The organism is Streptomyces ortus, from assembly GCF_026341275.1.
Lineage (GTDB): Bacteria > Actinomycetota > Actinomycetes > Streptomycetales > Streptomycetaceae > Streptomyces > Streptomyces ortus.
This window is the reverse complement of sequence record NZ_JAIFZO010000002.1, coordinates 6,654,608-6,712,278: the sequence shown is the minus strand read 5'-3', so window position 1 is coordinate 6,712,278 and position 57,671 is coordinate 6,654,608. Positions and strand designations below refer to the sequence as shown.

At 71.3% G+C, this 57,671-nt stretch carries 43 protein-coding genes and 3 pseudogenes (2 of these 46 running past the window's edge); 16 read left to right on the top strand and 30 right to left on the bottom strand.

Annotated elements, in window-relative coordinates; genetic code table 11:
• From K3769_RS32600 to K3769_RS32590, 3 genes are all read right to left on the bottom strand, one after another.
• Nucleotides 1-2,242: the 5' portion of an ATP-binding SpoIIE family protein phosphatase gene (locus K3769_RS32600; RefSeq protein WP_267029839.1), read on the bottom strand. 203 nt of this gene lie to the left of the window's left edge; 2,242 of the gene's 2,445 nt are visible here — the first part of the coding sequence; it begins with the start codon at nucleotides 2,240-2,242; its stop codon lies beyond the left edge, outside the window.
• Between the two features lie 324 nt (nucleotides 2,243-2,566).
• Entirely contained in the window at nucleotides 2,567-4,969 is a 2,403-nt protein-coding gene (locus K3769_RS32595) for an MFS transporter (protein WP_267029838.1), read from the bottom strand.
• Between the two features lie 246 nt (nucleotides 4,970-5,215).
• Nucleotides 5,216-5,659, bottom strand: a complete 444-nt coding sequence (locus K3769_RS32590; RefSeq protein ID WP_267029837.1) for an SRPBCC family protein — start codon at nucleotides 5,657-5,659, stop codon at nucleotides 5,216-5,218.
• Nucleotides 5,660-5,809: 150 nt separating this feature from the next.
• Here K3769_RS32590 and K3769_RS32585 point away from each other — a divergent pair, with 150 nt between their 5' ends.
• From K3769_RS32585 to K3769_RS32575, 3 genes and pseudogenes are all read left to right on the top strand, one after another.
• Entirely contained in the window at nucleotides 5,810-6,850 is a 1,041-nt protein-coding gene (locus K3769_RS32585; protein WP_267029836.1) for an Rv2578c family radical SAM protein, read from the top strand.
• A gap of 225 nt (nucleotides 6,851-7,075) precedes the next feature.
• The gene (locus K3769_RS32580; RefSeq protein WP_267029835.1) at nucleotides 7,076-8,686 is read left to right on the top strand and encodes an alpha/beta hydrolase; all 1,611 of its coding nucleotides are present in this window, start codon (nucleotides 7,076-7,078) and stop codon (nucleotides 8,684-8,686) included.
• A 144-nt stretch (nucleotides 8,687-8,830) separates the two neighbouring features.
• Nucleotides 8,831-9,352: pseudogene (locus K3769_RS32575) on the top strand (GNAT family N-acetyltransferase).
• Nucleotides 9,353-10,129: 777 nt separating this feature from the next.
• On the opposite strand, the gene K3769_RS32570 reads toward K3769_RS32575, so the two are convergent.
• Nucleotides 10,130-10,729: an adenylosuccinate lyase gene (locus tag K3769_RS32570; protein ID WP_267029834.1), complete on the bottom strand. Its 600-nt coding sequence runs from the start codon at nucleotides 10,727-10,729 to the stop codon at nucleotides 10,130-10,132.
• Nucleotides 10,730-11,133: 404 nt separating this feature from the next.
• Here K3769_RS32570 and K3769_RS32565 point away from each other — a divergent pair, with 404 nt between their 5' ends.
• The 9 genes from K3769_RS32565 (at nucleotide 11,134) to pssA (ending at nucleotide 22,150) form a co-directional block, all read left to right on the top strand.
• Entirely contained in the window at nucleotides 11,134-12,948 is a 1,815-nt protein-coding gene (locus tag K3769_RS32565) for a 3-hydroxyacyl-CoA dehydrogenase family protein (protein WP_267029833.1), read from the top strand.
• 187 nt (nucleotides 12,949-13,135) lie between these two features.
• The gene (locus K3769_RS32560; protein ID WP_267029832.1) at nucleotides 13,136-13,951 is read left to right on the top strand and encodes a TetR family transcriptional regulator; all 816 of its coding nucleotides are present in this window, start codon (nucleotides 13,136-13,138) and stop codon (nucleotides 13,949-13,951) included.
• A 406-nt stretch (nucleotides 13,952-14,357) separates the two neighbouring features.
• Nucleotides 14,358-15,695, top strand: a complete 1,338-nt coding sequence (gene ccrA / locus K3769_RS32555; RefSeq protein WP_267029831.1) for a crotonyl-CoA carboxylase/reductase — start codon at nucleotides 14,358-14,360, stop codon at nucleotides 15,693-15,695.
• A 9-nt stretch (nucleotides 15,696-15,704) separates the two neighbouring features.
• Complete coding sequence (locus K3769_RS32550) at nucleotides 15,705-17,753, top strand: protein meaA (protein WP_267029830.1); 2,049 nt, start codon at nucleotides 15,705-15,707, stop codon at nucleotides 17,751-17,753.
• The gene (locus tag K3769_RS32545; protein WP_267029829.1) at nucleotides 17,750-18,724 is read left to right on the top strand and encodes an HpcH/HpaI aldolase/citrate lyase family protein; all 975 of its coding nucleotides are present in this window, start codon (nucleotides 17,750-17,752) and stop codon (nucleotides 18,722-18,724) included. Before K3769_RS32550 ends, K3769_RS32545 begins: the two co-directional genes overlap by 4 nt.
• A gap of 4 nt (nucleotides 18,725-18,728) precedes the next feature.
• The gene (locus K3769_RS32540; RefSeq protein WP_267029828.1) at nucleotides 18,729-19,274 is read left to right on the top strand and encodes a MaoC family dehydratase; all 546 of its coding nucleotides are present in this window, start codon (nucleotides 18,729-18,731) and stop codon (nucleotides 19,272-19,274) included.
• Between the two features lie 2 nt (nucleotides 19,275-19,276).
• On the top strand, nucleotides 19,277-20,482 hold the full coding sequence (locus K3769_RS32535) for an acyl-CoA dehydrogenase family protein (RefSeq protein ID WP_267029827.1): 1,206 nt from the start codon (nucleotides 19,277-19,279) through the stop codon (nucleotides 20,480-20,482).
• Nucleotides 20,483-20,652: 170 nt separating this feature from the next.
• Entirely contained in the window at nucleotides 20,653-21,309 is a 657-nt protein-coding gene (locus K3769_RS32530; protein ID WP_189775250.1) for a phosphatidylserine decarboxylase, read from the top strand.
• Between the two features lie 22 nt (nucleotides 21,310-21,331).
• Nucleotides 21,332-22,150 (top strand): CDP-diacylglycerol--serine O-phosphatidyltransferase, encoded by an 819-nt coding sequence (pssA, locus tag K3769_RS32525; protein ID WP_267031629.1) that lies wholly within the window; start codon nucleotides 21,332-21,334, stop codon nucleotides 22,148-22,150.
• A 147-nt stretch (nucleotides 22,151-22,297) separates the two neighbouring features.
• Here pssA and K3769_RS32520 read toward each other — a convergent pair whose 3' ends face one another.
• Genes K3769_RS32520 through K3769_RS32500 form a run of 5 tightly spaced genes read right to left on the bottom strand, consistent with a single transcriptional unit; the run spans nucleotide 22,298 to nucleotide 27,304 of the window.
• Nucleotides 22,298-23,575 (bottom strand): ABC transporter substrate-binding protein, encoded by a 1,278-nt coding sequence (locus K3769_RS32520; RefSeq protein ID WP_267029826.1) that lies wholly within the window; start codon nucleotides 23,573-23,575, stop codon nucleotides 22,298-22,300.
• The gene (locus K3769_RS32515) at nucleotides 23,572-24,705 is read right to left on the bottom strand and encodes a branched-chain amino acid ABC transporter permease (RefSeq protein ID WP_372515089.1); all 1,134 of its coding nucleotides are present in this window, start codon (nucleotides 24,703-24,705) and stop codon (nucleotides 23,572-23,574) included. The genes K3769_RS32520 and K3769_RS32515 overlap by 4 nt, the downstream gene beginning before the upstream one ends.
• On the bottom strand, nucleotides 24,698-25,588 hold the full coding sequence (locus K3769_RS32510) for a branched-chain amino acid ABC transporter permease (protein ID WP_210888455.1): 891 nt from the start codon (nucleotides 25,586-25,588) through the stop codon (nucleotides 24,698-24,700). The genes K3769_RS32515 and K3769_RS32510 overlap by 8 nt, the downstream gene beginning before the upstream one ends.
• Nucleotides 25,585-26,487, bottom strand: coding sequence for an ABC transporter ATP-binding protein (locus K3769_RS32505; protein ID WP_267029825.1), 903 nt, complete (start codon nucleotides 26,485-26,487; stop codon nucleotides 25,585-25,587). Before K3769_RS32505 ends, K3769_RS32510 begins: the two co-directional genes overlap by 4 nt.
• Before the next feature lie 10 nt (nucleotides 26,488-26,497).
• Nucleotides 26,498-27,304 carry an ABC transporter ATP-binding protein gene (locus tag K3769_RS32500; protein WP_267029824.1) on the bottom strand — a complete coding sequence of 269 codons (807 nt, stop codon included), beginning with the start codon at nucleotides 27,302-27,304 and terminating at the stop codon, nucleotides 26,498-26,500.
• A 214-nt stretch (nucleotides 27,305-27,518) separates the two neighbouring features.
• Here K3769_RS32500 and K3769_RS32495 point away from each other — a divergent pair, with 214 nt between their 5' ends.
• The gene (locus tag K3769_RS32495) at nucleotides 27,519-28,703 is read left to right on the top strand and encodes a PucR family transcriptional regulator (RefSeq protein ID WP_267029823.1); all 1,185 of its coding nucleotides are present in this window, start codon (nucleotides 27,519-27,521) and stop codon (nucleotides 28,701-28,703) included.
• Between the two features lie 215 nt (nucleotides 28,704-28,918).
• On the opposite strand, the gene K3769_RS32490 is transcribed toward K3769_RS32495, so the two are convergent.
• Complete coding sequence (locus K3769_RS32490; RefSeq protein WP_267029822.1) at nucleotides 28,919-30,085, bottom strand: glycerate kinase; 1,167 nt, start codon at nucleotides 30,083-30,085, stop codon at nucleotides 28,919-28,921.
• A 165-nt stretch (nucleotides 30,086-30,250) separates the two neighbouring features.
• Nucleotides 30,251-30,508, bottom strand: a complete 258-nt coding sequence (locus tag K3769_RS32485; protein ID WP_267029821.1) for a hypothetical protein — start codon at nucleotides 30,506-30,508, stop codon at nucleotides 30,251-30,253.
• A gap of 176 nt (nucleotides 30,509-30,684) precedes the next feature.
• Between K3769_RS32485 and K3769_RS32480 the strand changes: the two genes are divergently transcribed.
• Nucleotides 30,685-31,176 (top strand): NUDIX domain-containing protein, encoded by a 492-nt coding sequence (locus tag K3769_RS32480; protein WP_267029820.1) that lies wholly within the window; start codon nucleotides 30,685-30,687, stop codon nucleotides 31,174-31,176.
• Here K3769_RS32480 and K3769_RS32475 read toward each other — a convergent pair.
• The 9 genes and pseudogenes from K3769_RS32475 to K3769_RS32435 all read right to left on the bottom strand — a co-directional run.
• A complete protein-coding gene (locus K3769_RS32475) occupies nucleotides 31,127-31,657 on the bottom strand; it encodes a methylated-DNA--[protein]-cysteine S-methyltransferase (protein ID WP_267029819.1) in 531 nt (176 codons plus the stop codon). The two genes, K3769_RS32480 and K3769_RS32475, sit on opposite strands and share 50 nt — an antisense overlap.
• A complete protein-coding gene (locus K3769_RS32470) occupies nucleotides 31,654-33,225 on the bottom strand; it encodes an AlkA N-terminal domain-containing protein (RefSeq protein ID WP_282566293.1) in 1,572 nt (523 codons plus the stop codon). Before K3769_RS32470 ends, K3769_RS32475 begins: the two co-directional genes overlap by 4 nt.
• 82 nt (nucleotides 33,226-33,307) lie before the next feature.
• On the bottom strand, nucleotides 33,308-37,288 hold the full coding sequence (locus tag K3769_RS32465) for a glycoside hydrolase family 2 TIM barrel-domain containing protein (protein WP_267029818.1): 3,981 nt from the start codon (nucleotides 37,286-37,288) through the stop codon (nucleotides 33,308-33,310).
• Nucleotides 37,289-37,529: 241 nt separating this feature from the next.
• Nucleotides 37,530-38,039: an O-acetyl-ADP-ribose deacetylase gene (locus tag K3769_RS32460; protein ID WP_267029817.1), complete on the bottom strand. Its 510-nt coding sequence runs from the start codon at nucleotides 38,037-38,039 to the stop codon at nucleotides 37,530-37,532.
• Entirely contained in the window at nucleotides 38,036-39,445 is a 1,410-nt protein-coding gene (locus K3769_RS32455) for a phytoene desaturase family protein (RefSeq protein ID WP_267031627.1), read from the bottom strand. The genes K3769_RS32460 and K3769_RS32455 overlap by 4 nt, the downstream gene beginning before the upstream one ends.
• 154 nt (nucleotides 39,446-39,599) lie before the next feature.
• Nucleotides 39,600-40,445, bottom strand: a complete 846-nt coding sequence (locus K3769_RS32450) for an inositol monophosphatase family protein (protein WP_267029816.1) — start codon at nucleotides 40,443-40,445, stop codon at nucleotides 39,600-39,602.
• Between the two features lie 99 nt (nucleotides 40,446-40,544).
• On the bottom strand, nucleotides 40,545-42,464 hold the full coding sequence (locus tag K3769_RS32445; protein ID WP_267029815.1) for a gamma-glutamyltransferase family protein: 1,920 nt from the start codon (nucleotides 42,462-42,464) through the stop codon (nucleotides 40,545-40,547).
• A 104-nt stretch (nucleotides 42,465-42,568) separates the two neighbouring features.
• A complete protein-coding gene (locus tag K3769_RS32440; RefSeq protein ID WP_267029814.1) occupies nucleotides 42,569-43,228 on the bottom strand; it encodes a DUF4232 domain-containing protein in 660 nt (219 codons plus the stop codon).
• 127 nt (nucleotides 43,229-43,355) lie between these two features.
• Nucleotides 43,356-43,511: pseudogene (locus K3769_RS32435) on the bottom strand (response regulator transcription factor); the annotation flags it as partial.
• Between K3769_RS32435 and K3769_RS32430 the strand changes: the two are divergent.
• Together K3769_RS32430 and K3769_RS32425 are read left to right on the top strand one after the other, a co-directional pair.
• A pseudogene (locus K3769_RS32430) lies at nucleotides 43,501-44,004 on the top strand (carboxymuconolactone decarboxylase family protein); the annotation flags it as partial. The pseudogenes K3769_RS32435 and K3769_RS32430 sit on opposite strands and share 11 nt — an antisense overlap.
• A gap of 131 nt (nucleotides 44,005-44,135) precedes the next feature.
• The gene (locus K3769_RS32425) at nucleotides 44,136-44,789 is read left to right on the top strand and encodes a hypothetical protein (RefSeq protein WP_267029813.1); all 654 of its coding nucleotides are present in this window, start codon (nucleotides 44,136-44,138) and stop codon (nucleotides 44,787-44,789) included.
• 33 nt (nucleotides 44,790-44,822) lie between these two features.
• Here the strand turns inward: K3769_RS32425 and K3769_RS32420 are convergent, their stop codons facing one another.
• From K3769_RS32420 to ggt, 10 genes are all read right to left on the bottom strand, one after another.
• The gene (locus K3769_RS32420; protein WP_267029812.1) at nucleotides 44,823-46,391 is read right to left on the bottom strand and encodes an NCS1 family nucleobase:cation symporter-1; all 1,569 of its coding nucleotides are present in this window, start codon (nucleotides 46,389-46,391) and stop codon (nucleotides 44,823-44,825) included.
• A 90-nt stretch (nucleotides 46,392-46,481) separates the two neighbouring features.
• Entirely contained in the window at nucleotides 46,482-47,501 is a 1,020-nt protein-coding gene (locus K3769_RS32415; RefSeq protein ID WP_267029811.1) for a TIGR03842 family LLM class F420-dependent oxidoreductase, read from the bottom strand.
• A 29-nt stretch (nucleotides 47,502-47,530) separates the two neighbouring features.
• Nucleotides 47,531-48,934 (bottom strand): dihydropyrimidinase, encoded by a 1,404-nt coding sequence (gene hydA / locus K3769_RS32410; RefSeq protein ID WP_267029810.1) that lies wholly within the window; start codon nucleotides 48,932-48,934, stop codon nucleotides 47,531-47,533.
• Between the two features lie 106 nt (nucleotides 48,935-49,040).
• Nucleotides 49,041-49,883, bottom strand: a complete 843-nt coding sequence (locus K3769_RS32405) for a nitrilase-related carbon-nitrogen hydrolase (protein WP_267029809.1) — start codon at nucleotides 49,881-49,883, stop codon at nucleotides 49,041-49,043.
• Nucleotides 49,884-50,038: 155 nt separating this feature from the next.
• On the bottom strand, nucleotides 50,039-51,619 hold the full coding sequence (locus K3769_RS32400; RefSeq protein WP_267029808.1) for a PucR family transcriptional regulator: 1,581 nt from the start codon (nucleotides 51,617-51,619) through the stop codon (nucleotides 50,039-50,041).
• 12 nt (nucleotides 51,620-51,631) lie between these two features.
• Complete coding sequence (locus K3769_RS32395; protein WP_267029807.1) at nucleotides 51,632-51,883, bottom strand: hypothetical protein; 252 nt, start codon at nucleotides 51,881-51,883, stop codon at nucleotides 51,632-51,634.
• On the bottom strand, nucleotides 51,840-53,129 hold the full coding sequence (locus K3769_RS32390) for an aspartate aminotransferase family protein (RefSeq protein WP_267029806.1): 1,290 nt from the start codon (nucleotides 53,127-53,129) through the stop codon (nucleotides 51,840-51,842). The genes K3769_RS32395 and K3769_RS32390 overlap by 44 nt, the downstream gene beginning before the upstream one ends.
• Complete coding sequence (locus K3769_RS32385) at nucleotides 53,126-53,968, bottom strand: nitrilase-related carbon-nitrogen hydrolase (RefSeq protein ID WP_267029805.1); 843 nt, start codon at nucleotides 53,966-53,968, stop codon at nucleotides 53,126-53,128. The genes K3769_RS32390 and K3769_RS32385 overlap by 4 nt, the downstream gene beginning before the upstream one ends.
• Before the next feature lie 167 nt (nucleotides 53,969-54,135).
• Nucleotides 54,136-55,821, bottom strand: a complete 1,686-nt coding sequence (locus K3769_RS32380; protein WP_267029804.1) for a hypothetical protein — start codon at nucleotides 55,819-55,821, stop codon at nucleotides 54,136-54,138.
• Nucleotides 55,822-55,963: 142 nt separating this feature from the next.
• Nucleotides 55,964-57,671: the 3' portion of a gamma-glutamyltransferase gene (gene ggt / locus K3769_RS32375; RefSeq protein WP_267029803.1), read on the bottom strand. 104 nt of this gene lie beyond the right edge of the window; 1,708 of the gene's 1,812 nt are visible here — the last part of the coding sequence; the start codon falls outside the window, past its right edge; its stop codon occupies nucleotides 55,964-55,966.

Below are 57,671 nucleotides of genomic sequence, written 5' to 3'. Positions count from 1 at the left end.
CGACCGGCCGGCTGTGGGAGTGCCGTACGGCGTTGGTGACCAGTTCGCTCACCAGCAGCTCGGCGGTGTCGGCGACGGAGTCCAGGCCCCACTCGTGGAGCTGTTCACGGACCGCCGCGCGCGCTCTGCCGGCCTCCCGGGGGTCGTGCCCGATCCGCCACTCGGCGACGTCCTCGGGCTCGATGCCGTTGAGCCGGGCCAGCAGGAGCGCCACGTCGTCCTTGCGGCCGCCGCGGGTGTTGAGCGCCCGGATGATGGTGTCGCAGGCGGCGTCCATGGAGGCGGCCGGGTGGGCCGCGGACTCGCAGAGCGTGGCGAGGCCGACACCGATGTCCTCGCCGCGCACCTCGACCAGGCCGTCGGTGCACATCACGAGCCGGTCGCCGGGTGCCACCCGCACGCGTACGGACTCGAAGGGCACTCCGCCGACTCCGATGGGCGCGCCGGTCGGCAGGTCGAGCAGATCGCTGCGGCCGTTCTCGGCGCGGACCACCACGGGTGGGATGTGGCCCGCGTTGGCGATCTCCAGCTCGCTCGCGATGGGGTCGTAGATCGCGTACAGGCAGGTCGCGAGGTAGTGCTCGCCGAGGCGCTGCGCCAGGTCGTCGAGGTTGCGCAGGAGCTGGGCGGGTGGCAGGTCGAGGGCCGCCATGGTCTGGACGGCGGTCCGTAACTGCCCCATCATCGCGGCCGAGTTGAGCCCGTGGCCCATGACGTCACCGACGACCAGGGCGGTGCGCGAGCCGGGCAGCTTCACGGAGTCGAACCAGTCGCCGCCGACCCGTCCGAGCAGGGTGCCCGGCAGATAGCGGGTCGCGATGTCGCAGCCGGACATCCGCGGGGCGATGTGCGGCAGCATGCTGTCCTGGAGGGTCTCGGCGACGCTCTCCTGGTACATGTACATGCGGGCGTTGTCGAGCACGAGCCCGGCGCGGGCGGCGAGTTCGGCGCCGGTGACGCGGTCCATGTCGTTGAACTCGACGCGCTCCGGGTGGCGCAGCAGGATCATGAACCCGAGGACCACGTGGCGGGCCTTGAGGGGCACGACAAGCATGGAGCGGCCGGTGATCAGGGGCCGGATGTCGCGCTTCTCGAACTGCGCGGCGATCATGTGGCCCATCTGCTCGCTGATGCGGGGCACGAGGACGGGTTCGCCGGTGGTCATGCACTGGAAGAACGGGGTGTGCGCCGGGAACGGCATGGCCTCGCCGACCGGCACGACGTCGTCCCAGCGGCCCGGTTCGTCCGTGTGCTCCAGCGCGACCCGGTGCCACATGGTGGTCGTGTCGGGCACGCCGTCGGAGAACCCCTCACCGGCGACGACCTGTTCGCGCAGATAGGTCCCGGCCACGTCGGTGAAGCGCGGGACGACGGCCCGGCTGACCTCGACGATGGTGCGGGACAGGTCGAGCGAGGTGCCGATGCGTCCGCTGACCTCGTTCAGGAACTCCAGCCGCTCGCGGACGGCCACGTATTCGAGGTCCTGGGCCTCGTCCTCGGCGTCCGGCGGCAGGGGCTCGCCCGACAGGGCCGCCGCGGCGGCGCGCTGCCGGCGCGCCGTGCGCTCGCTGCGCCGCGGGACACCCCAGTCGGGGGTGACGGGAACCCGGTCGTTCTGGCTGAACTCCAGTACGGGATAGCCCAGTTCGAGGACCTGGGAGACGATGCGGGCGCTTTCGCCCACGCTCATGCTCGGCAGGATCTCGGGCAGTCCGCGGGCCAGGTCCTCGGCGCCGGGGAAGTCGGTGTGCAGCGCGAACCCGGGCGCGATGCGTTCCACGGCGGCGCCCGCGCCGGATGTGCCGGTGCCCTCGGCACGCAGCGCGCCCGCGTCGGCGGCGAGCACCAGCAGCCGCTCCGTCCCAGGACCCACCAGTGGGTACGCCCACCACAGGACGTCGATCCGGTCGTTGTCCGCGGCCGTCAGCCGGGCGCGGCCCGCCGCCGGGTAGAACAGCCGCCCGTCCAGGGAGGATTCGAGGTCGGGGCCGAGTCCGTCGTATGCGGCGTACGCCCCGTAGGGCGCGGTCTCTTCGTCCTCGGGGAACGCGCCGGAGACGGGCAGCAGGTCGACGACCGGACGGCCGACGGCTTCTTCCCTCGCGGTACCGAAGAGGCGCCGGGCGCCCCGGCTCCAGTGCGACACCAGTCCCGCCCGGTCCACCACGACCACGGCCAGCGGGATCCGCCCCGCCGCGGCGCCGCCGTGCGGAGGGTCACTCCTCTCGGTGCCACGGTCCATGGCTCAGGCCCTCTCTCCCACGGTCCGGGTCCGCAAGATCTGCGCCACCACACCAACCACGGTACGTCCGCCCCGGACACCGATGTGCGCCATTCCCCATTTTCCCTCCGCCGCACCCCTACCACGTCTGGGGGCGCGGGGAACGGCGCAATCTTTCCGCTCTTGGGGGCGCGGGGAACGGCGCAATCCTTCCGCCCTTGGGGGCGCGGGAAACGGCGCAGTCTCTCGGCTTCCAGGGGCGCGGGGAACGGCGCAGTCCTTCCGCTCTTGGGGGCGCGGGGAACGGCGCAATCCTTCAACCGGGGGCCGGTGACAGGCACCCCCTCACCCGTCCTCGTGCCCCAGCTGTAGGTTCCGCTCAGTACGCCCACCCCCCGCCACCTGCAACACCGTGGCCACGGGCGGGTACCCCGCCGCGATCACCGTGTACTCCCCCGACGAGAGGTCGATGAACCGGAACGCCCCGTCACCCCCGGTGGTCAGCGTGTCCACCACGTTCCCCGCCGCGTCGAGCAACGTCACCCGCGCGTCCTCGACCGGCCGCCCCCCGCTCGCCCGCACGGTCCCCCGCAGCACCGCACCGCCCGCCAGCTCGACGTCCTGCCGCGTCTCGCGCGCGGCCTGGACGCTCACCGGCAGCGCGGCCGGGCGGAACGCCGGAGCGCTCCCCGCCAGCGTGTACTCCCCCGCCACCAGCTCCGTGATGACGTAGCCGCCCTCCCGTCCGCTGCGCGTCGCGGCGACCACCTCCCCGTGCACATTGGTGAGCGTGACGGTGGCGTCCCGCACCGGAGTCCCGTCCGCCGTGACGACGCTCCCGGCCAGCCGCCCCGCGCCGCCGAGGACCACGTCCAGTTCCACCGGCCGTTCCCCGACGGTGACACTGACCGCCTGCGGCTGGTGCCCGCCGGCCGCGGCGATCAGGACGTACGACCCCGCGCCGGGCGTCGACAGCGCGTACCGGCCGTCCTCGCCGCTCGCGCCCCGCCCGATCTGTTGCCCCGCGACATCGATGAGGGTGAGCGCGGCGCGCGGCACGACGGTGCCGTCGGGATGCTGCACGGTGCCGCAGACGGGAATCCCGGCGGCGTACGACGAACGGGCGCCGGGCAGCGGGGCGTTGACCGGCACGGCGGTCTCGGGCGCTGCGGTGGGGGTGTGGTGGGACACCAGCGGTTTCTCCTTGAGGAAGAAGGCGACGAGCAGGCCGAGGACGAGCACCGGCACGAGGTAGAGGAAGATCCGCGGCATCGCGTCGGTGTACGCCGCGATGTAGCCGTCCCGCAGTGCGGCGGGCAGTGCGTGGACGAGCTGCGGGGTGATGGACTCGGGGTCGGGCGCACCGGCCCCGGCGGGCAGCCGGTCGGCGAGGGAGTCGGCGAGCCGGTCCGCGAAGAGGGTGCCGAAGACCGCCGCGCCGACGCTGCCGCCGATCTGCCGGAAGTAGTTGTTGGCGCTGGTCGCGGTGCCGAGGTCGTGCGGGTGCACGGAGTTCTGCACGGCGAGGATCAGCACCGGCATGACGAGGCCGATCCCGGCGCCGAGCAGGGCCATCCACACGCTGTAGTGCAGCCGGGGCGTGTCGGCTTCGAGCCGTGAGAGCAGCCACATGCCGAGGACCGACAGGGCACCGCCGAGGATCGGATAGATCTTGTAACGACCGCTGCGGCTGATGAGGTGCCCCGAGACGACCGAGGCGCCGACGATGCCGCCCATCATGGGCAGCATGAGCAGACCGGACTCGGTTGCGCTGGCGCCGTCGACCATCTGCAGGTACGTGGGCAGATAGCTGGCCGCGCCGAAGAGGGCGACGCCGACGATCACCCCCACGAGAGCGGTGACGTTGAAGACGCCGTCGCGGAACAGCCGCAGCGGGATGAGGGGTTCGGCCGCGCGGTGCTCGGCGACGAGGAAGAGCGCGGTCGAGGCGACGGCTCCCGCGGCGAGTCCGAGGACGACCCGCGAGCCCCACGCGTACTCCGTACCGCCCCAACTGGTCAGCAGCACAAGGCAGGTGGAGGCGACGGCGAGCAACAGAGCGCCCAGGACGTCCAGCCGGGGCCTGGCGGTGGGTTTCGGCAGTTCGAGGACGGCGGCCACGACGGCCAGGGTGATCAGGCCGAAGGGCACGTTGACGTAGAAGCACCAGCGCCAGGAGAGGTGGTCGGTGAAGTAGCCGCCGAGCAACGGGCCCGCGACGGAGGCGAGTCCGAACGCGGCGCCGATCATCCCCATGAAGCGGGCCCGCTCCCGGGCCGGCACGACGTCCGCGATGATGGCCTGTACGCCGATCATGAGGCCGCCGGCGCCGACTCCCTGGAGGGCGCGGAAGGCGATCAACTGGTCCATCGTGCGCGACCATCCGGCCAGCGCCGAGCCGATCACGAAGACGACGATGGCGAACTGGAAGACGCCCTTGCGGCCGTACAGATCGCCGAGCTTGCCGTAGACGGGCAGTCCCACGGTCGACGTGAGCAGGTACGCGGTGATCGCCCAGGACATCTTGTCCAGGCCGTGCAGCTCGCCGACGATCTTCGGGAGCGCGGTGGCGACGATCATCTGCTCCAGGGCCGCGAGGAGCAGCGCGAGCATGAGCGCGAAGAAGACCAGCCGCACGCGGCGCGGACTCAAAGTCTCCAACTGGGGGAGATCGGGCGGCGCCTGGGGTGTGTCGGGGGCCGGAGAGGAAACGTCTCGTCCGCTCTCCACCAGAGCCGTTCCGCCCACGTGCTGCTCCCCTCGTCGCGCCTGCGGGGCCCATTTCTCGCATTACGCGACATCTGGGAGCAAGCGCGACGAGTCGCCCCGAGGCGGGCCCCGGTGGACGTATCCGCCGGTCGGAGCCCTACGGCGGACAACTGACGTCGTACCGGAAACCACTCGAAACGGTGAGCGCGGGAAGCCTGCGGAGCGGCGTGGGCGGGCCGGGCCGACAGCACCGGCGAAGGCGGCGACGACTCATGGGCAGGGGTGCTACTTCTCCACCTCGGCGGCCAGCTTCGCCAGGACCTCGTCGTAGATGCGGCCGAGGCCCTTGGGCGCGAAGGTCCGCTCGAAGAAGCCGCCGATGCCGCTCGCGCCGTCCCAGACGGTGGTGACGACCACCCGCGACCTGCCCTCGCCGGCCGGGGTGACCCGCCAGGTGGTCACCATCGAGGAGTTGCGGTCCTTCTCGACCAGCTCGCCGTCGGTGGGCTCGCTCACGTCGAGCAGGCAGTCGCGGATGCGCTTGCTGGTGGCCTGGAGCTTCCAGTGGACGACGGATCCCTCGCCGTCGCCGCCCTCCAGTACCTCGTACTCGCTGAAGTGCTCGCTCAGGATCTTCGAACGCGTGCCGTTGTAGTCGGCCAGCGCGTCGAACACGTCGTCCGGCTGACCCGTCACGACTCGCTCGGTGGTGGCCTCGACCTGCGCCATTGCGTTCCTCCAGCACTCGGGATCTCGGGCGTCAGCGCTCAGCCAACCATCACGCGTGCGGGCCGCCCAAATCGGGGTCCGCAACTACGGGGTCGCACGATCAAGGGAACATGTGTTCTATTCTGTGGCGAGTGCTATCGAGGAGGCGTCATGCGGTGGGAGAACCTCGCAGTGGAGGCCGACGGGAATCCGTCGGCCGGCCCCACAAACCCCGCGCTGTTCGGCGCGGAGACGGTCACCACCCGGACGTTCGACACGCCCGAGTTCCGTGGAATCACCTTCCACGAGATCCGGGCCAGATCGATCGTCAACCGCGTACCGGGGGCCTCGCGCATGCCCTTCGAGTGGACGGTCAACCCCTACCGGGGGTGCACGCACGCGTGCGTCTACTGCTTCGCCCGCAAGACCCACAGCTATCTGGACCTCGACACCGGCCTCGGCTTCGACAGCCAGATCGTGGTGAAGGTGAACGCCCCGGAGCTGCTGCGGCGCCAGCTCGGCTCACGGCGCTGGCTCGGTGACCACATCGCGATGGGCACCAACGTGGACTGCTACCAGCGCGCCGAGGGCCGCTACCGGCTGATGCCCGGCATCATCGCGGCCCTGCGCGACCACGCGAACCCCTTCTCCATCCTCACCAAGGGCACGCTCATCCTGCGTGACCTGGACCTCCTGAAGCAGGCGGCGGCCGTCACCGAGGTCGGGATCTCCGTCTCCGTGGGCTTCACCGACCTCGACCTGTGGCGGACCGTGGAGCCGGGCACGCCCGCCCCGGAGCGCCGCCTGGACGTCGTGCGCACGCTGAGCGCCCACGGCATCGACTGCGGGGTCTTGATGGCCCCGGTGATCCCCTTCCTGGGCGACGACCCCTCCCAACTGCGCGCGACGGTACGGGCGATCGCCGCGTCCGGCGCGACCTCGGTGACCCCGCTCGTACTGCATCTGCGGCCCGGGGCCCGCGAGTGGTTCATGGACTGGCTGGGGCACCACCACCCGCATCTGGTGCGCCGGTACGAGCGGCTGTACGCGGAGGGCGCGTACGCCCCGAAGTGGTATCAGCGCCGGATCACCCGGCAGGTGCACGAGCTGGCCGAGGAGTACGGGATAGGCCCCACGCGCGCGGGGATGCCCCGCAGGATCCCGGTGCCCGAACCGGTCGCGCCGGTGCCCACGCAGCTCACCCTTCTGTGACGGCGCCCCTCACACACCGGTACCCCTCGCACCGGCACCCGCGTCCCTCGCACACCGGCCGGCACCGCCTGCCCTGCATCCGGCCGCACACCGCGGCCCGATGGGGTCAACTCTCGGCGGAAGCGGTCCTTCCGGGCGCCCGCCCCGGAACGATTCGGCCAGGGCCGTGAGGTGCACGGCTCCCTGGGGCCCCTGGTCCGGTACATCGATGTGAGGCGATTCATTGTGAACCGACGCGCAGCCGCCCTGTGCGGTGCCGCCGCCGTGGTGGCCGGAATGATCACCGCGGTCCCGGCCGACGCGAGCCCGGCCTCCGCGACCGCCCGGCCCGCCGTCCCCTCCGCCGGCGCGGCGAAGCCCACCTGGAAGAAGTGCGGCACCAAGAGCTACCCGAAGCTCCAGTGCGCATCCCTCAAAGTGCCCCTCGACCACGCGAACCCGCACGGCCGGAAGATCACGCTCGCGCTGTCCCGGGTCCCGCACACCTCCAAGAAGACCTACCAGGGCCCCCTGCTGGTGAACCCGGGCGGGCCCGGCGGCAGCGGTCTGACCCTCGCCGGATTCGTCGCGGCCTCGCTGCCGAAGAACGTGGCGGCCCAGTACGACGTCATCGGTTTCGATCCGCGCGGCGTCGGCGCGAGCAGGCCCGCCCTGAACTGCCGGCCGGGGCACTTCAAGCCGGTGCGCCCCGACTCGCTGCCGACCACCCCCGCTCTCGAAAAGGCCAACCTCGACCGCGCCGAGGGCTTCGCGAAGGCCTGCGCCACCAAGTACGGGGACCTGCTGCCGTACATCGACACGGTGAGCGCGGTCCAGGACATGGACGCGATCCGCGGCGCCCTGGGCGCCGAGCGGATCAACTACTTCGGGTACTCGTACGGCACCTACCTGGGCGCCGTCTACGCCAAGCTCCACCCCGGGCGGGTACGGCGCATGGTGCTGGACTCCGTCGTCGATCCCACCGGTGTCTGGTACGACGACAACCTCGCGCAGGACCACGCCTTCAACTCCCGCCATCGGGCCTTCATGGCCTGGGTCGCCAAGCACGACGCGACGTACAAGCTGGGCACGGATCCGGAGAGGATCGAGGCGGCCTGGTACGCGATGCGGGCGGCGCTGGCGAAGAAGCCCGCGGACAAGGTCGTCGGCGCCTCGGAGCTGGAGGACACCTTCTCCCCCGGCGCCTACTTCAACGGCTACTGGCCGTACCTCGCCGACGCGTTCGCGGCCTGGGTGAAGACGAAGAACGACGATCCGCTGGTCGAGGCGTACGAGGACTTCGGGGCCGTCGACACCGCGGGGGACAACGGCTACAGCGTCTACACCTCGGTGCAGTGCCGTGACGCGCACTGGCCGCGCGACTGGGACGAGTGGCGTGAGGACAACTGGGCGGTGTACGAGAAGGCGCCCTTCATGGCCTGGAGCAACGCCTGGTACAACGCCCCGTGCGCGTTCTGGCCCACGGCCCCGGCCGAGCCCGTGGACGTCGCGAACGACGCGGTGCCGCCGGTGCTGCTGTTCCAGGCGACGGACGACGCGGCCACCCCGTACGAGGGCGGTGTCATGGTCCACCACCTGCTGGCCGGCTCCAGCCTGGTGGTCGAGCGGGGCGGCGGCAACCACGGTGTGACGCTGAGCGGGAACACCTGCCTGGACAAGCACCTGGCCGCCTATCTGACCGACGGCCGGGTGCCGCGCGGCAGCGGCGAGGCCGACGCGGTGTGCGCGAAGCTGCCCGACCCCAAGCCGCTGACCGCGAAGGCGAAGGCGAAGGGGGGTGCGGGCACTTCCTCGCGCGGCACGACCCTGCACGGCCTGCTCGGCCCCCGGGGCTAGGGTCTGTCTGATACTTCCCGTCGTCGCCCGTGGCGCGGCAGACGGGAATTGTCCGACAGACCCCAGCCGGGACCGACGGAGAACAGCGGCGTTCGCGATACTGCCCTGATGATCCGCACCGGTACCCCGCCGCACATCCGCGCAATGACCCTGTCCGACTGCCCCCGCGTGGCGGAGATCCGTGTACGCGGCTGGCAGCGCGCGTACCAGGGGCTGATGCCCCGGTCGTACCTCGACGGGCTCGACGTGGCCGCCGAACTCCCGCTTAGGCGGGCCCACTTCGAGCGGGCCGAGGGCACGGACGTGGTGAACCTCGTCGCGGAGGCGGCCGGTGAGGTCGTCGGCTGAGCCTGCCACGGGCCCTACCGCGGCGGAGAACCGCGTGCCGGGGGCACCGGAGGAGCCGGGGACGCCGAGTTGTACGCGCTCTACGTCGCCCCCGACCGGACAGGGCACGGCGTGGGCCGTGCCCTGCTGCGGACGTCCGTCGAGCGGTGCGCCGCCGCGGGGCTCGGCAGGATGCTGCTCTGGGTCCTTCGCGAGAACGCGGGCGCGCGCCGTTTCTACGAGCGGGCCGGTTTCACCGCGGACGGCGCCGAGGAGCCCTACGAGGTGGAGGGCGTCGAGGTGCCGGAGGTGCGGTACGCCCGCCTGCTGGCAGACTGAGTCACCCCTCGCCGGGGTGGCCGCGTACAGGCGTCGGCCGTCGGGCCGGGACCTCTCCGAGGCGTCGACACCGCCTGTCCGCAAACGGTCGGGCGGACGGTACGCACGGCACATCAGGCGCGCGACGGCCGACGCGGCGGGGTTCGCCCCGCGGCCCCCGACAGGTGCGGTACGAGGAACACACAGGTCGTCCTCCGGCGCCCCCTGCCCCCTGCCGCTGACCGGCCCCTGACGGGCCACCTTCGGCCTTTCCCTGCAACTCTGCACCGGGTGGAGGGCGTTGGGCCGGGCACGGGAGGCATATTCCCGGCTACGGCCGGGACTCGCCGAGGGCCTTCGGCACTACGCTCGAAAGCGCATCGCCACCACCGGCCCGGGGAGAACCGGGCGTCCGGAGGGGGAGGATCCGGAATGATCCGCGTGCTCGTGGCCGACGCCCTGGCCATCGCCATCGGAGCACAGCCGGACCTGGGCTGCGGCGAAGCGGTGGGTACGGTCGACGAGGCGTTGCGGGAGGCGGCCCGTCGACCCCCCTCCCTCGCACTACCGACCATCCACCAACCCCCACCTGACCGGGGGCGCGGGGAACGGCGCAGGCTTCCGTCGTCAGGGGCGCGGGGAACGGCGCAATCTTTTGCTTTTAGGGCTTTTGCTTTTAGGGCTTTTACTTTTAGGGGCGCGGGGAACGGCGCAAACTTTTCGCTTGTAAGGGGCGCGGGGAACGGCGCGGCCAGCCCCCACTCACCCCCACCTACAGGCCGACGCCCCAAAAACCAGCTACCCCCGCCCCCGCGGAGCGCGCTGCGCCGGCAACCGCCGCAACGCGTCAGCCGCCGCCCCCGCCAACTCCGGCCGCACCAACGCCTCGTTCAACACCGGCCGGGCCCGCTCGTCCCCCAGCACCCCCAGCCCCTCCACACACGCGAGCGCGACCCGCCGATACGGATCGTGCGGCCGGAACCGCCGCGCCAGGGTGGTGATCAGCGCCGGCACGGACTCGGGTGCCCGCAGTTCCACCAGGAGCCGTACCGGATGCAGCGCGTAGGCGACGCGCAGCTCGTTGGTGGCGAGGGCCGCCGCCGCCCGAGCGGTACGCGGGTCCCCCAGCCGGGCCATCGCATAGGCGGCGGACGCGCACCGCTGCGGATCCCGGTGGTTGAGCAGCAGGACGAGCGCCTCGAAGGCCCGTCTGTCCCCGGCGACCCCGAGCCGGAAGGCGGCCAGCTCCCGCGCCCAGAGCGGCTGTTCGGGAGCGATGAGCACGGCGGCCAGCTCGTCGAGATCGCCGGTCGCCGCCAGTCGTTCGTACGAGAAGGACGCCATCGTGCCCGCCTCCTGCCGTAAGCGCTGGGTGAGCGATCGCAACTCTTCGTCCATGATGCAGAGACTATCCGCGACATACGTCACATGGACCGGCCAGGAAAGCGGGCTGGCGCGCTCGTTACTCACCGGTTAAGCTCAATCGAGCGAGTTACCCACTCGTGGATCTGCCCGTGGTGGCCTGGTGACGCAGCCGCCGCGGGAACACCCTCACACCCCCGTGGGCCGTGAGGGAGCTGGTCGGTTCGGTACAGCACGAGGTATTCGTACTCCGCATACCTCGGTACGACATGACGGCACGGCTCCGGGACAGGGCCCGCCGGTTCTCCTCACCCCTCAGCGGGTTCGTGCACCACCCGCAGACATCACGCGCGCGCATCACGCGCACCCTCCGCACTCCGTGCGCCCGTCGGCGTATCCGCGTGCGTCCCTCAGTCGTCACTCATTCCTGGAGTCCCGCGATGGCCACTCCCCTGTCCGACCCCTCGTTGTCCTCCGTGTCCCCTCTCAGGACCGTCGCCGTCGTCGGCCTCGGCACCATGGGCACCGGTATCGCCGAGATCCTCGCCCGGGCCGGCCGCGAGGTCGTCGGCATCGACATCAGCGAGGCCGCCGCGGCGCAGGCCGTCGGCGCGCTGGAGTCCTCGACCGCCCGTGCCGTGCTGCGCGGGCGGATCAGCGAGCAGGAACGCCACGACACCCTCGCCCGCTTCCGCACCTCCACCGATCTGCGGGCCGCGGCCGACGCCGACCTGGTGATCGAGGTGGCCCCGGAGTCGTACGAGGTCAAGCACCAGATCTTCCGTGAGCTGGACGGTGTGGTGCGGCCGGGGACGATCCTGGCCACCGGCACGAACGCCCTGTCGGTCACCCGGCTGGCCGCCGACTCGGCCCATCCCGAACGGGTCCTGGGCCTGCACTTCTTCAACCCCGCCCCGGCGATGAAGCTCGTCGAGGTCGTCTCGTCCGTGCTGACCGCGCCGGGTGCCGTCGCCGCCGTCACCGACCTCGCCCTCGAACTCGGCAAGGAGCCCGTCGCGGTCGGCGACCGCCCCGGCTTCGTCGCCGACGGCCTGCTCTTCGGCTACCTCAACCAGGCCGCCGCGATGTACGAGGCCAGGTACGCCAGCCGTGAGGACATCGACGCCGCGATGCGGCTCGGCTGCGGCCTGCCGATGGGCCCGCTCGCCCTGCTCGACCTGATCGGCGTGGACACCGCGCGTACGGTCCTGGAGGCCATGTACGCGGAGTCGCACGACCGGCTGCACGCACCGGCGCCGATCCTGAAGCAGCTCAGCCAGGCGGGCCTGACCGGCCGCAAGTCGGGGCGCGGCTTCTACACGTACGACGCCCCGGGCAGCGCGACCGTCGTCCCGGATCCCCTGACGCCGTCCGCCGAGGGGTCCGGGGCGGTCGGCCGGACCGTCCGCTCGGTCGGTGTCGCGGGCTCCGGGACGATGGCGTCCGGCATCGCCGAGGTCTTCGCGAAGGCCGGATACGACGTCGTCCTCGCCGCCCGCACCGAGGAGAAGGCCGGGACCGCGAAGGCCCGGATCGGCAAGTCCCTCTCGCGCTCCGTCGACAAGGGCCGTATGACGGCCGAGGTGGCCGCGGAGACCCTCGGGCGCATCACCCCGGCGGGTTCGTACGAGGCCTTCGCCGAGGTCGACCTGGCGCTGGAGGCCGTCGCCGAGGACCTGGAGATCAAGCGGCAGCTCTTCGCGGTGTTCGACAAGGTCTGCAAGCCGGGCGCGATCCTGGCCACGACGACGTCCTCGCTGCCGGTCGTCGCCTGCGCCCGGGCCACCTCGCGCCCCCAGGACGTGATCGGCATGCACTTCTTCAACCCGGCGCCCGCGATGAAGCTGGTCGAGGTGGTGCGGACCGTCCTGACGGCGGACGACGTGCACGCCACGGTCCGCGAGCTGTGCACCAAGGTCCGCAAGCACCCGGTGGACTGCGGTGACCGGGCGGGTTTCATCGTGAACGCGCTCCTGTTCCCCTACCTGAACAACGCGATCAAGATGGTCGAGGAGCACTACGCGACGCTCGACGACATCGACGCCGCGATGAAGCTCGGCGGTGGCTACCCCATGGGGCCGTTCGAGCTCCTGGACGTGGTCGGCCTAGATGTCTCCCTGGCCATCGAGAAGGTGCTGCACCGCGAGTTCCGCGACCCGGGCCTCGCCCCGGCGCCGCTCCTGGAGCATCTGGTGGCCGCGGGCTGCCTCGGCCGCAAGACGGGCCGCGGCTTCCGCGAATATGCGCGGCGCTGAGCCGCCGCGCCACGACGGGCCAGGGGACCGGCCCGGCATGCTCGCCTCCGGGCCAGGGGACCGGCCCGGAGGCGACCGTGCCGACTGGGGCGGGCTGCTCGACCCCGTCGCCGCCGGGGCCCCGGACCCCGGCGGAGAAAGACCCGGTCGGGAGCGCTCCGGCGCGTACATGCAGTACGTTCGGGGCATGTCCCAGCCCGCCAAGTCCCCCCGTACACCCGCCACGTCCGACGCGCCGGAGAGCGCCGCCGGCGGTCGCGCCGCGGCGCAGCGGCTCAAGATGCGCCGAGAGCTGGCGGCCGCCGCGATGGAGCTCTTCGCGACGAAGGGGTACGAGGCGACGACGGTCGACGAGATAGCCGCCGCGGCCGGGGTGGCCCGCCGCACCTTCTTCCGGCACTTCCGCTCCAAGGAAGAGGCGATCTTCCCGGACCACGACGACACGCTGATCCGGGCCGAGGCGGTGCTCAAGGCCGCTCCGGCGCATGAGCATCCGCTGGACACGGTGTGCCGCGGGATCAAGGAAGTCATGCAGATGTACGCGGCCCGCCCCGAGATCTCGGTCTCGCGCTACAAGCTCACGCGCGAGGTGCCGACGCTGCGGGAGGCCGAGATCGCGTCGGTGGCCCGCTACGAGCGGTTGTTCACCCGCTATCTGCTGGGGCACTTCGACGAGCACGCCCACGACGACGACGCCAACGACGACCCGCTGCTCGCGGAGGTCGCCGCGTCGGCCGTGGTCACCGCCCACAACCACGTGCTGCGGCGGTGGCTGCGGGCGGGCGCCCAGGGCGACGTCGAGGCCCAGCTGGACCACGCCTTCTCGATCGTCCGGAAGACCTTCGGCTCGGGGATAGGCGCCGGCCGGGACACCTCCGCGCACTCGGCGCCCGTGTCCTCCGCGTCGGTGGAGGGCGAGGTGCTGGTGACCGTCGCCCGCGTCGACGCCCCGCTGCACCAGGTCATGCGGACCATCGAGCAGGCACTGAAAGAACGGTCGTAGAGACGGCCCGCACGCACCGCCAAGGCATCCAAGGGGCACGCCCGTCAGGGCAGTGCCCCTTTTGGGATCCCCATCTGATCGATCATCGCTCATCTGTGACGGGCAGATGACAAGTGAGAGAAATTGTTGGCACTCGGTGCCTTGCTAGATGACACGCAGTGTCATACGTTGAAGAGGTCCGGGCGGCCGGCGTGCAGAGATCCTTCGTACGCCGGCTGTCCCCGCAAGCCATGGCCTGCGAGCCCGGACGCCTGCGTCACAGGCAACCTTCCGCGCCACAAAGCGCTGCCGAGCACCACCCCTCCGCCGAACCGACGGCACGCCTCACCAGCAGCTATCCACCCCGACGTACCCCTCAGCGTTCTCCCTCGGACGCTCTCGGACGCCCATCGCCGGAGGCAACACCGTGAAGGAAATCCTGGACGCGATCCAGTCGCAGACCGCCACGTCAGCCGACTTCGCCGCGCTCCCGCTCCCCGAGTCCTACCGCGCGATCACCGTGCACAAGGACGAGACGGAGATGTTCGCCGGGCTCACCACCCGCGACAAGGACCCGCGCAAGTCGATCCACCTGGACGACGTGCCGGTGCCGGAGCTCGGCCCCGGCGAGGCCCTGGTGGCCGTGATGGCCTCCTCGGTCAACTACAACTCCGTGTGGACCTCGATCTTCGAGCCGGTGTCCACCTTCAGCTTCCTGGAGCGCTACGGCAGGCTCAGCGAGCTGACCAAGCGCCACGACCTGCCGTACCACATCATCGGTTCGGACCTCGCGGGCGTCGTGCTGCGCACCGGTCCGGGCGTGAACGCCTGGCACCCCGGTGACGAGGTCGTCGCGCACTGCCTCTCCGTCGAGCTGGAGTCCAGCGACGGGCACAACGACACGATGCTCGACCCCGAGCAGCGCATCTGGGGCTTCGAGACCAACTTCGGCGGGCTGGCGGAGATCGCACTCGTCAAGTCCAACCAGTTGATGCCCAAGCCGGACCACCTCAGCTGGGAGGAGGCGGCGGCCCCCGGCCTGGTCAACTCCACCGCGTACCGGCAGCTGGTCTCCCGCAACGGCGCCGGGATGAAGCAGGGCGACAACGTCCTCATCTGGGGCGCAAGCGGCGGCCTCGGCAGTTACGCCACGCAGTTCGCGCTCGCCGGCGGCGCCAACCCCATCTGTGTGGTCAGCAGCCCGCAGAAGGCGGACATCTGCCGGGCGATGGGCGCCGAGGCGATCATCGACCGCAACGCCGAGGACTACCGGTTCTGGAAGGACGAGCACCACCAGGACCCGAAGGAGTGGAAGCGCTTCGGCAAGCGCATCCGCGAACTGACCGGCGGCGAGGACGTCGACATCGTCTTCGAGCACCCGGGCCGCGAGACCTTCGGCGCCTCCGTGTACGTCACCCGCAAGGGCGGCACGATCGTCACCTGCGCCTCCACCTCGGGCTACCAGCACGAATACGACAACCGCTATCTGTGGATGTCCCTGAAGCGGATCATCGGCTCGCACTTCGCCAACTACCGCGAGTCGTGGGAGGCCAACCGGCTCATCGCGAAGGGCAAGATCCACCCGACGCTGTCCAAGGTGTACTCGCTGGAGGAGACCGGGCAGGCCGCGTACGACGTGCACCGCAACCTCCACCAGGGCAAGGTCGGGGTCCTGGCGCTGGCGCCCACCGAGGGTCTCGGTGTGCGCGACCAAGAGAAGCGCGCCCAGCACGTCGACGCCATCAACCGCTTCCGGAACGTCTGAGGTCCGAAGATGACAGAGCGCCAGACGCCGCGGGAGCGGACCGAACGGGACCGGCCGTGGCTCATGCGGACCTACGCCGGCCACTCCACCGCGGAGGCGTCCAACGAGCTGTACCGGCGCAACCTCGCCAAGGGGCAGACGGGTCTGTCGGTCGCGTTCGACCTGCCGACCCAGACCGGGTACGACCCCGACCACATCCTCGCCCGCGGCGAGGTCGGCCGGGTCGGCGTGCCCGTCTCGCACCTCGGTGACATGCGCCGGCTGTTCCAGAACATCCCCCTGGAGCAGATGAACACCTCGATGACCATCAACGCCACCGCCATGTGGCTGCTGGCGCTCTACCAGGTCGTCGCCGAGGAGCAGGGCGCCGACGTCACCAAGCTCCAGGGGACGACCCAGAACGACATCGTGAAGGAGTACCTGTCGCGGGGCACCCACGTGTTCCCGCCGGTCCCCTCCCTCCGTCTGACGACGGACATGATCTGCTACACGGTCAACAACATCCCCAAGTGGAACCCGATCAACATCTGCAGCTACCACCTGCAGGAGGCGGGAGCCACCCCGGTCCAGGAGATCGCGTACGCGATGTCCACCGCGATCGCCGTGCTCGACGCGGTGTTCGCGTCCGGCCAGATCCGCGAGGACCAGAAGGGGGACGTCGTCGCCCGCATCTCCTTCTTCGTGAACGCGGGCGTCCGCTTCGTCGAGGAGATGTGCAAGATGCGGGCGTTCGGCCGCATCTGGGACCGCATCACCCGCGAGCGGTACGGCATCGAGAACCCCAAGCACCGCCGGTTCCGGTACGGGGTCCAGGTCAACTCCCTCGGCCTGACCGAGGCCCAGCCGGAGAACAACATCCAGCGGATCGTGCTGGAGATGCTGGCCGTGACCCTCTCGAAGGACGCACGCGCGCGTGCCGTCCAACTGCCCGCCTGGAACGAGGCGCTGGGGCTGCCCCGCCCCTGGGACCAGCAGTGGTCGCTGCGCATGCAGCAGGTGCTCGCCTACGAGAGCGACCTGCTGGAGTACGCGGACATCTTCGACGGCTCGCACGTCGTGGAGGCCAAGGTCGCCCAGCTGGTCGAGGACTCGTTCGCCGAGATCGACCGGATCGAGGAGATGGGCGGCGCGATGGCGGCCGTCGAGTCGGGCTATCTGAAGTCGCAGCTGGTGTCCTCGCACGCCGAGCGCCGGGCCCGCATCGAGTCCGGCGACGAGAAGATCGTCGGCGTCAACATCTTCGAGTCGACCGAGCCCAACCCGCTCACGGCCGATCTGGACGCCGCGATCCAGACGGTCGACCCCGCGGTCGAGGCCCGGGTGACCGCGGCCCTCCAGGAATGGCGCGACACCCGCTACCAGCCGCCCTTCAACCACCCGCGCCCCTGCAAGGCGCTGGAGGGGCTGAAGGAGGCCGCCAAGGGCACCGGCAACCTCATGGCGGCCACCCTGGAGTGCGCCCGCGCCGGGGTCACGACCGGCGAGTGGGCGGGCGCCCTGCGCGAGGTGTTCGGCGAGTTCCGCGCCCCCACCGGGGTGTCGTCCGCGCCCGTCGCGGTGACTGCCGAGGAGGGCACCGCGATGGCGGTGGTGCGCCGCAAGGTGGAGCTGACCGCACGGGACCTGGGCGTCGGCAAGCTCCGCTTCCTGGTCGGCAAGCCGGGCCTGGACGGGCACTCGAACGGCGCCGAGCAGATCGCCGTACGGGCCCGTGACGCCGGCTTCGAGGTGGTCTACCAGGGCATCCGGCTCACCCCGGAGGAGATCGTGACCGCGGCCGTCGCCGAGGACGTCCACGGCGTGGGCCTGTCCATCCTGTCGGGCTCGCACGCCCAGCTCGTGCCCGACGTGCTGGAACGGCTGCGCGAGGCGGGCGCCGCCGACATCCCGGTGATCGCCGGCGGGATCATCCCGAACGCCGACGCCGAGCTGCTCAGGGCCGCCGGAGTGGCCGCCGTCTTCACCCCGAAGGACTTCGACATCACGGGAATCATCGGCCGTATCGTCGACGAGATCCGGAAAGCGAACAAGCTCGACCCTCTGGAGGTCCCCGCATGACCAGCCCTGCTCCCCAGGTCAACCGTTTGCGCCCGCGGCGCTCCTGCCTGGCCGTGCCCGGTTCGAACCCCCGCTTCCTGGAGAAGGCCCAGGGCCTGCCCGCCGACCAGGTGTTCCTCGACCTGGAGGACGCGTGCGCGCCGCTGGCCAAGCCGGAGGCGCGGCACACCATCGTCAAGTTCCTCAACGAGGGCGACTGGACGGGCAAGACGCGGGTCGTGCGCGTGAACGACTGGACGACCGAGTGGACGTACCGCGATGTCGTGACGGTCGTCGAGGGCGCGGGGCAGAACCTCGACTGCATCATGCTGCCCAAGGTCCAGGACGCCCAGCAGGTGGTCGCGCTGGACCTGCTCCTGACGCAGATCGAGAAGACCATGGGCTTCGAGGTCGGCCGGATCGGCATCGAGGCGCAGATCGAGAACGCGCGGGGACTGAACAACGTCAACGAGATCGCGACGGCGTCCCAGCGCGTCGAGACGATCATCTTCGGCCCGGCCGACTTCATGGCGTCGATCAACATGAAGTCGCTGGTCGTGGGCGAGCAGCCGCCCGGCTACCCGGCGGACGCCTACCACTACATCCTGATGAAGATCCTGATGGCCGCCCGCGCCAACGACCTCCAGGCGATCGACGGCCCCTACCTGCAGATCCGCAACGTGGACGGCTACCGCGAGGTCGCCCGGCGCGCCGCGGCCCTCGGCTTCGACGGCAAGTGGGTGCTGCACCCGGGCCAGGTCGAGGCGTCGAACGAGATCTTCTCGCCGTCCCAGGAGGACTTCGATCACGCCGAGCTGATCCTGGACGCGTACGCGTACTACACGTCCGAGGCGGGGGGCAAGAAGGGCTCCGCGATGATCGGCGACGAGATGATCGACGAGGCGAGCCGCAAGATGGCCCTGGTCATCTCCGGCAAGGGCCGCGCGGCGGGCATGCACCGCACGTCCAAGTTCGAAGCGCCGGAGGCCTGAGCACATGCAATTCGGGCGAACCTACGAAGAGTTCGAGGTCGGGGCGGTCTACAAGCACTGGCCAGGGAAGACCGTCACCGAGTACGACGACCACCTCTTCTGTCTGCTCACGATGAACCACCACCCGCTCCACATGGACGCCAACTACGCCGGGAGCACGACCGACTTCGGCAAGAACGTGGTGGTGGGGAACTACATCTACTCCCTCCTGCTCGGCATGTCCGTACCCGACGTGTCGGGCAAGGCGATCGCCAACCTGGAGGTCGAGTCGCTCAAGCACGTCGCGCCGACCTTCCACGGCGACACGGTCTACGGCGAGACCACGGTCCTCGACAAGACACCTTCCCGGTCGAAGAACGACCGCGGGATCGTGTACGTCGAGACCAAGGGGTACAAGCAGGACGGCACGCTGGTCTGCGTGTTCCGCCGCAAGGTGATGGTCCCCACCGAGACGTACATCAAGGAGCGCGGCGGCGAACAGCCCGGCCGCCCGGAGCTGAAGGCTCCCGCGGAGAAGAAGGCTCCGGCCGACCAGAAGACGGAGAAGTAGCCATGGCGCGACTCGCCCAGACCGCAGGTCTCACCGACATCCAGCGGGAGATCCTGTCGACCGTACGGGACTTCGTCGACAAGGAGATCATCCCGGTCGCGACCGAGCTGGAGCACCGCGACGAGTACCCGCAGGCGATCGTCGACGGTCTCAAGGAGTTGGGCCTCTTCGGCCTGATGATCCCCGAGGAGTACGGGGGCCTGGGCGAGTCGCTCCTCACCTACGCGCTGTGCGTGGAGGAGATCGCGCGCGGCTGGATGTCGGTGTCCGGCATCATCAACACCCATTTCATCGTGGCCTACATGCTCAAGCAGCACGGCACGCAGGAGCAGCGCGAGTACTTCCTGCCGCGCATGGCGGCGGGCGAGGTGCGCGGCGCGTTCTCCATGTCCGAGCCGGCACTCGGCTCCGACGTCTCGGCCATCACGTCCAAGGCGGTGAAGGACGGCGAGGAATATGTCCTGAACGGGCAGAAGATGTGGCTTACGAACGGCGGTACGTCGACACTCGTCGCCGTTCTCGTGAAAAGTGACGAAGGCCACCCTGAAGGCACCGCGCCTCACAAGTCGATGACGACCTTCCTCGTGGAGAAGGAGCCCGGTTTCGGTGAGGTCCGCCCCGGCCTGACCATCCCCGGGAAGATCGACAAGATGGGGTACAAGGGGGTCGACACCACCGAGCTGATCATGGATGGCCTGCGCATTCCGGCCAATCGGGTGCTCGGCGGCGTCACCGGCCGAGGTTTTTATCAGATGATGGACGGCGTAGAAGTGGGTCGCGTCAACGTGGCCGCGCGTGGCTGCGGTGTCGCTCAGCGTGCGTTCGAGCTGGGCGTTTCCTATGCCCAGCAGCGCCACACCTTCGGCAAACAGATCGCTCAGCACCAGGCGATCCAGTTCAAACTGGCCGAGATGGCTACCAAGGTCGAGGCCGCCCATGCGATGATGGTCAACGCGGCGCGCAAAAAGGACTCCGGGGAGCGAAACGACCTCGAAGCAGGGATGGCGAAGTACCTCGCCTCCGAATACTGCAAGGAAGTCGTGGAAGACGCCTTCCGGATCCACGGCGGCTACGGCTTCTCAAAGGAGTACGAGATCGAGCGCCTCTACCGCGAGGCGCCGATGCTGCTCATCGGTGAAGGTACCGCCGAGATCCAGAAAATGATCATCGGACGCAGGCTGCTCGAAGAGTATCGGCTGCAGGGTTAGATATACCGATTCGGGGTGTTTTCATCGAGAAGAAGATCACACCCCGTCAGCGCTCTTCGGACACCGACTCGGCTTCCTGGCTTACCCAGTTGTGGCCCGCGACCGGTACGATTCCGGGAAAGCCGCCGTCCCCAGTCACAGCGCGGCATCATCCGCTACGAAGGTCATCCATGCCCCACAGCCAAACCTCTGCACCACGCGACAGCCTGGCCGGCGTACGTCTTGCGCGCGGAGCATCGCCGTGGCTCCTCCCGACCGTCGCCACCGCAGCCCTCAGCCTGGTACGCGCGCGCAAGTCCGGCGCCGCCAAGGCCGTGGCCGTACCCGCCACCGCTCTCGCGGCGGGCATGCTGTGGTTCTTCCGCGACCCCGAGCGCGAGATCACCCAGGGCCGGGTCATCTCGCCCGCCGACGGTGTGGTGCAGAGCATCATGCCGTGGAAGGACGGGCGCACCCGCGTCGCGATCTTCATGAGCCCGCTGAACGTCCACGTCAACCGCGCTCCCCTCGCCGGGACGGTGACGTCGGTCGAGCACATCCCCGGCGGCTTCGTTCCGGCGTTCAACAAGGAGAGCGAGAACAACGAGCGCGTCGTCTGGCACTTCGACACCGAGCTCGGTGACATCGAGATGATCCAGATCGCCGGCGCGGTCGCGCGGCGCATCGTGCCGTACCTCCCGCAGGGCACGAAGGTCGAGCAGGGCGAGCGGATCGGACTGATCCGCTTCGGGTCGCGCGTCGACATCTACCTCCCCGAGGGCGTGGAGGTCGACGTGGAGGTCGGTCAGAAGACCGTGGCGGGGGTGACTCGCATTGACCGTGATTGATCCCGAGACGCAGACCGGCTGGGTGCCGGATGCCGACGAGCTGGACGACGAGGAGGAGATGCCCCTCTCTCTCCGCCTCTCAATAGCGGACACGCTCACGCTCGGTAACGCCACGTGCGGCTTCATGGCGGTGTACTTCACCACCACCGGCATCCTGATCCCGCACCTCACGGGCAGCCAGGAGACCGGCATGGCGCGGCACAGCGCCGCCACTGCCGTGATCCTGATGCTCTGCGCGGCGGTCTTCGACCTGTTCGACGGTCTGGTCGCCCGCAAGCTGCGCTCGTCCCCGATGGGCGCGGAGCTGGACAACCTCTCGGACCTGATCAGCTTCGGTCTGGCGCCGGCGTACTTCGTGCTCGTCTACGGCATGGTCGCCGACGACGCGCACCAGCGGGTGGCGGCGGTGGGCGGGATCGTGGTCCTGCTGGCGGTCGTGCTGCGACTGGCGAGATTCTCGTGCGTCACCGTCAAGGACGGCACCTTCCAGGGCATGCCGTCGCCGTTCGGCGCGCTGACGGTCGTCTCGATCGTGCTGCTCGAGCTGCCGTTCGTCGCCACGCTCATGGCGATCATCGGTACGGCCTGGCTGATGGTGAGCCGCGTCGAGTACCCGAAGCCGCGGGGACGGCTCGCGGGGGCGATGCTCTCCTGGATCGTGCTCAGCATGGCGCTGCTGGCGGCCTGGGCGTTCGACGCGCCGGGCGGGCAGCTGCTGCTGCAGACCGGGTGTGCGCTGCAGCTCGTGATGGGCGCGGTGATTCCCCTCTTCGCCACGGCTCGGAGGGTCAATAATTTCCGCGGTAACCGCCGTGAGGCCAGGGCGGCGCAGTTGCCCTAGCGGGCGGCTCGTGATGTGACGTCGAAGGGCCCCGAACCTCTACTGGTTCGGGGCCCTTCGTGCGGGGTGGCGTCGGGTGCGGATGGGCGGGGGTCGGCCGCGCAGCTCCCCGCGCCCCTGGAGGGGCCCTGCGGGCCCGCAGGGCCCTTACGCGCCCGGTGTGTACGCCTCCGCCACCGTCGAGGCCGCCGGGTCCTGGACCACCTTCATTCCTCCTGTCACCGACTTGTCGGGCTGGAGGATGACGCTCTCCTTGGAGGAGGGGGCCTTGGGGTCGGTGAAGTTCTGCGGGGTGCCGAAGCCCGTGTCCAGGGCGTCGATGGTGAGCAGGGCCTTGTCCACGCCCTCCCGGGTCAGGTCCTTGGACGCGCAGGCCTTCTTCAGGGCCTCACCGAAGGCGGTGGCGGCCGTCCAGCCGGCGACCACCCCGTTGTCCAGGGAGTCCTTCGGGTACGCCTCCTTGTAGTCGGCGACCAGCTTCTCGGCACCCGGGGTGTCCGCGCCGATGGGCAGCGAGGGCGAGGCCACCCAGTAGTTCTTCGCCAGGGCCGGCCCGGCCTGGGTGGCCAGCAGCTGCGGGGCGAAGGCCGAGTTGTTGCCGATGATCGGGACGTTGAACCCGCCCGCCGCGGCGACGCCGACCAGGGAGGCCGCCTGACGGGGGCCCGCGCTGAGCACGACCGCCTTCACACCGGCCTTCTTCAGGGCCGCGACCTGCGCGGTCATGTCGTTGTCGGTCGGCTTGATCTTCTGCTCGACGACGGTCAGCCCGGCCTCCTTCGCGATGTGCTTCGAGCCGGCCAGCGCGCTCTCGCCGTAGTCGCCCTCGAAGTAGACGTGCCCGAGCTTGTCGCCCTTCTTGAGGCCCTTCTCCTTCATCAGGAAGTCGACGGCGTTGATCGTCTCGATGTCGTACGTGGAGCCGATGACGCGGATGTAGGGGCTGCCGAGCAGGGCCGACGACCAGGCCTGCGGCAGGACCAGGCCCTTGTCCTGACCGTCGATGCGCGGCTTGGCCGCGGCGACGAACGGCGAGCCGATGAACTGGGCGAACCCGAGCACCTTGGGCGCCAGCTCGGTGTAGGCGGAGACGGCCTTCTGCGGGTCGTAGCCGTGGTCGCGGACGGTCAGCTCGACCTTGTAGCCGCACACGCCCCCGTCGGCGTTCAGCTGCTTCACATAGAGCTGCTGGGCCTGGGTGACGCTCTTGCCGAGGGTCGCGTAGACCCCCGTCATGTCGGTGAGGGCGCCCAGCGCGATGGTCTTGCCGGAAATGCCCTCGCCGGTCTTCACCTCTCCCGCGGCGCCCTTCTTGTCGCCCTCGTCGTCGTTCTTGGCCTTGGAGCTGCAGCCGGACAGCAGCAGCAGCGCCGCGATCGCCCCGGCGGCCACCCTGGTCGTGCGGGCCGTGTTCATCGTGCTCATCGTTCCTCCCCTGGATCGGTCCTGAAGCGTCGTCCGGCGGCCACCCTGGCCAGGCCGCCGGGAAGGAAGAGCACCACCACGACAATGGCGGCGCCGTAGAGGTACCGGGATGCCTCCCCCGGTGCGATCCCGCCCGTGCCGGGGGCGGAGACCAGGGGCAGCGCATCGCTGTAGCGGGTCAGCAGCTGCGGCAGCACGGAGACGAACACCGCGCCGATCACCGCGCCCGAGACCGAGCCGAGCCCGCCGATGACGATCATGGCGAGGTATTCGAGCGACAGCGTGATGCCGAAGTAGTCCGGCACCGTCCGCTGGAAGACCAGGGCGAGCAGCACGCCCGCGAGGCCCGCGTACATCGAGGACAGGACGAAGACGGCGGCCCGGTAGCGGGCCACGGGGACGCCCATGACGCCGGCCGCGATGCGGTGGTCGCGGATCGCGTTCATGGCCCGTCCGGGACGCCCGCGCAGCACCCCGCGGGCGAAGAGCGCGCCGGCGAGGAGCAGCACGAGGGCCGCGTACCAGAGCTTCTCCGCGGAGCCGAACGGGACGTTCGCGACCAGCAGCTCACTGTCGTCGAAGGTCAGCCCGAACAGGCTCAGGGGCGGTACGTCCCGGCCGTTGAAGCCGCCGGTGAGGTCCTTGGCGTTGAACAGCACATGCTGGCCGATGAAGATCAGCGCGAGCGTGGCGATGCCCAGGTAGGCGCCGTGCAGGCGTCCCGCGATGGGGCTGAAGACGCCGCCGGCCAGGCCCGCGACCAGCACGGCGAGGACGGCCGCGAGCCAGGTCGGCAGGCCGAGGCCGGTGAGCCCGTCACCGCCGTCCGCGGCGAACACGCAGTAGCCGTACGCGCCGACCGCGAGGAAGAAGGCGTGCCCCATGGAGAGCTGGCCGGTGGAGCCGGTCAGCAGGTTGAGCCCGATCGCGCCGATCGCCGCGGCCATCGCGAAGAGGCCGGCCTGGAGCCAGAACCGGTCCAGGTAGAAGGGCAGGGCGAGCAGCAGGAGGGCGCCGGCGGCCCAGACGTACGTACGGGCGCGGATGGGGAAGCGCCTCGGGCGGCGGGCGGAGGTCTCGGATGCGGGTGCTGCGGAGACCGGTGCTTCGGAGACGGGTGTCTCAGACACGGGCCAGCTCCTTCGTGCCGAACAGCCCGGCGGGCCGGATGAGCAGGATCACGGTCATCACGAGGTAGGGGGCCACATCGCCCAGCCCCCGGCCCAGGAAGGACAGTTCGCTCTGGTAGCCGGTCGCGAGGGATTCCGTGACGCCGACGATCAGACCGCCGACGAGTGCTCCGGTGGTGGAGTCGAGGCCGCCGAGGATCGCGGCGGGGAAGGCCTTGAGGGCGGCGAGCGAGGTGGCCCGCTCCAGGCCCGGGGTGGGGAAGACGGTCAGGAACAGGGCGGCCACGGCGGCGAGTCCGCCCGCCACCGCCCAGGCACCGAGCGAGACCCGCCCGAGCCGTACGCCCATCAGCGCGGCCGTCTCCGTGCTCTCGGCGGCGGCCCGCATCGCCACTCCCCAGGAGGTGTAGCGGAAGGTGAGCAGGAAGGCCGTGATGAGCAGGCCCGCGGTGACGAAGGCGGCGATGCGCGTGTGGGCCAGCGAGATGGAGCCGATGGTGAGCACGTCGTCGCCCCACGGGTCGCCGAGCGGCAGGACGTCGGTGCCGATGCGGCGGGTGAGTTCCGTGGTGAGCAGGATGTCCACGCCGATGGTGACGATCGCGAGAACGCTGTGGTCGGAGCCCCGGTAGCGGCGCATCACGAAGAACTCGACGGCCGCCCCGACCAGGGCCGCCCCGGCGATCCCGGCGAGCAGGGCGGGCCAGAAGCCGATGTCGTCGTGGAGGACGGCAGTGATGTACCCGCCGGCCAGCAGCAGGGACGCGTGGGCGAAGTTGACGACCTCGGTGGCCCGGAAGATGACCACGAAGCCGAGGGCGATGAGGGCGTAGACCGATCCCATCGAGAGCCCGTTGAGGAGGAGTTCGGCGAAGGTGCTCACTGCGTGGTCTCCTCTTTCCCGGAGTCTTTCGCGGAGCGCCCGGCCCTTTCGGGCTCCTCGGAACGCTCCCCCAGGTAGGCGCGTACGACCGCCGGATCGTTCTGTACGTCGGCGGGGGCGCCGTCCGCGATACGGCGCCCGAAGTCGAGTACGGTCACCGCGTCGGCGAGCCGCATCACCACCCCCATGTCGTGTTCCACCAGGACGATCGAGATGCCGAGGCTGTCGCGGACCCCCGCGATCACGGCGGAGGTACGGATCCGCTCGTCGGCGGTCATGCCCGCGACCGGCTCGTCCAGGAGCAGCAGCCGGGGCTCCATGCACAGGGCGCGGGCGAGTTCGGCGAGCTTCTGCTGGCCGTACGGCAGCGAGCCCGCCGGACGGCCGAGGCAGGACGAGATACCGACGAACTCGGCGATCTCCCGGACGCGTGCGCGGTGACGGCGCTCCTCACGGGCCGCCGCGGGCAGCTTCAGGCCCGCGGCCAGGAAACCGGTACGGGTCAGCCGGTGCCGGCCCAGCAGGAGGCTGTCCTCGACCGTGGCGAGCGGCGGCAGGGCGAGGTTCTGGAAGATGCGGGCGACGCCCAGATCGGCGATGCGGTGCGGAGGCATCCCGGTCAGTTCGTGCGCGCCGAAGCGGACGCTGCCCGAGGTGGCGCGGTAGACGCCGGACAGCACGTTGAAGCAGGTGGACTTGCCTGCGCCGTTGGGGCCGATGAGGGCGTGGACGGTGCCGGGGCGGACGGTGAAGTCCACGGCGTCCAGGGCGGTCAGACCGGCGAAGCGCACGGTCAGGTCCCGTACCTCCAGCGGCGGCGGTGCGTCCGTGTCGGTCCCGGGGCCCTGACGGGAGCCGGGGCCGGGTGAAGTGGGCTGTGGTGGCGCGTCGTTCGTCATGGTGAAGTGCTCACCCCTTCCATCGGGTCAGCGCCGGGTGCGAGGCGCGGGCCCGCTCGGCGTCGGCCGCCGCGTCCTCGTCGACCACGCCCAGATAGCGGCGGCGCACCTCGTCGGAGGCGGCCAGTTCGTCGGCGGGCCCCGACAGGGTGACCTCGCCGACCTCCAGGACGTACGCGCGGGTGGCCAGCCGCAGGGCCAGGGCGGCGTTCTGCTCGACGAGCAGGATCGAGGTGCCCTGCGTGTTGATCTCCCGTACCGTCTCGGCGATCCGGGCCGCCATCAACGGGGCGAGCCCCAGGGAGGGTTCGTCCAGGAGCAGCATCCTCGGGCCGGCCATCAGGGCGCGGCCGACGGCGAGCATCTGCTGTTCCCCGCCGGACAGCAGACCGGCGTGCTGCTGGGCGCGGTCGGCGAGGACGGGGAACAGTTCGTGGACGCGGCGCAGTGCGGCGGCCCGCCCGGCTCGGCCCCCGGTGGCGCCGAGCGCTCCCGCCCGCAGGTTGTCGGCGACGGTCATCCGGGCGAACACCCGGCGCCCTTCCGGGATCTGGGAGATCCCGGCGGCCACCACCCGGTCCGGTGGGAGAGCGCCGAGCGGGCGGCCGTCGAACTCGACCGTGCCGCCGGTGACCGCGCCGCCGTGGAAGGACAGGGTCCGGCAGATGGCCCGCAGGAGGGTCGTCTTGCCCGCGCCGTTGCCGCCGAGGACCGTGACCACGGCGCCCTCCGGGACCTCCAGGGACACCTGGCGCAGCGCTCGTACGGGACCGTATCCGACCGAAAGGTCCCGTACGGCCAGCCCCGGACCACCCATGGCATTCCCCCTGTCATCGCGCTTCCGCTCGGCCGGCACCCGGCGTGTGCACGTCCGGTGTGGCGCTCACCACAGCATCGGCGCGGGCGTCCGTCCACGGGGTGCGGGCGAATCGCTGCGGGTGACCAGCGGGTGCGGGCAGGCGTTGTGCGCGCGCACAACACCGCGTGTCAGGGGCCTGTGCGGGGCGGCACACAGGTGGCATCCTCCGGCCATGGGAGCCCGCAGAAGGCGTACCGGTCATGACTGGAAGCTGCTCGCCGCGTCCTGCACGGCGCTGCTGGAGCGGCTGCCGGAGCTGGTCGACGAGCACATGCGGCAACTGGCCGAACACTCCCCCGTCTACGGGGAGTTCCTGCCGTACGACCAGCAGTGGCGGGAGGCCGAGGAGGCGATGCGGATCGGGATCGAGACGATCTCCGCGCCCCGGGACTCGCCGCGCCGCGATCTGGAGTACGCGGAGGACGCGGGCCGGCGCCGGGCCCAGCAGGGCCTGCCGCTGGAGCTGCTGGTGCACGCGTACCGCTCGGCGGGCTATCTGGTGTGGGACGCGCTGCTGGAGGCGGCGACCGGCAAAGAACCGGACCGTCTCGGTGTGCTGATGCGGTCGGCGACCATGGTGTGGTCCGCCGTGGACGCGCAGGCCGCGGCCGCGACCGAGGCGTACCGGGCAACCGAGATGGAGCTTCGGCGGCGTACCGACGAACGGCTCCAGGCGCTGCTCGACGCGCTCCTGGAGGGCCAGGAGGCGCCAGGTCTCGCGGCGCGGGCCGCCGCCGGTCTCGACCTTCCCGAGCGGGGTCCGTACGCCGTGGTCGTGCTGCGCTCGGAGCGGCGGGAGCCGTTGCGGCGGCCCGTGGAGGGGGCGGGGCTGCGGTTCGTCTGGCGGATGCGGGCCGACTGCGAGGTGGGGGTGGTGGCCCTCGGGCCCGGGCAGGGGCTCGACGGGGTCGCCCGGGCGCTCGACGGGCGCTGTTCCGGTCCCGGCGGGATCAGTCCGGTGGTCGCGGGGCTCGCCGAGCTGGGGCGGGCGCGGCGGCTCGCCGAACTGGCCCTGCGTACGTGTCCGCCGGACGCGAGTGCCGTCGTGCGGCTCGATCAGCGGATGCCCACGGCGCTCGTCGTCAGCCAGCCGGAGCTGGCGGCGCGGCTGGTGGCGGATGTGTTCGGGGCGCTGCTGGAACTCGAACCGCCCGATCGGGCCGTGCTGTTGGAGACGCTGGACGCGTGGCTGAGTTGTGAGGGGTCCGCGGGGCGGGCGGCGGGACGGTTGTACTGCCACCGGAACACGGTGTTCAACCGTCTGCGGCGGCTGGAGCAGCTGACGACGCGGTCGTTGGCGCGACCGCGGGACCTGATCGAGATGACACTGGCACTGGACGCGTACCGCTTGGCGTAGAACACTCCCTCGCCCCCGCCGCCCCTACCCTTCCCGTCACTGCATGGGGCTGCGCCTCGCTCCTTCGTCCTCAACGCCGGACGGGCTGAAAGACATCTTTCAGCCCGTCCGGCGTTTGAGGAACGAGCGCGCGCGCGATACGGGGGCGAGGGGGCGCAGCCCCCATGTGTGGACGGGAACGGGTAGGGGCGGCGGGGGCGAGGGAACGTTTCGGGTCAGGTCAGGAAGTCCTGGGCGATTTGTTCCGCGACGGTTTCCAGGATGGGGCCCGCATCCGCGATGCACCGCCCCACATCCGGCTCGACATCCGTCAGCGGATACACCCGCCGAATCCCGGCCCGCCCCAGCGCCTCAGGAGCCAGAGCCAACCGCCCGCACACGGCGACGACCTCCTTGCCGGCCGCCCGCGCAGCCGCCGCCACCCCCGCGGGCGCCTTCCCATGGAGGGTCTGCTCGTCCAGCGACCCCTCCCCCGTGATGACGAGCGTCGCCCGCTCCAGCGCGGACGCGAACCCCAGCACGTCGAGCATGACCTCGATCCCGGGCCGGAAACGCGCACCGAGGCCCACCAGGGCCCCGTACCCGATACCGCCCGCGGCCCCCGCCCCGGGCGCGACCGCGTACTCAGCGGCCCGGCCCCCGACCGACTTCTCCAGGATCGCGGCAAAGTGCGCGAGGCCCGCGTCGAGCACCGCGACCTCGTCCGGGGAGGCGCCCTTCTGCGGCCCGTACACCGCCGCCGCGCCCTTCGGCCCGGTCAGCGGATTGTCCACGTCGCTCGCGAGGACCACGTCGACGGCGGCGAGCCGGGCATCGAGACCGGTCAGGTCCGCCGTGGCGAGTTCTCCGAGGGAACCGCCCCCGGGCGGTACGGGCTCGCCGTCCTCGTCGAAGAACCGGGCCCCGAGCGCGGCCAGCATCCCGGCCCCGCCGTCGGTGGTCGCGCTGCCCCCGACGCCGAAGACGATCGTCCGCGCCCCGGCGTCGAGCGCGGCCCGCAGCAGCTCCCCGGTGCCGTACGTGGACGCCGTGAGCGGCGCGAACGTGCCGGCGGGCAGCCGCTGCAGCCCGCTGGCCTCGGCCATCTCCACGACCGCGGTCCCCTCGCGCAGGGCGAACGCCGCGGTGACCTCGTCACCGAGCGGCCCCGCGACCCGTACCTCGTGGCGTTCGAACCCGGCGGCGACCGCCGCGGCGACCGTGCCGTCACCGCCGTCGGCCACCGGGAGCGCCTCGACCTCGACCCGGGGCGCGATCCGGCGCAGTCCCGCTGTCACCCGCTCGGCCACCTGCACGGCCGTGAGCGAGCCCTTGAACTTGTCCGCGGCGATGAGTACGCGCTGGATCTGGCTGCCGGTCCGGTTCACTGCAGCGTCCGCCACCTGTGTTCCCCTTGCTCTTCGGGCCTTGCACATGTCAAGGCAGTCGCGCCGCTGCGACCCTAACCGCAGGAGGGGGCCGCTGCCCAGGGCCGGTTCTCAGGACCCGGACAGCGGCCGGACAGGCTTGCCGGGACGGCGGCGGAACGGCGGCGGAACGGCGGCGGGTCAGCCGGCGTCGGTTCCGCGCGAGTCGTAGAGCTGGTGCGTCAGCGTTCCCTTGTGCCCGAACGGGATGCTGATGTGCTCCAGCACATCCTCCAGCAGATCGAGGTCCCCGGTCCGCACACCGACGTCCCCGGTGGTGACCAGAGGCTCGGCGGGGGCGGCCTGGGCGACGGCGGCACCCGGACCGGACAGGACGGCGGCGACCGCGACGGCACCGGCTCCGGCCGCGAGGACCGTCGTACGGCTCAACGACTTCATGGGACTCCCAACGCGCAACACGCAATACGAATAAAACCTGACGACCTTCTCATGTGGTGCGGTGCAGTATGTATGCAGAACCGCTGAGACCGAGAGGAATTCGACAGACCGGATGTAACCCCGTCACGCGTTGACGATCTTGCGGAACCTCCCGTCGGTCTCGCTAGGCTGGCCCGATGACCACCGCTGACTACGCCACGTACATCGCGGGCCTTCCCCGCGTGCTCGTCGGCGCCGCCGCTCTCTTCCGTGACCCCGAGGGCCGTGTGCTGCTCGTCGAGCCCAACTACCGGGCGGGCTGGGCGTTGCCGGGCGGGACCGTGGAGTCGGACGCCGGCGAGACCCCCAGGCAGGGGGCCCACCGGGAGACCCTGGAGGAGATCGGCCTGGACCTGGAGATCGGCAGGCTGCTCGCGGTGGACTGGGTGCCCGGTACGGAGCGGCCCCCGATCGTGGCGTACCTGTACGACGGTGGAGTCCTGTCGGAGGAGCAGTTCAAGTCGATCCGCCTCCAGGAGGCGGAGTTGCTCTCCTGGCGGCTGGTCCCGCGCGAGGAGCTGACCGGTCACATGCCGGGCTCCCTGGGCCGCCGCGTGCTCGCCGCACTCGACGTACTCGTCACGGGCGCGGGAACGGCGGAGCTGGAGAACGGCGATCCGGTCGGCTGACGAGCGGGTCCGCTCCCCGCTCGAAGTCCAGCAGCCGCCGCTTGCGTTCCAGGCCGCCGCCGTAGCCCGTCAGGCTGCCGTCCGCGCCCACCACGCGATGGCAGGGCACGATGATGCCGAGCGGGTTCTTGCCGTTGGCGAGGCCCACCGCCCGCGACGCCTTCGGATTGCCGAGGGCGTCCGCGAGTTGACCGTACGAACGGGTCTCGCCGTACGGGATCCTGCGGAGCTCCGCCCAGACGGAGCGCTGGAACGGGGTGCCGTGCAGGTGCAGTCGGACGGAGAAGTCCTGCAACTCGCCGGCGAAGTAGGCCCGTAGTTCCTCGGTCGCCTCGGCGAACGGCAGGTCGTCCGGGTCGCCGAAGCTGTCCTCCGGCGGGCGGTGGCGCTGGTCGGTCATGTAGAGCCCGGAGAGGACGCCGTCGGTGGCGACCAGCGTGAGCGGGCCGTACGGGCTGTCGATGACGGTGTGCTGTTTCACTGGACGCCCTTCTCTGCGTGAGCTGCTTGTTCGGGTTGTTCTGGTTGTTCGGGTTGTTCAGGTTGTTCGGGTTGTCCGGGGAGGAAGTTGACCGGGTGCGTGCCCGTCGCCCACAGGTACTGGACGGCGTACGCGCGCCAGGGCCGCCAGTCCGCGGCCCGCGCCGTCAGGGCGGCAGGCGTGGACGGCAGCCCCAGGTCCCGTGCCGCGTAACGGATGCCGAGGTCGGTGACCGGGAACGCGTCGGGGTCGCCCAGCGCCCGCATGGCGATGACCTCGACCGTCCAGGGCCCGAAGCCGGGCAGGGCGAGCAGCCGGGCCCTGGTCTCCGCCCAGTCACCCTCGACGCCCAGCTTCAGTGTGCCGTCGGCCAGTCGGCCCACGAGTGTGGTGAGGGTGGTCCGGCGAGTGGCCGGCATGGCGAGCGCTTCGGGGTCGAGTGCCGCCAGGTCCTCGGCGGACGGGAAGAGGTGGGTGAGGCCGCCCTCGGGATCGTCGACCCTCTCACCGTGCGCCGCGACCAGGCGTCCCGCGTGCGTGCGGGCGGCGGCCGTGGACACCTGCTGCCCCAGCACCGCCCGTACGGCGAACTCGGCCTCGTCGACCGTACGGGGCACGCGGCGGCCCGGCGCCTTGTCGACGAGCGGCGCCAGCACCGGATCCGTCCGCAACTGGTCGTCGACCGCCACCGGATCCGCGTCCAGGTCGAGCATGCGGCGGCAGCGGCTGATGGCGACGGTCAGGTCGCGCAGGTCGCTGAGGGTGAGCCGGCAGCCGATGTGGTCGGGCCGCGGAGCGAGGGCGACCACACCGTGGCCGTACGGCAGCCGCAGGGTGCGCCGGTACGCGCCGTCGCGCCACTCCTCCACCCCGGGTACGGCGGTGGCGGCGAGGTGGCCGAAGAGGTTGTCGGGGTTGAGCGGGGCCCGGAAGGGGAGGCGGAGCGCCAACACACCAGGTGCGGCGGTGGAGTTGGCGGCATCGGCGCGGTTCCTCGGCGCCCTGGTGCGCAGCTCGCTCGGGGCGAGCGCGAAGACCTCGCGGACCGTGTCGTTGAAGGTGCGGACGGAGGAGAACCCCGCCGCGAAGGCGATCTCGGCCATCGGGAGCGGTGTCGTCTCGATGAGCAGCCGCGCGGTCTGGGCACGCTGGGCGCGGGCCAGGGCGAGCGGGCCCGCGCCCAGTTCGGCGAGGAGCTGTCGTTCGATCTGCCGGGTGCTGTAGCCGAGGCGGGTGGCGAGCCCCGGCACGCCCTCGCGGTCCACGATCCCGTCGCCGATGAGCCGCATCGCGCGGGCCACGAGGTCGGCGCGCAGGTTCCACTCGGGCGAGCCGGGGCTCGTGTCGGGACGGCAGCGCTTGCAGGCCCGGAACCCGGCCTGCTGGCAGGCGGCGGCGCTCGGGTAGAACGTCATGTTCTCCGGCTTCGGAGGCACGACGGGGCAGCTGGGCCGGCAGTAGATCCGCGTGGTCAGGACAGCGGTGAAGAACCAGCCGTCGAAGCGGGCGTCCTTCGACTGGACGGCGCGCACACAGCGCTCGGTCTCGGCGTGCATCCCGTTCTGCATGCCCCCCAGCATCGCCCTCGGTCAGGGCGATGGCTGGCGGGAATGCGACATCTGCCTCAGCCCGGGGGCGGGATCCGGGGGCTCACTCCAGCGCCGTGGGCCGCCGGGAGGCCGCCGTCGCCCGGTCGACGTCGGTCAGGGGGCGCAGCCGATAGGTGTACGAGTAGTCCCGGTCGGCGAAGAGCTTGTACTCGTCGTGGGTGTGCGCGCCCCAGCTGTTGTCGCCGCCGATTCCCATCTGCCGGTGGTTGACGCGCAGGACGACCTCGTCCCGGGCCGTGAGCTGGTAGTCGTGGCGGGTGCCGACCGACAGGTCCTCGGGGGTGAAGTGCGAGGCGTTGACCTCGATGAGCGGTTCACCCGAGACGAGCAGCCCGGTGCCGTCGCGGCCGGTGAGGGCGGCCCAGCGGACATCGGTCCTGTTGCCGTTCTCCTGGGGCCGGATGTAGGGCGTCCACTGCCCGGAGACGGTCCCCGAGTACAGCCCCACCTCGGTGCCGTCGTTGCGGTCCCAGTGGTTCTCCTCGGGACCGCGGCCGTAGTAGTGCAGGTGCTCCAGCCGGCCCGGCAGGAACAGCAGGGTGCCGACCTCGGGGATGTAGGGCAGGTCGGGCGCGCCCGGGTGGAGGGTGTTGTCGACCCGGATCTCCCCGTTGCCGAAGACGGTGTAGGTGGTGGTGTACGCCGATGCGGTGCTGGTGGGCAGGGTCCCGGTGACCTTGATCCGGACGGCCCGGTCGCGCAGGGTGTCCACGCTCACGCCTGTCACCTTGCGCAGGGTCCCGGCGTCGCGCCAGGTCTGGTTGCGGAGGTGCTGGCCGTTGCCCAGGTCGTTGTCGGTCGGTGCCCGCCAGAAGTTCGGCACGGGTCCGGAGGTGAGGAGCCGGGCGCCGCGGGCCTCGTACGAGCTGATGACGCCGGTCCTCCTGTCGACGGTCACGGAGAAGCCGTCGCCCCTGACCGTGACGGACCGCTCGCCGTCCTGGTGGCGCAGGGCTGGTACGCGGGTCAGCGGCACGGGCCGCACGGCGGGGGTGTCGGCGTCGATCGGCAGTTGCTGGGCGGCCACCTCGAAGCCTGCCTTCGCCCACTTGGTGCGTTCCCTGGTGGTGAAGGACAGCCGCAGGAAGTACTCCGTGCCGGGCGCCGGGCCCGCCGGCAGCCTGACGGGCACGGTGACGTCCTTGCTGCTGAGTGGGGGTACGTCCAGCTGGGCGCGGCTCAGCTTTCCGCGCCGCACGGTCCGGCCGTCGGCGACGAGCGTCCAGCCGCCGTCGAAGTCACGGAGGTTGGTGAACAGGTACTCGTTGGTGAGGGTGACGGTCACTCCGGCCGCTCGGGCGGACAGGGACTTTCCGGACGACGCCGGTGCGGCGTTGATCGCCTGGTAGATCCGCTTGACCTCGGCGGCCTTGCCGGTGTGGCCGCGGTCGGCGGTGACGATGCCGTCCGCTACGAAGGCGCCGTCGTTGGGGTGGTCGCCCCAGTCGCCGCCGTACGCGAAGAAGCCGCGGTCCTCGGGGCGGCTGCCGGGCCGTTTCTCCGTCACCTTCACGGTGGCCGCGTCGAACCAGAAACGCACTCCCTCGTCACCGGGGCCGCGTCCGTCCGAGGCGAGTTCGGCCGCGGACAGCGCGCGGGCGTAGACGCGCGCCCGCCGGATCGTTCCGCTGAACTCCCGGGTGGGGTTGTCGGCGTCCGTGGCGAGCGAGAGCGGCGCGGTGTTGACGGCGGGCCGCCGGGTGGTGGTGCGGGTGGCCCTGACCGTGCCGTCGACGTGCAGGGTCAGGGTGCCCGCCGCCGCGTCGAAGACGCCCGCGATGTGGTGTTCGGCGCCGGTCCAGTCGTCCGGGAGGGCCCAGCTCGCCGCGCTCCACTGGCCGTCGCCGTGGATGAAGAACTCCAGGGTGTCGTTCGTCTGCTTGAGGGCGTACTGCGTGTCGCCCTTGGCGATGAGCGGCTGGTGGTAGCCGGTCACGTCCGGGGTGACCCAGGCCTCCAGCGTCAGGGAGCCGGTGAGGTCGAGTCCGGGGTGGCGGGCGAAGACGGTGCTGCCCGTCAGCCCCTTGCGCCGGTCGAAGGTCGCGGCGGCGGCCTGGATCTCACCGCGCACCGCGCCGGGGCCGCTCTCCGTGAAGAGCGTGCGCGTCGGGACCGGCGTGGTCAGGGACTGGTCGACGAAGTCCCAGATCCAGCCGCCCTGCAGCACGTCGTGGCGGCGGATGACGTCCCAGTACTTCTTGAGGTTGCCGGTCGAGTTCCCCATCGAGTGCGCGTACTCGATCATGACGTACGGGCGCTTGTCCGAGGTGTCCCCGGCGCGCGCCTCGACGCGTGAGGGGCTCTCGTACATCGCCGAGCGGATGTCGCTGATCTGCGGACGGTCGTCGCCCTCGTACTGGATGACACGGGTCGGGTCGTACGAACGGATCCAGTCGTGCATGGCGACGAAGGTGCTGCCGCCGCCGGCCTCGTTGCCGAGCGACCAGATGACGACACAGGCGTGGTTCTTGTCGCGGTGGACCATGTTCCGCGCGCGGGCCACGCACGCCCTGCTCCAGTCGGGGTGGTCGCCCGGGTACTCGTCCCGGATGCCGTGGGTCTCCAGGTTGGTCTCGTCCACCAGGTACAGGCCGTACTCGTCGGCCAGTTCGTACCAGAGGACGTTGTTGGGGTAGTGCGAGGTGCGGACCGTGTTGATGTTGGTCTGCTTGATGATCTCCATGTCCCGGACCATGTCCGCGCGGGTGAGCGCGGTGCCGCGGTCGGGGTGCATCTCGTGCCGGTTGGTGCCCCGCAGGGAGATGGGCCGACCGTTGATGCGCATCAGGCCGTCCTTCAGCGCGAACTCGCGCAGCCCGACCCGGTGCGAGAGCGTCTCGACGACCCTGCCCGCCGGATCGCGCAGCCGCAGCACGGCCGTGTAGAGGTACGGGTCCTCGGCCGACCACAGCTTCGGCGCCGGCACGGCTCTCGCGGCCTGTACGGTCACGTCCTGGCCCGCCGGGGCGGAGCCGAGGTCCACGGCCTGGTGCAGTGGGCGCTGCCAGACGGCGTGCCCGCGCGCGTCGTAGAGCTGGGTCTCGACGGAGTACGAGCCTGAGGCGCCCCCGCTCTCCTCCTGACCGCCCTCACCGTCCCGACCGTCCCGACCGCCGTAGTCGCGCACGCTCGCGGTGACCGACAGTTCGGCGGCCCGGTAGCCGTCGCTCAGCGGGGTGTCCAGCTTGAAGTCGCGCAGGTGCACGGCCGGCGTGGAGTAGAGGTGGACCGAGCGGAAGATGCCGCTCAGCCGGATCATGTCCTGGTCCTCCAGCCAGTCGCCGTCGGAGTAGCGGTACACCTCCACCGCGATCTGGTTGGTGCCGGGCTTCAGGTGCGGGGTGATGTCGTACTCGGCGGGGGTGTAGGAGTCCTCGTGGTAGCCGACCAGTTCTCCGTTGATCCACACGTAGTGGGCGGACTTGACCCCTTCGAAGTGCAGGAACGTCCGCCGCCCCGACCACCCCTTCGGGACGGTGAAGGTACGTCTGTACTGGCCCACGGGGTTGTACCGGGTCGGGGCGGCCGGTGGCTGCGGCTCCTCGCCCAGCCCGTTGGGACCCCAGTAGGGATACGTGATGTTGATGTAGATCGGGAAGTCGTAGCCGTGCACCTGCCAGGCGGAGGGGACGGGGATGGTGTCCCAGGAGCTGTCGTCGACGTCGGTGCGGTGGAAGTCGGGGTCCCGGTCGTCGGGGCGGTCGGCGTAGGCGAACTTCCACTTCCCGTCGAGGCTCAGCCGGTACGGCGAGCGGGCACGGTCGCCGTCCAGGGCCTGGGCTACGTCCGCGTACGGGGTGAGGGTGGTGTGCGGCGGCTCGGTGCCGACCTGGAAGACGTCGATGGCGCCGTTCCACTCGGGGGGACCGTCCGCCGCCGCGGCGGGCAAGCCAGCCGCGTGGGCCGTGGAGGCTGACGCGGGCAGGGCGAGCGCGCCGAGGACGACGGCCCCTCCCTCGAGAAGCCGGCGGCGGCTGACGGGAGTCGTGTGCGGAGGCAGGTGCGGGCGCGGGTGCGGCATGGCGGGGCCCTTCCTCGGTACGACAGTGGGGGTGCGCGAACTGAGGGGCGTAATGCGTCTACTGGGCACAAAGACACGTGGTGAGCCACAGAAACCCTAGGACCCGAACACAACACCGGCAATAACCCTGTCGAACTCTGTGTGTTTCTGGGGGCTGTGCCGCAGGGGTGCCCGTCCGGGGGCAGCCTTCAGGGGCGCCCTCCTTGATGGGTGCCTGCCTTGCGAGGCGCCCGCCGTCCGGTCAGCCGACCCGCGCCGCGAACGCCTCGTACGCGGGCTCGTCGAAGAGGACGAACCTGACCTCGCTCACCGAGGTCCGCGTGTCCCGCACGGTCCCGACCGCGACACGCGCCGCGTCGTCCATCGGCCAACCGTAGACACCCGCGGAGACGGCGGGGAACGCGACGGTCCGTGCGCCCAGTTCATCGGCTACCCGCAGGGATTCCCGGTAGCAGGAGGCCAGCAGCTCGGACCGGTCCTCGCTGCCGCTGAAGACCGGCCCGACGGTGTGGATCACCCAGCGCGCGTCCAGCCGGCCGGCGGTCGTGGCGACGGCCTGTCCGGTGCGCAGGCCTTTTCCATAGTGCGAGGCGCGCAGCTTGCGGCACTCGGCGAGGATCTCGGGGCCACCGCGCCGGTGGATGGCGCCGTCCACGCCTCCGCCGCCCAGCAGGGAGGAGTTCGCCGCGTTCACGATGGCGTCCACGCTCTGCCGGGTGATGTCGCCCCGCACGAGTTCGATACCGGTCATGTCTGTCGCAGCCTCTTCCATACGGCCTTGGCCGCGTTGTGCCCCGACATGCCGTGCACGCCGGGCCCCGGCGGGGTCGCCGAGGAGCAGAGGAACACCGCCGGGTGCGGGGTGTGGTACGGGAACGCCGACAGCGTCGGGCGCAGCAGCAACTGCAGGCCGGAGGCCGCGCCGCAGCCGATGTCGCCGCCCACGTAGTTGGCGTTGCGGGCGGCGAGTTCGGGCGGTCCCGCGGTGGCACGGGCGAGCACGCGGTCGCGGAACCCGGGCGCGAACCGCTCCAGCTGCCGCTCGATCGTGTCGGTGAGGTCCCCGGTCCAGCCGCTCGGAACGTGCGCGTACGCCCAGAACACATGCTTTCCGGCCGGTGCTCGCGACGGGTCGACGACACTCGGCTGCACGGTGATCAGGAACGGCGCGTCGGGGGCCCGCCCTTCCCGGGAGGCCGCGCGCAGGGCGGTACCGATCTCCCTGCGATCCGCGCCGACCTGCACCGTGCCGGCCGTGCGGGCCTCCTTCGCGGTCCACGGCACCGGTCCGTCGAGCGCGTAGTCGATCTTGAAGACGCCCGCTCCGTACCGGTAGCGCTCGTAGTGGTTCCCGAAGCCCGCGATCCGGCTCAGTGCGGTGGGCGAGGTGTCGAAGACGTACGCGCGCGCGGGCGGCAGGTCGTCGAGGCGCTTGACCTCGTAGTCGGTGTGGACGGCTCCGCCCAGGTCCTTGAGGTACGCGGTGAGCGCGTCGGAGATCGACTGCGAGCCGCCCCGGGCGACGGGCCAGCCCCTGGCGTGCGCGGCCAGGGCGAAGACGAGGCCGACGGCGCCGGTGGCGAGTCCGCCCAGCGGCGACATGACGTGGGCGACGAGTCCCGCGAACAGCGCCTTGGCCCGCTCGTCGCGGAACCTGCGCATCAGCCAGGTCGAGGGCGGCAGCCCGACCAGACCGAAGCGGGCGAGGGTGACCGGGTCCCGGGGCAGCGCGCTGAGCGGCAGGGACATGAAGTCCTGTACGAGGGTGTCCCACCGGTGGGTGAAGGGCTCCACGAGCCTGCGGTACGTGCCCGCGTCACGCGGTCCGAACGAGGCGGCCGTCTCGGCCACCGACCGGGACAGCACGGCGGCGGTGCCGTCCAGGAAGGGGTGTGCCATGGCCAGTTCGGGATGCAGCCACTCCAGCCCGTACCGCCCCAGCGGCATCGCGCGGAAGGCCGGTGAGTTGACCCCCAGGGGGTGCGCGGCCGAGCACGGGTCGTGCCGGAAGCCGGGCAGGGTCAGCTCCTCGGTGCGGGCACCTCCCCCGACGGTGTCGCGCGCTTCGAAGACGGCCACGGAGAAGCCACGGCGGGCCAGCTCCACGGCAGCCGTCAGTCCGTTCGGCCCCGCACCCACCACGACGGCATCGAGCATCGACGGCACCTTCGGACTCCTTTGTCAGCCGATGGCCACTGACGGTCAGGATATGCCGGGCCCCCGACGGCGCCCGTGCCAGCCCCTCGCCGGCCCGCCGTCCGGCCCGTCGTCCAGCCCCGACAGACCCCGACAGGCCCTGGCCGCGCCCTGCTCAGGCGCCGCTCGCCAGCAGGTCCAGCACCCGGCGGGCCGTGGCCTCGTCCCGCGCCGCCGTGAACGGAAGGGTGTTGCCGCCCGTTATCCGGAACGGCGCCCCCGCGAGGGTCAGATGCGCGCCGCCCGCCTCCTCGACGAGCAGGAGGCCCGCCGCGTGGTCCCAGGCGGCCTCCCAGCTGAACGCGACGGCGTCCAACTCGCCGCGGGCGACGGCCAGGTACTCAAGACCGGCGGAGCCGCAGGGCCTCGGACGCACGCCCTCCGTGCGCAGGCCGAGCAGCGCCCGCTTCTGGTCGTCCGTCGTGTAGTCCGGGTGGGACGTGGCGACTTCGAGGTCGCGTCCGGGGGCCGGGGCGCCCGCGAGGAGGCGTTCGCCGTCGAGCCGGGCGCCCCGCCCCCGTACGGCCACAGCGAGTTGGTCGTGCACCGGGGCGTAGGTCCAGGACGCCAGCACGACGCCGTGCCGGGCGAGCGCGACCAGCGTGCAGAAGCCGGGGTCGCCGTGGACGAACTGGCGGGTGCCGTCGACCGGGTCGACGATCCAGACGGGCGCGTCGCCCCGCAGCGCCTCGTACGTCGCCGGGTCGGCGTGGACCGCTTCCTCACCGACCACGACCGAGCCGGGCAGCAGCTTGCCGAGCACCCCGGTGAGATATTCCTCGGCCTTGCGGTCGGCGTCCGTGACCAGGTCGTGCGGGCCGCTCTTCACGTCTATCTCGTGCGCCGCGAGCTGCCGGAAGCGCGGCATGATCTCGGTGGCGGCCGCCTCGCGGACGGCCCGTTCGACGTCGGCGGTGCGGTGTGCGAGAAACTCGTCGATGGTTTCCATGTGTTCGATCATGCCCCCATGAGAGCACGCGCCACTGACAATCCCCGCCCGGTGGGTGCATCACGGGTGGAATCGGCATGAACAACGAGTGCTCCGAGGTCGGCGGCGGCCTCAGCGGCCGACCGCGTACCCCTGCATGCCGCGCGGGTTCGCCGCCGCCGACAGGATGCCGGTCCGGGGGTCCCGGGCGACCGCGCACAGCCGTCCCTCGGACCAGGCGTCCCCGACCTGGACGTCATGGCCCCGGCGGCGCAGCTCGGCGACGATCCCCGGGTCGGTGCGGGACTCGACCGTCACGCTCCCGGGACGCATCCCGCGCGGGAAGAAGGAGCCGGGGAAGCTGTCGTTGTGCCAGTTGGGGGCGTCGATCGCGCCCTGGAGGTCCAGGCCGCCGCGTACCTCCGCGCGCAGGGCGACCGCCAGGAAGAAGTGCAGCTGCCACTGGTCCTGCTGGTCGCCGCCCGGTGTGCCGAAGGCCAGGACGGGGACGCCGTCGCGCAGCGCGAGCGACGGGGTGAGCGTGGTGCGCGGACGGCGGCCCGGGGTCAGGGAGTTGGGCAGTCCCTCGTCCAGCCAGGCCATCTGGAGCCGGGTACCCAGCGGGAATCCCAGCTCGGGCACGACCGGGTTGGACTGCAGCCAGCCGCCGCTGGGGGTGGCCGCGACCATGTTGCCCCAGCGGTCGACGATGTCGAGGTGGCAGGTGTCGCCCCGGGTGCCGCCGTCCGCCGAGACGTCCGGCTCGCCGGGCACGGGAGACGTCGGCGGCTTGGCCACGGTGGGCTCGCCGGCCCCTTCGGCCCCGCGCACCACGGTCGGCTCACCCGCGCCCGGCGCGGCGGGCACGTCGAAGACGGGGCCTCCCGAAGCTCCCGCCGCTCCCGAGGCCACCGCGCGCGCGTGCCCGGCGAGGAGCGGAGTCCGGCCGCCGGGACTCCCCGGTCGCAGCTCGTACGAGGCCTTCTCCCCGACCAGCGCCCGCCGCCCGGCGTTGTACCGCGGCGACAACAGCTCGGACAGCAGCTCGGCCGGGGGAACCTCGCCCGCGTCCCCGTACCAGGCCTCCCGGTCGGCCATCGCGAGCTTGCAGCCCTCGATCAGCAGGTGGGTGTACTCGGCTGAGCCGTACCGGGGCGGCTCGGGCGGCAGCAGGGCGAGCTGCTGGAGGAGCACCGGGCCCTGGCTCCAGGGCCCGGCCTTGCACAGGGTCCAGCCCCGCCAGTCGTAGGTGGCCGGAGCTTCGTAGGACGCGGACCAGGAGGCCAGGTCGGCCGCCGTGAGCGTGCCGGTGTGGCGCTCGCCGCTGGTGTCCCGCGTGGGCCGGCCGGCCTGCCGTACGAGCGCCTCGGCGATGAATCCCTCGCGCCAGATCCGCCGCGCGGCCTCGATCTCCGTGACGCGCCGGTCGCCCTCCTGGGTTCCTGGCGCGTCGGCCGCCTCCGCGATCAGCCGCTGCCAGGTCGCCGCCAGCGCGGGATTGCGGAACAGCTCGCCCGGCCGCGGGGGCCGGCCGCCCGGCAGGTACACCTCGGCGGAGGACGTCCACTCGGTCTCGAAGAGCTCCCGCACGGTCTCCACGGTCTGGCCGACGCGCTCCACGGGCGCGTGCCCGTCCCGCGCGTACCCGATGGCGTACTTCAGGACGTCGGCCAGGGACTTCGTGCCGTGGTCGCGCAGCAGCAGCATCCACGCGTCGAAGGCGCCGGGCACGGCGGCGGCGAGGGGCCCGGTGCCGGGGACGAGCTCCAGGCCGAGGCCCCGGTAGTGGGCGACGGTGGCCCCGGCCGGTGCCACACCCTGTCCGCACAGGACCCGTACCTCGCCACCCGCCGGGGCGAGGATGATCGGCACCTCGCCTGCGGGCCCGTTGAGGTGCGGCTCCACCACGTGCAGCACGAAACCCGCGGCGACGGCGGCGTCGTACGCGTTGCCGCCGTCCTCCAGCACGGCCATCGCCGACTGCGAGGCGAGCCAGTGCGTGGAGGACACCATTCCGAAGGTGCCCTGGAGCGTGGGTCGGGTGGTGAACACGGGGGGAACTCCTCACTGCGGGCCGGTCCTCCAGTGTGCGGGGCGGACCGGCCGACCGTGGGGGCAGGGCGTCCGTCGAACGGTACGCGGGCTGACGACAGGGCCTAGGAGCGCGTCGAGGGCTGCCAGGCCGTCGTCCCGAGGACGTTCTCGGGGCCGATGTCGAGCGGGTACGGCGGCCGTACTGTCACGGTGTCGTCCCTCTTCTTCGGAGCGACGCGGAGATACACGCCGCTCGTGTTGTTCATGCGCCAGTACAGGGCCGCGTGCGCGCTCTCGCCGGGGGCGAGCGTCAGGGGGCGGGGGCCCGGGTCCTCGGGAGCCATGGACACCTGGTCCGTGCCCTGGACGGTCCGCACGCCCGGGAATGCCTCGCCCGATCCGTCCAGGACGGTGACGGCCGGATAGCCGTTCAACTCGTACGGCTCGTCACCGCAGTTGGTGACGTCGAGGCCCATCGCGCGCAGCCCCATCGCCGCGTCGCCCTGGTCGGCCGCGAAGCGCAGACCGGACTCGGGGCAGCCCTCCGCCTGCTGGCCGGGGACGGCCGGGGAGGGCTCGGAGGCCGCCGGAGAGGGCAGGGGCTCGATGGACACGGGCGGTGGCGCCGGCCGGGACGGTGTCGGCGTGGGGGTGCGTTCGGGGTTGCTCTCCCGGTCCAGTTCGGCGGAGAGCCCGCACCCGCTCGCGCCCAGCACCGGCGTCAGCACCAGCAGGCAGACGAGGGCGGCGCGGCGGAGCGGCCTCGGACGTGTCGCGATCACCCGGCGATCATCACACGAGCCCCCGGCGGAAGCCCTCACTCCGCCCGCCGACGCCCGTCGTCGCATCGTTCCGCCGTCGCCTTGTCCCGGTGCCGCATCGTCCCGCCGTCGAATCGTCCCGGTGTCGTCAGTCGGCCCGCCGTTGGCGTCGGTCCGCCCGGCCGCGTGCCGTGACCAGCCCCGACTCGTAGGCGAACACCACCAGTTGTGCGCGGTCCCGGGCGCCGAGTTTCGTCATCGCCCGGCTGATGTGGGTCTTGGCTGTGAAGGGGCTGATGACCAACGTCCAGCGGTTCAGGACGGTCCGCAGCCTCGTCGGCCGTTCCGTGGCGAAGACCGTGCGCCGGCGCCTCGTCCCGGGCACGAGCCTCGCCCTGCTCGACGGCGACGCGGGGCCCGGTCCTGCCTGGGCGGCCGGTACGCCGGTCGGCCCGGCCTACGCGGCACTGCGTACCGCGGCCATGGCGGGCTCCGCGCTGCTGACCGAGGCCGACCAGAACCTCGTACGGGACACGGTCGCGGTCTGGGACGGGACGCATCAGCCGGTCGTCCGGGACGCCCTGCCCGGCCGCGCGGAACGGCCGGGGGCGCGGCTGGCGCTGCTGGCCGCGCTGGCTCCGTACCGGATCACCGACGAGGACGTGGCCGCCTGGAAGAAGCCGCCGTACACGGACCACTGCCTGGTCGGGCTGATCGCGTACGGGGCGTTCACCGCCGTGGACCGCATCGAGCGCGCACTGCCCCTCGACACCTCGGCCCCGGCCTCAGCCCAGTAAGTACTGTCACCGCCCGGGCACGCGCGGGCACGGAGCGAGTTCGCACTTCCGCCCCACAGCCACGCGTGTGACACTGTCGTCCCGTCCGCCGTGCGGACCCTCTCCGCACCGTCCCCCACGAAAAGTGCGCCGTGCGATCTCTTCCTCTCGCTCTCACCGCGCGTCTGGCGCCGGTCGTCGTGCTCGCCGCGGCGGGCTGGGCGCTGTCGTCCGGGCCGCTCGCCGCGCCCGCGGCGACGGAGAAGAAGGCCGCCCCCGACGGCGAGAGATCCCCGTCGGCGCCCGCGACGGCCGCCGCGACCCGCACCTACCGCGACTCCCCCGCGCCCTGCGAGGGCATCACGAAGAAGACGGTGACGGCGCTGGTGCCCGGCGCCAAGACGGCCGGCAAGGAGATCCCCTCCACGGACGAGTCACTGCGCCGTACCTGTTCCTGGAACGCCCTCAAGTCGTTCGACTACCGGTGGCTGGACATCTCGTACGAGATCAAGAAGTCGGACGAGAGCGCCCTCGCCGCGTACAAGCAGCGCACGACGGAGAAGAGCGGTGGCGGCAAGGTCCCCGGCGTCGGCGACGAGGCCTACTCGGTGGTGAACCTCACCACCGACGACAAGCAGCAGACGCGCGAGGGCATGGTGATCGTCCGCGCGTCCAACGCCCTGGTGGTCGTCACGTACAACGGCAGCGACTTCGAGACCAAGAAGGCGCCCGCCACGGACGAGATCAACAAGGGTGCCATCAAGGCGGCCAAGGAGGGGATGGCCGCGCTGGAGGCCGCCCAGTAGCGGCGGCTCCCGGCGTGGCCCGCCCGCCCGCCGTCAGGTGACCTTGTGCACGGACTCCTCCCGTTCGGCCCGTGCCACGGGTGCCATCAGGGCGACGTAGAGGATGAGTGACGAGGCGACGCCGACCGCCCATCCGTAGTCCGCGAGCGGCTTGAGGAACGGGATGAGTCCGTCGACGGGGAACGGGCCGAGCTTCGCCCCCTTGGTGTCGACGTTCGAGTACGAGCCACCGACGGCCAGGACACCGCCGACCACGAACGCCAGCACCGCCCGCCAGTTCCAGCCGTTGGTGTACCAGTAGCGTCCACCGGGCGTGTAGAGGTCCGCGAGGTGCAGGACCGTACGGCGGACGATCCAGTAGTCGGCGATCAGGATGCCGGCGACCGTGCCGAGCAGCCCGCCGACCACACCGAGCCAGGTGAAGATGTAGAACTCCGGGGTGGAGATCAGCTTCCAGGGGAAGATCAGGATGCCGATGACACCCGTGATCAGCGCGCCCGTACGGAAGTTGATGAACTTCGGCGCGAGATTGGACAGGTCGTAGGCCGGCGAGACCACGTTCGCCGCGATGTTCACGGAGATCGTGGCGATCAGGACGATGAAGAGGGCGAAGAGCAGCCCGAAGGCGCTGTCCGTCTTGGCGGCCAGGGCGACCGGGTCCCAGATGGCCTCTCCGTAGACGGCTTCCGAGCCGGAGGTGACCAGCACGGCGAGGATCGCGAAGAGCGTCATCGTCGTCGGCAGTCCCAGGCTCTGCCCCCAGGTCTGCGCCTTCTGACTGGCGCCGAAGCGGGTGAAGTCGGGGATGTTCAGGGACAGCGTCGCCCAGAAGCCGATCATGCCCATCAGGGCCGGGAAGAAGACCGTCCAGAAGTCGGGTCCCCAGCCGAGCTTGGAGGGCTGGTCGAGCAGCGCGCCGAAGCCGTCGGCCTTGACGGCGATCCAGATCAACAGCACGAACGCGCCGACGATCACGACGGGCGCGGCCCAGTTCTCGAAGCGCCGCAGGAAGTCCATACCGCGGTAGATGATCGCGATCTGCACGGCCCAGAAGAGCAGGAAGCACAGCCACAGCGGCCAGGGGTTGCCCGCGATCTGTCCGGCCTTCTCCCACTCCCCGCCGGTCAGCTTGGAGCCGAGGGCGAAGATGCCGCTGCCGCCGATCCAGGTCTGGATGCCGAACCAGCCGCAGGCCACGGCTGCCCGGATGAGCGCCGGGACGTTGGCCCCGCGCAGCCCGAAGGAGGCCCGGGCCAGTACGGGGAAGGGGATGCCGTACTTGGGTCCGGCGTGCCCGGTGGCCAGCATCGGCAGCAGCACGATGACGTTGGCCAGCGCGATCGTGAAGACGGCCTGCTTCCAGTCCATCCCGAGGGCGACCAGACCGGAGGCCAGGGTCCAGCTGGGAATGCAGTGCGCCATGGAGACCCACAGCGCCGCGAAGTTGTACGTCGTCCACGTGCGCTCGGTGACGGGGACGGGACGCAGGTCGTCGTTGGCGAAGGGGCTGCTCTCGGGGAAGGCGCCGGGGCTGAGTTCGACGCGCCCCTCGGTGTCGGCGGACTGGGATATCGGTGGCCCTGGGGGGACGGTTTCGGTCATGAGCAGGCCAATCAATGAGGTGGGACGGGAAAGGCCGTGCGGGTGGAGTTCTCGGGACGCCCGTCAACCATTGACGGCGGAGGATGAGCGTCAACTGTTGACGGCGGGGATGACCGTCGATCCGTACGCTTCGATGACCTCCTCCTGCGCGTCGTGCATGTCGTACAGGGCGAACTGGTCGACGCCCAGCTCCCGCAGGGCGTTCAGCTTCGCGATGTGCTGATCGGCCGTACCGATCAGACAGAACCGGTCCACGATCTCGTCCGGCACGAACTGTGTGTCGGGATTCCCGCTGCGCCCGTGGTGGGAGTAGTCGTAGCCCTCGCGGGACTTGATGTAGTCGGTGAGTTCGTCGGGGACTGCGGCGGAGTGCTCGCCGTACTTGGAGACGAGGTCGGCCACATGGTTGCCGACCATGCCGCCGAACCAGCGGCACTGCTCCCGCGCGTGGGCGAGCGCCTCGGGCGAGTCGTCCTCGGTGACGTACGCGGGCGCGGCCACACAGATCTTGACGTCGGCCGGGTCGCGTCCGGCGTCGGCCGCCGCCGTCTTCACCGCCTTGACCATGTACTCGGTGAGATACAGGTCGGCGAGCTGGAGGATGAATCCGTCCGCCTCCTCACCGGTCATCTTCAGGGCCTTGGGCCCGTACGCGGCCATCCAGACGGGGAGTTCGGCGCCGGGCTTGATCCACGGGAACCTGATCACCGTGCCGCCGAGGTCGGCCTCGTCGCCGCGCCCGAGCGCCCGGATGACCTTCATGGCCCCGCTGATCCGCGCGAGGGTGTTGGGCTTGCGGCCGGCCACCCGCATCGCCGAGTCCCCGCGGCCGATGCCGCAGACCGTGCGGTTGCCGAACATGTCGTTGAGCGTGGCGAAGGTCGAGGCGGTGACCTCCCAGGTGCGGGTGCCCGGGTTCGTCACCATCGGGCCGACCTTCAGCTTCGTGGTGTGGGACAGGATCTGGCTGTAGATCACGAACGGCTCCTGCCAGAGCACGGCGGAGTCGAAGGTCCAGCCGTACGTGAAGCCGTTTCGCTCGGCCCGCTTCATCAGGCTGATGACACGGGAGGCAGGGGGGTCGGTCTGCAGGACGAGTCCGAAGTCCATGGCGCCACTCCTGGTCGCTGGGAGAAGAGTCAGAGAAGGTACTGACAGGTGGAGCGGGGGGTGTACATGCCGTGCCCGGCCCGGCCGGTGAACTCCCGCTCGGTGATGACCGCCTCGCCGCGCGACAGGACCGTCTCGACGCGCCCGGTGGTGCGCCTGCCCTCGTACGCCGAGTAGTCGACGTTCATGTGGTGGGTCTCGGCGGACATGACCTGTTCGGCGTGCGGGTCGTAGATGACGACGTCCGCGTCGGCGCCCGGCGCGATCGTCCCCTTCTTCGGGTACAGGCCGAACATCCGGGCCGGGGTCGCGCAGGCGATCTCGATCCAGCGGCGGCGCGAGAGGTGTCCGTCGACCACGGCCTGGTGCAGCAGGTCCATCCGGTTCTCGACACCCGGCAGACCGTTGGGGATCTTCGAGAAGTCGCCCCGGCCCAGCTCCTTCTGGCCCGTGAAGCAGAAGGGGCAGTGGTCGGTGGAGACGACCTGGAGGTCGTTGGTGCGCAGCCCGCGCCACAGGGCGGCCTGGTGCTCCCTGGGCCGCAGCGGGGTCGAGCACACGTACTTGGCGCCCTCGAAGTCCGGCTCGGCGAGGTTGTCCGTGGACAGGAACAGGTACTGCGGACAGGTCTCGCCGAAGACGTTCAGGCCCTCGTCGCGGGCCCGCGCCAGCTCCGCGACGGCCTCCGTGGCGGAGACGTGCACGACGTACAGCGGGGCGCCCGCCACCTGGGCGAGCTTGATGGCTCGGTGGGTGGCCTCGGCCTCCAGGAGGGCCTTGCGGACCTCGCCGTGGAAGCGGGGGTCGGTCTCGCCCCTGGCCAGCGCCTGCTCCACGAGCACGTCGATCGCGATGCCGTTCTCGGCGTGCATCATGATCAGACCGCCGTTCTCGGCGGAGCGCTGCATGGCGCGCAGGATCTGGCCGTCGTCGCTGTAGAAGACGCCCGGGTAGGCCATGAACTGCTTGAAGGACGTGACGCCCTCCTCGACCAGCAGGTCCATCTCCTTGAGGGTGTCCTGGTTGACGTCGGAGACGATCATGTGGAAGCCGTAGTCGATGGCGCACTTGCCGTCGGCCTTGGCGTTCCAGGCGTCCAGGCCCTCGCGCAGGGAGCGGCCGACGCTCTGGACCGCGAAGTCGATGATCGTGGTCGTGCCGCCCCAGGCGGCGGCGCGGGTGCCGGTCTCGAAGGTGTCGGAGGCGAAGGTGCCGCCGAAGGGCAGTTCCATGTGGGTGTGGGCGTCGACTCCGCCCGGGATCACGTACTTGCCGGTGGCGTCGATGGTCCGCTCGGCCGTCCACGCCTCGGCGGCGGAGGTGCCGGTCGCGGCGATCGCGGCGATGCGGGTGTCCTCGATGAGGACGTCGGCGTGCAGTTCGTCCGACGCGGTGATGACCAGACCACCGCGGATGACTGTACGGCTGCTCATGATTCCTCTCCTGTCTGTCCTGACGGGGACCCCCGGGGTGGGGCAGTCGACGCAGTGCGGGTCGTACGTGGCCGGTCGCGCGGTTCCCCGCGCCCCGTCGGGCGCCTCAGGGAGCCGTCAGGGGCTCGTACGCGTCCGGGCGGCGGTCCCGGTAGAACTGCCAGCGGTCCCGGACCGTGCGCAGTTTCTCCATGTCCAGGTCGCGGACGACGAGTTCGGTCTCCTTGTCGCTCGCCACCTCCCCGACGAACTGTGCCTCCGGGTCCACGAAGTACGAGGTCCCGTAGAAGTCGTTGGAGCCCAGCTCCTCCACGCCCACCCGGTTGATGGCGCCCACGAAGTACTCGTTGGCGACGGCCGCGGCCGGCTGCTCCAGCTGCCAGAGGTAGGCGGACAGGCCGCGCGAGGTGGCCGAGGGGTTGAAGACGATCTCGGCCCCGGCCAGTCCGAGGGCCCGCCAGCCCTCCGGGAAGTGCCGGTCGTAGCAGATGTAGACGCCGACCCTGCCGACGGCGGTGTCGAAGACCGGCCAACCGCTGTTGCCGGGACGGAAGTAGAACTTCTCCCAGAAGCCCTCGACCTGCGGGATGTGGTGCTTGCGGTACTTGCCGAGGTACGAGCCGTCGGCGTCGATCACCGCCGAGGTGTTGTAGAGGACGCCGGGCTGCTCCTCCTCGTACATCGGCAGGACGAGAACGATGCCCAACTCCCCTGCCAGCGCCTGGAAGCGGCGGACGATCGGGCCTTCGGGGATCTGCTCGGCGTACTCGTAGAACGCCTTGTCCTGGACCTGGCAGAAGTACGGCCCGTAGAACAGCTCCTGGAAGCACAGGACTTGGGCGCCCTGTGCTGCCGCGTCGCGGACCGCCTGCTCGTGGACCTGGATCATCGACTCCTTGTCGCCCGTCCATGCGGTCTGGAAGACGGCGGCGCGGATCACTCGGCTCATCGGGACCTCCGGTCGCTGGGTGTGCGGCGAGCCTAGGAAGCTTCGAGCCGGGCTTTGAGTTGCAGCGTGTCACGTCTGCGCGGGCGTGGCGTTCCACGGTGTCACCCTTGCGAAGACCCATGTTTCACCACCGTTTTCCCAGGTCGTTCCATGTTTCAGCGTTGTTGCGCGTCGTGCGCGAGGAGGGCGATGTGGATGGAGGCGGCCTGTTCGAAGTCGTCGAGGTCGACCCCGAGCCGCGCCTCTATGGATTCGAGGCGCCGGTACAGCGCGGGCCGCGAGACATGGTGGAGCTGCGCGGTACGCGACTTGTTGCGGCCGGTGGCCAGATACGTCCGCAGCACCGGCAGCAGTTCCGCCTCCGCGTCGGCGCCGCACAGCAGCCCGTCCAACTCCCTTTCCGCGAAGGACTGCACGTGCGGGTCATCGCGCAACAGCCGTACGAGGCCGCGCAGATGCACGTCCCTCAGCCGCACCACGGCCGGCAGGTCCAGGTCGGCCGGGCTCTCGGCCACCGAGTCGGCCACGTGCCGGGCCTCGCGCAGCCCCGCGGGCACGTCGTCCCACCCGGTCCGCGCGTCCGCCGCGGCGACGACCGCCGCGGACTCCCGCCCCCGCGGAGGGCCGCCACCCGGTTCCGTACGCAGCCGGGCGGCGAAGTGGGCGGCGAGGGCTTCGGCGTCCTGGTCCCTGGCGAGGCTCAGCAGGACGGCGGTGACCCCGTCGGCCAGTTCGGCGACGAGCCCGGGGAGCCCCAACAGGCGCAGTACGCGGGTCAGTCGGGCCGCGCCCACGCCTCGTACGGCCAGCGGCACGAACGCGCGCCGGTTGACCGGCAGGCCGGCCGCGCGGGCCCGGGGCAGCAACTGCCGGGCCGGTACCGCTCCGGAGACGAGGTCGGTGAGCAGGCTCTGCGCGGACTGCTCCTCCCAGGAGTGCGCCGAGCCGCCGAGCATCCGGTGCAGGACCAGCGACTCGGCGGCGCGGTCGGCCAGGAGCCGCCCGGTGGCGGTGTCGCCCCGGTAGCCGCAGAGCACGATGCGGCCCCAGCGCTCGCCGCGCCCGCCCAGTTCGGCGCGGACCCAGCCGTCGCCCTCGCTGCCGCCCGCCTGCCGTGCGATGCGCTCCCAGTCGCGCAGCACGTCGTCGACCGCGGACCGCTCCCCCGCCGTGGCGAGGACCCGGTGGGCGAGGTTGGTGACGACCACCGGGCAGGCGCTGTGGCCCGCGATCTCGTCGAGCAGCCGCTGCAGCGGGGCGCCCGTCGTGATGAGCCCGGTCAGCGCGGTCCGTACGGCCTCCGAGAGGCTGACAGCCGCGAACTTCCGCCGTACGAGCCGGGACTGGACCTCCTCGGTGAGTTCGGCGAAGGGGAACGGGCGGTGCAGGACCACCATCGGCAGCCCGCACCGCTCGGCGGCCCGGCGCATCGCCTCGGGCGGCGCGGGAAAGGCCCGGCCGAGTCCGAGGACGACCGCCGAGGCCTCCGCGCGGTGCAGGGAACGGATGTACTCGGCCTGCGCCTCGCGGTCGCCCGCGAGCAGCACGCCGGTGGTGAGGACCATCTCGCCGCCGCTGAGCATCACACCGACGTCGGCGGCCTCGGCGACGTGCACCCAGCGCACGGGCCGGTCGAGCTGGCCCGCGCCCGCCACGACCTCGGGCTCCCCGGCGAGCACCCGCTCCAGGGCGAGTATCTGCCGGACCGACAGGGCGGGTTCCGAGGCGGTCGTCATCAGGGCGAACCTTCAATCTCGCGGTGCCGGACAATCCTCGAAGCCGGCGCCGGAGCCGAGGCCGGTGCCGAAGCCGACGCCGGCGCCGGCGCCGAGGCTGGTGCCGAAGCCGGTGCCGAAGCCGGTGCCGAAGCCGGTGCCGAAGCCGGTGCCGAAGCCGGAGCCGAAGCCGGAGCCGGTGCCGGAGCCGGTGCCGGAGCCGGCCGGGGCTGACAGCGGCTCAGGGCCGGCCGGCCCGCAGGGCGCGCTCCAGCATCGCGGCACCCTCCTCGGCCTCCGCGACGGTGAGGGACAGGGGCGGGGCGATCCGCAGGACGCTGGTGCTGTGACCGCCGCCCTTGCCGATCAGCAGGCCCTCCTCGCGGGCCGCTTCGAGCACGGCCGCCGCCGCGTCCGGATCGGCCTCGTCGGTACCGGGCTTGACCAGTTCCACGCCGATCATGAGCCCGCGGCCCCGGACCTCGCGGACGCCCGGGAGCTGTGCGGCGACGGCCCGCAGCCGCTCGATGAGCAGTCCGCCGACCCTGCGGGCGTTGCCCTGGAGGTCGTGCTCCAGGAGGTACGTGAGGTTGGCGAGGCCCGCGGCCATGGTGACCTGGGTGCCGCCGAAGGTGGAGATGGAGTTGGCGTCGAGGCAGTTCATGATCTCGGCGCGGGCGACGACCCCGCCGATGGACATGCCGTTGCCGATGCCCTTGGCGAAGGTGAGGATGTCGGGCGGGCCGTGCTGCCCGTGGGCCTGCCAGCCCCAGAAGTTGTCCCCGGTCCGGCCCCAGCCGGTCTGCACCTCGTCGGCGATCCACAGGATGCCGCGCGCGGCGAGGACCTCACGGAACGCCGCGTACAGGCCGTCCGGGGGTGAGGTGAAGCCGCCGACGCCCTGGACGGGTTCGGCGATCAGGGCCGCGGGCGCGCGCACATGCCCGAGCAGGTCCTCCAGGTCGGCGACGCAGGCCGCGATGAAAGCGGCGTCGTCCAGATCGGCGTACGGGCCGCGGGTGCGGACGCCGCCGTGCACGTACAGCGTCTGGAGGGGGGACAGGCTGGTGGGTGACCAGCTCTTGTTGCCGGTGATGCCGACCGCGCTGAACGAACGCCCGTGGTAGCTGTTGCGCATCGCCAGGATCTGGTTGCCGCCGCGGTACGCGGTGGCCAGGAGCAGCGCGGTGTCGTTGGCCTCGGTGCCCGAGGTCGTGAAGAAGACGCGCGCGTCCGGGATGCCGGACAGCTGGGCGATCCGCTCGGCCAGGTCGACCATCGGCCGGTTGAGGTAGAGCGTCGAGGAGTGGTTGATCCGGCCCGCCTGCTCGCTGACGGCCTTGGTGACCTCGGGCAGGGCGTGCGCGGTCATCGTGGTGAGGATGCCGCCGAAGAAGTCGAGGTACTTGGTGCCCCCGGCGTCCCAGACGTGACGGCCCTCGCCGTGGGTGAGCTCCAGCGGGTTCGCGTAGTAGAGGGCGAGCCAGTCGGGCAGGACGGCCCGGTGACGGCCCAGCAGGTCCTCGGTCACGGCTGCACCAGTCCTTCGTACGCGTCGGGGCGGCGGTCCCGGTAGAACGCCCACTGCTGCCGGACCTCCTCGATCAGGTCCAGATCCAGGTCGCGGACGACGAGTTCCTCGCTCTTGTCGCTCGCGGGCTCACCGACGAACTGGCCGCGCGGGTCGACGAAGTACGACGTTCCGTAGAAGTCGTTGTCGCCGTACTCCTCCTGGCCGACCCGGTTGATCGCGGCGACGAAGTACTCGTTGGCGACGGCGGCGGCCGGCTGCTCCAGCTGCCACAGGTGGGCGGACAGGCCCCGGGAGGTCGCCGACGGGTTGTAGACGAGCTGGGCGCCGTTCAGGCCGAGCTGACGCCAGCCCTCCGGGAAGTGTCGGTCGTAGCAGATGTACACGCCGACCTTGCCGACCGCGGTGTCGAAGACGGGCCAGCCGAGGTTGCCCGGCTTGAAGTAGTACTTCTCCCAGAAGCCCTTGACCTGCGGAATGTGGTGCTTGCGGTACTTGCCGAGGTACGAGCCGTCGGCGTCGATGACCGCGGCGGTGTTGAAGTAGAAGCCGGACTGTTCGACCTCGAAGACCGGGACCACGACGACCATGCCGGTCTCGCGGGCGAGTTCCCGCATCCGGGTGACGGTGGGTCCGTCCGGTACGGGTTCCGCCCAGCGGTAGTGCTCGGGCTCCTGGACCTGGCAGAAGTAGGGGGCGTTGAAGACTTCCTGGAAGCCGATGATCCGCGCGCCCCGGCGGGCCGCCTCGCGGGCGTGCTCCTCGTGCTTGGCGACCATGGATGCGGTGTCGCCCGTCCAGGTGGCCTGGACCAGAGCGGCGCGTACGACGTGGGCCATGAGCTGCTCCTTCGACGTGACGTCAGAGAGCCTCTACGCCCGTAGACACTGGGCGTAGAGCCCTGAAAGTAAGCCTCGGCGCTGCCCTGGGCAAGACCATCGTCGTTAACCGGCGGAGTCGATCACGTTTCACACCCCTGTGGGTGAGCGGGGCTGAGCCGTGGGCCTCACGCCGTGTAGCCCGCCACCCGCAGGGCGTGGATCAGATCCCAGTAGCGCTGCTCCGAGACGTCACGGGCCGCCTCCAGGAGGAGCGGGGCGAGGAGCACCGGGTCGGCGTCGATGCTGCGGGAGGCCTCCTCCGGAGTGCGCACGCGGACGTACGCGTCCAGCAGGGCGCGGACCTCGCGGTGCCGGCCCTCCGCGACGAGGCCCAGGACCGCCTCGCCTATCTCCGGGGCGGGGCGTGCGACGCCCTGCCGCAGCATCTGCCGGCCGTCCGCGGTGCGTCCGGCCGCCACCAGCGCGTCGGCCGCCGCCACCAGCCGGTCGGCGGGCAGCGAGACCGCCTCCCAGAGGAGGGAGGCCCAGTCGGCGTCGAGGCCGGCACGGTGCAGTTCGGCGGCCAGGAGCGGGAAACGGGCCGCGGGCCAGTGGGCGGCCTCGACCAGCACGGCGTGCGCCTCGCCGGTACGGCCCTCGCCGCGCAGCCGGACCAGCGTCGCGACGGTCTCCACGGTGATCCGCCGCGCCTCGTCGTCCAGCGCCTCGCGGCGCGGCGCCCGCTGCCCGCCGCCCGCCTCGGCACCTCCCGCGAACCGGGCGCCGCGGGGGCTGGTCGCGTCCGCTGCCGCACCCGCGCCTGATCCGGTACCAGTACCTGGGCCGGTACCTGGGCCGGTGTTCGCGGCCGTGTCCGGGTGCGCGTCCGGCATGCCCGCGAAGCGGGCGCCGCCGCGGGCGCCGCCCCGGATGCGTCGCTTGGAGCGCTGCTTGGACGCGGGGGCTCCGGGAGGGGTGGATACTTCGGCGGCGGGGGCGGGGTGCTCGGCGGCACCGGACCCCTCGTGAGCTTCGTATGCGCCGTGCACCCCGTGGGCGTCGGGCGCGTCGAGTGGTGCGTCGGATGCCGCGGACGCGGACTCGCGCACTTCGGGCGTTTCAGGTGCGTCGCGTGCTTCGGGACGTGGTGCCCGTGCTCCCTGGGCGGCACCCGCGTGGGTGGCGGTCCGGGCCGCCGCTTCCCGGCGTGCGGCCCGGTCCGCGGAGGCGTCGCGCCAGAGGCCGGGCCAGTCGTCCTCGTCCGGCGCCGGACGCTGCACGCCCGGGCCCGGGCCGGCTGCCCGGGCGGCCGTTCGGACGGGGCCACGGCCGTCGCTCCCGGTTCGCACATGGGTGTCCATCGCCCGCCGGTCCCACGCGTCGATGCGGGCGCGGAGCTCGGCGCACCGGGCGGTCGCGCGGTCGTGGTCGTCGCGGGCCCAGGCGAGATCGAGGCGCAGGGAGTCGCTCTCCTCCGGGGCGGTGGCGGCGGGCAGCGAACGCCCCAGCTCCGAGATCCGTTCGGCGGCGTAGCGCTGTTCGCGCAGCATGACGTCGAGCCGGTCGCCGAGAGCGTCACGACCGCCGGGCCGCGCGTCGTACGCGGTGAGGGAGGCGGCGTGCAACTCCCTGGCCCGCCCGGTCTCGTGAGCCGCGGCCCGGTCACCGTACTCGGCGCCCAGATCCTGGAGGACGGCCTCCACGACGTCCCAGGGCGGGACTTCCCAGCCTTCCAGGCAGGCCCGCATCCCGTCGGGGTCGCGCTGCCAGAACACCCCGCACCAGCCGCCGCCCTGGTCGAGCCGGGACAGCAGGCCGGTGAAGTACTGCGCGAACTCCCTTACCTGATCCGGGAGTTGTTCCACTGACATTGCGTTCACCCCACGCCGGACCGGAGTTCTCCAATATGGCAGAAAACACCACGCGTGTTACGGATGCGCTACGACGAGTTTTCGACCCGGGCGTGGAGTGCGGTCACCGTCCTGGAACGTGGGCGGGAAGCGGAGACGGCCTCTACGGCGTCGGCCGCACCACCATCGCCGAGCCGCCACCCCTGCGTACGGTCTCCGCGGCTGCCAGCCACTTGCCGTTCGGCAGGCGTTGCACGCCCGTCGCCGCGCCGATCTCCGGGTTCTGGCGGAACCCGTGTCCGATGCCTTCCAGCTGGGTCCTCAACGGGCTGTTCCACAGGCCCGGTTCGAGCTCGGTGGTCGTCTGGTTGCGCTGGCTGGCCCGCGGGGCGGCGATCGCGTCGACGAGCGGCAGGCCCCGGTCGAGGAAGCCCGTCAGGGTCTGCAGCACGGTCGTGACGATGGTCGCGCCACCGGGCGAGCCCAGCGCCACGACCGGCTTCGCGTGGCGGTCGAGCACGATCGTCGGCGAGATCGACGAGCGCGGACGCTTGCCGGGCCCGGGCAGGTTCGGGTCGTGCACGGCCGGGCTCGCCGGGGCGAAGGAGAAGTCGGTCAGCTCGTTGTTGAGGAGGAAGCCGCGTCCCGGGACGGTGATGCCGCTGCCGCCGGTCTGCTCGATGGTGAGCGTGTAGGCGACGACGTTGCCCCACTTGTCGGCCGCCGTCAGATGGGTGGTGTTCTCCCCCTCGTACGTCGTCGGCGCGGCCTTGCCCCCGGTCGCGCACGCCGCCGGGTCGCGCGGGTCGCCCGGCGCGAGCGGGCTGGTGAGCACCGCGTCGTCCTTGATCAGGCACTCGCGCGAGTCGGCGAACCTCTGCGACAGCAGTTCCTTCGTCGGTACGTCCTCGAAGGCGGGGTCGCCCACCCAGCGGCCCCGGTCCGCGAAGGCGATCCGGCTCGCCTCGATGTACCGGTGCAGGTACTGGACGTCCGAGGCCTTCGAAAGGTCGGTGTTCTCCAGGATGTTGAGCGCCTCGCCGACCGTGGTGCCACCGGAGGAGGAGGGCGCGATGGAGTAGACACCCAGACCGCGGTACGAGGTCTTCGTGGGCGCCTGCCGCTTCGCCCGGTACGTCGCCAGGTCCTTCGCCGTCAGGTCGCCCGGGCGGGCGTGGTAACCCGAAGCGGGGTCCACCGGCGGTTCGTTGACCGTGTCGACGATGTCCTCGGCCAGTTCGCCGCGGTACAGGGCGCTCACCCCCTTGCGGCCCAACTCCCGGTACGTACGGGCCAGATCGGGGTTCTTGAACGTGGAGCCGACCACCGGCAGCGAGCCGCCCGGCAGGAACAGGCCGGCCGTGTCGGGGAAGTTCCTGAACCGCGCCTCGTTGGACTCGGTCTGCGAGCGGAACGTGGCGTCGACGGTGAACCCGTCCCGCGCCAGCCGCTCCGCGGGCTCCAGCAGCGGCCCGAGCCGCTTGCTGCCCCAACTGTCCAGTGCCGTCTGCCAGGTGGCCGGTGTGCCGGGCGTGCCCACACCCAGGCCGCTGGTCACCGCGTCGGCGAACGGGATCGGCTGGCCGTTCTCCAGGAATAGCCCCGCGTCGGCGCTCCGGGGTGCGGTCTCCCGCCCGTCGATCGTGTGCACCGTACGGGACTTGGCGTCGTAGTAGACGAAATAGCCGCCTCCGCCGATGCCCGACGAGTACGGCTCGGTGACGCCGAGGGCCGCCGCCGTGGCGACGGCCGCGTCCACCGCGTTGCCGCCCTTGCGGAGGATCTCCACACCGGCGGCCGAGGCGTCCGCGTCGACGCTCGCGACGGCCCCGCCGTACCCGACGGCGACCGGCGCCTTCTCCGCCCGGCCC

Coding starts and splice junctions, on each gene's coding strand:
- K3769_RS32590 (WP_267029837.1), bottom strand. CDS start 5,659: ATGGCGCAGGTCGAGGCCACCACCGAGCGAGTCGTGACGGGTCAGCCG.
- K3769_RS32585 (WP_267029836.1), top strand. CDS start 5,810: ATGCGGTGGGAGAACCTCGCAGTGGAGGCCGACGGGAATCCGTCGGCC.
- K3769_RS32570 (WP_267029834.1), bottom strand. CDS start 10,729: ATGGACGAAGAGTTGCGATCGCTCACCCAGCGCTTACGGCAGGAGGCG.
- K3769_RS32565 (WP_267029833.1), top strand. CDS start 11,134: ATGGCCACTCCCCTGTCCGACCCCTCGTTGTCCTCCGTGTCCCCTCTC.
- K3769_RS32560 (WP_267029832.1), top strand. CDS start 13,136: ATGTCCCAGCCCGCCAAGTCCCCCCGTACACCCGCCACGTCCGACGCG.
- K3769_RS32550 (WP_267029830.1), top strand. CDS start 15,705: ATGACAGAGCGCCAGACGCCGCGGGAGCGGACCGAACGGGACCGGCCG.
- K3769_RS32545 (WP_267029829.1), top strand. CDS start 17,750: ATGACCAGCCCTGCTCCCCAGGTCAACCGTTTGCGCCCGCGGCGCTCC.
- K3769_RS32540 (WP_267029828.1), top strand. CDS start 18,729: ATGCAATTCGGGCGAACCTACGAAGAGTTCGAGGTCGGGGCGGTCTAC.
- K3769_RS32535 (WP_267029827.1), top strand. CDS start 19,277: ATGGCGCGACTCGCCCAGACCGCAGGTCTCACCGACATCCAGCGGGAG.
- K3769_RS32530 (WP_189775250.1), top strand. CDS start 20,653: ATGCCCCACAGCCAAACCTCTGCACCACGCGACAGCCTGGCCGGCGTA.
- K3769_RS32520 (WP_267029826.1), bottom strand. CDS start 23,575: ATGAGCACGATGAACACGGCCCGCACGACCAGGGTGGCCGCCGGGGCG.
- K3769_RS32505 (WP_267029825.1), bottom strand. CDS start 26,487: ATGACGAACGACGCGCCACCACAGCCCACTTCACCCGGCCCCGGCTCC.
- K3769_RS32500 (WP_267029824.1), bottom strand. CDS start 27,304: ATGGGTGGTCCGGGGCTGGCCGTACGGGACCTTTCGGTCGGATACGGT.
- K3769_RS32495 (WP_267029823.1), top strand. CDS start 27,519: ATGGGAGCCCGCAGAAGGCGTACCGGTCATGACTGGAAGCTGCTCGCC.
- K3769_RS32485 (WP_267029821.1), bottom strand. CDS start 30,508: ATGAAGTCGTTGAGCCGTACGACGGTCCTCGCGGCCGGAGCCGGTGCC.
- K3769_RS32480 (WP_267029820.1), top strand. CDS start 30,685: ATGACCACCGCTGACTACGCCACGTACATCGCGGGCCTTCCCCGCGTG.
- K3769_RS32470 (WP_282566293.1), bottom strand. CDS start 33,225: ATGCAGAACGGGATGCACGCCGAGACCGAGCGCTGTGTGCGCGCCGTC.
- K3769_RS32465 (WP_267029818.1), bottom strand. CDS start 37,288: ATGCCGCACCCGCGCCCGCACCTGCCTCCGCACACGACTCCCGTCAGC.
- K3769_RS32460 (WP_267029817.1), bottom strand. CDS start 38,039: ATGACCGGTATCGAACTCGTGCGGGGCGACATCACCCGGCAGAGCGTG.
- K3769_RS32455 (WP_267031627.1), bottom strand. CDS start 39,445: ATGCTCGATGCCGTCGTGGTGGGTGCGGGGCCGAACGGACTGACGGCT.
- K3769_RS32450 (WP_267029816.1), bottom strand. CDS start 40,445: ATGATCGAACACATGGAAACCATCGACGAGTTTCTCGCACACCGCACC.
- K3769_RS32420 (WP_267029812.1), bottom strand. CDS start 46,391: ATGACCGAAACCGTCCCCCCAGGGCCACCGATATCCCAGTCCGCCGAC.
- K3769_RS32415 (WP_267029811.1), bottom strand. CDS start 47,501: ATGGACTTCGGACTCGTCCTGCAGACCGACCCCCCTGCCTCCCGTGTC.
- hydA (WP_267029810.1), bottom strand. CDS start 48,934: ATGAGCAGCCGTACAGTCATCCGCGGTGGTCTGGTCATCACCGCGTCG.
- K3769_RS32405 (WP_267029809.1), bottom strand. CDS start 49,883: ATGAGCCGAGTGATCCGCGCCGCCGTCTTCCAGACCGCATGGACGGGC.
- K3769_RS32400 (WP_267029808.1), bottom strand. CDS start 51,619: ATGACGACCGCCTCGGAACCCGCCCTGTCGGTCCGGCAGATACTCGCC.
- K3769_RS32385 (WP_267029805.1), bottom strand. CDS start 53,968: ATGGCCCACGTCGTACGCGCCGCTCTGGTCCAGGCCACCTGGACGGGC.
- K3769_RS32380 (WP_267029804.1), bottom strand. CDS start 55,821: ATGTCAGTGGAACAACTCCCGGATCAGGTAAGGGAGTTCGCGCAGTAC.